The organism is Desulfarculaceae bacterium, assembly GCA_020444545.1.
Taxonomy (GTDB): Bacteria; Desulfobacterota; Desulfarculia; order Desulfarculales; family Desulfarculaceae; genus Desulfoferula.
Window position 1 is genome coordinate 1 of the sequence record JAHLKT010000008.1, and the last position, 57,671, is coordinate 57,671.

A 57,671-nucleotide genomic window follows, 5' to 3' on the forward strand; every position below is an offset into this window, starting at 1 on the left:
GCCGGGCGGAAGTAGCGCGGGTCGATCTCCACGTAGTCGTGCCAGTCCAGGCCCAAAGCCAAAGCCCGCCCCCTTTCGGGGGCGGGCTTTGTCGATGCTACTGGCGTAACATGCTGATATCATTGTGGCGGAAGTGCATGGGAATCGAACCCACCTACCGCCTTACTCAGACGGTACACCGGATTTGAAGTCGTTAAAATGGCTCCGAGCCTCCTCGGCTGCCATAGTCTAACTATAAGATATTAATATGTCATCCCAGAAGATATCCGCCGCGACTTTCCCGCAAAAATTGCCATTTAGAGATTTTTTGTGGGGTACATGTGGGGTACAAGCAATGCCCTATAACCACATTGCTTAGTCACAGGTTGCCTGCTCAGGAATATTAATCGTTGCCCGGGAATCGGGTAAATTCCATGTTGGCATCGAGGTCTCAGGCGCAGCAACCAAAGCTGCAGTCGGGCAAAGGGCCCTGAAACCTTGCTGGAAAGATGAGGCCGTATCTTATCGAACATGGCATCAGCCAAGCCCGGAAGAAAACATACCATCCCTTAGGCGAGGGCAAGATCGACCGATCAAGCAGGCCTCTAAGAATAGGGCCGAATAGGAGAACTACTATCTGCACCGGAACCTAAAACACCTGATTTAGTAGCCTCGTTGATTAATACAGCCACCGACGGGCGCACGAGTCCCCGGGCAACCTGGTCCCCGCTGATGTGTATTACGTTAGGAAGGAGAAATGTCAAACCACTAAAGTAAAATCGCTCCTCTATAGATTGACGGCACATAATAATTTTTTTATAATGACCGTCACTATTATACGTCAGTGCATGATCATTTTGCGGAGCATTATTATGACTTTTCAACGCTACCTGACGAGAGGTATGAAATTACTTGTCTCTCATCAATAAGTGGGAAAGGATCACGTAGAATGGAAAATTTGCCAAACGATATGGTCGACAGATACCGCAGTCTAGCAGCTGATTTTACTAGATTGTCAAAAAATGCTTTCTCGCTTAGAAACCAAGACTTAATGGATGCCAACAATGTATCACTAGTAGAAAGCTATTTTAAAAATATGGGCCAGCTGTGCAGCTTAACGGCTTCATCTCTCGAAGAAAGTTTTAAAAACATATCAACATTCGAGAGGCTTTCACAAGAGGAGAAAGACAGGATCAAATTAATTATTGCTGGCCGTTGTTTTGAAGGACTTGAAATCGTGCGTGGCTTTTCTCGTGAAAGAGCAATGTCTGATTTACCTTACCTGATACAAAAAAATGAATCTCTTAATAAATTTACATTAAAAATAGGCGATTCTATATGCGACTCCATCGAATTGCTTGAAAAATTATATGAGACTTACTATGATCTATTTGTAAAAAAAACCCACCCCAAAAGCCTTCCACCTGAAGCAGATATACCCACTGAAATGTCAGAATTATTTACAACGCTTGAATACATATCAAAATCGTTTGATACCCAACTTCTTTCGATATTTGACAATATTAGACATTACAATAAATCACTAAAAAACAGCATAGCAGACCAGCAGGAAAATTGGAATGAACATTTAAAAGACAAAACATATAGCGAAAAAAGAAAAAGGGCCGACCGGTTCACTAAATATTCCAAACTATTACCATTTTTGGTATCACAAATTTTTTCATTTGCTAGTGATGGCGCCAAATATCCTGGTGAATCATTTGACTTAATAAATGAGTACCTTCAATATTGCCACGACACGATACTTTTAGGTAAAGTTGAAAACATGTTGGACAAAGAAAAGGATAAAATGATCATAAAAATAATCCAGCTTCCTTTGTCAATGATCCCGTTAGGCGCAATATATGAAGGGTATTTCAATGCGCTTACGCTGACAATGATCCATAACATTGAATCAATCTCCGGTGATTCTATGACAAAAACAACTACGAATAGCAAATGATTTTTACTCAATAATTATGCTGTTTATTAAATCTACTGTTTATTTTATGCATTTTAATGCTAACATCTAATTTCAAGCGAATATTTTGTTAGAATAAGCAACAAAAACATTATTGAAAATGCCCAGCAAGAGGTTGCAACAGCTACCACCGTTTATCGTTGCTACGGTTTCGAACAATACCGAATCTAGCTCTATAGAAACGTTCTATATATTAATTTGTTAATTCAATTTTCAGGAAGTCAACCCACCGGTACTTTTCCACAAAAATTGCCTTTTAGAGCTTTATTGTGAAGCACAGGTGGTTTAGAGTAGCCGTAGAATCCAACTACGGGTAATCATTGTCGAATATCCAAAAAGGCCCCACCAAGTTCCCCGGCGTCAGATATTACGAACGAGAAGGACGACCTCGCTACAACGGCAAGGCCGACCGTTACTACTCCATCCGTCTGCGGGTGGATGGAAAGCTCAAGGAGGAGGGCCTGGGTTGGGCTTCCGAGGGGTGGACGCCCGAAAAGGCCAGCCTCGAACTGGCCCGCCTCAAATCCGCGAGGGTCACGGGCCAGGGGCCTAGCACCCTGGGCGAGGAAAGGCAGCTGAAACGGCAGGAAGTCGAAGCTAGGCGGGCCCAGGAGCAACGAGACCAGCTCAAGCGCCTCACCTTCGCAGACACCTGGGCCCTGTACTTTCCCGATGCCCAGGAAAACAAGACCAAAGGATCGTGTCAGCGAGAGGAGTGCTTGTACAGGCTCTGGCTGGCCCCCGTTCTCAAGAAGCTCCCCCTGGTTGAGATCAGGCCCTTCCATCTCGAACGAGTCAAAAAGAACATGCGGACCGTTGGCCGGCATGACCGAACTATCTGCTACGCCCTGGCGGTGGTCAGGCAAGTATTCAACTTCGCCCGCCGCAACCGGCTGTTTAGCGGAGACCCGCCCACCAAGGAAGTCAAGTTCCCGAACAGCGACAACCGCCGCCTTCGCTTCCTAACTGTCGAGGAAGTCGCCAGACTCCTAGCCGACCTGGCCACCAGGAACCCCGAGGTCCACGACATGGCCCTCCTGAGCGTCGACTGCGGGTTGAGAAAGGGCGAAATCCTTGGACTCACCTGGGCCGATGTGGATCTGAAGGGCGGCTTCCTGACCCTGCGGAACACCAAGAACGGGCGTAGCCGCATGGCCTTCCCGACCAAGCGCGCCAGGGCAATGCTCACCCGCAGGGCGGGGTCATCAGTGGGCGAGCTGGTTTTCCCCGGGAGCGACTACGCCCGAGTTCAGGCCATAAAACGAGCTTTCGGCAGCGCGATGGAGACCCTGGAATTCAACGAGGGCATCACGGACCCCAGGCAAAAAGTCGTTTTCCACAGCCTCCGCCATACCTACGCTAGCCGCCTGGCCGAAAACGGGGTGAGCCTCTACACGATCAAGGAGCTCATGGGGCACTGCACCCTAGCGATGACCGAACGCTACGCCCACCTGTCCGAGGACACCCTGCGGAAGTCGGTGGCCGTGCTTGACGCCACGCACACTGTTTCCCTCAAGGCCGTCGATGCCGCCAGCCAGGGGTAGCCGATGCTCTCACCACCCTATGGATGGAGGACCTTGCCTGCCGCGGGAGATCGTCGAGAAGCAAAGCTGGCCCGTCTTGGATCAAATCGTGGTGTCAGGTTCCTTCCGCTACATGTGGCTCAAGTACATCCAAGGCGTCGACCTCGACCAGCATTGCTCAAGTGGGCTTTTGGGGCCCTTCTCCGAAAAGGTAGGCCCCACCATGGGAGCCAACCCAAAAGCCGCTCTGAACGAAGCTGAGGCCCTTGCCTACTACCTCTGCGGCGTCACCCTCCCCTACCGCTGGGCCGACAACTTCCACCTCGCCTTCGTCTACGACCCCGAGAGCGAGATCGACATCGAGCGTCACGGCATCAAGGTTCGCATCCTGGGCGCCAGGGAAGTCCCGATCCATGAGGTCGACCCCGAACGCTGCCTAGCCAAGCACCACCTTCACAAGAAGGCTTACGCGACCTGCCGCAACTGGCAGTTCGCCAACATGCTCGTGAACGGCGAGATCAAATGACCTGGGACCCGCAAGCAACCATAGGAGGAATTCATGAAAAGACCGCTGCGAACGATGAGCACCCTAATCTTGGCCATCACCTTGTTGGCCGTCGCTAGCACCGCCAACGCCGACTGGCTCGCCGTCGGTGTCATCTGCCAACTCCCCCAGGATGCGGCCAAGGCCAACGAGGAACTCGGGGAACAAGTCGATGTGGTCAAGGCCCTGCCGTTCATCACCGAGCGCCGCTGCGCCATTCCAGAGAAAAAGCCCAAGATCGTATGGGTCCAGCGTGGCTTCAAGAAGAAGGGCTGGCTGGCCGACACGGTCGACCGGAGCATCGTCCAGGTGAAGATGGTGATCGAAGGCAAGCGGTCCCTGGTCTACGGCTGGACCGCCTGCAAATGGATCATCAATACGGAAACGGGCAAGAGCCTCTGCGACCACGACGGTCCACTGTTCAAGGCGTGGGGCGAATAGGCGACTCGTTACCTGATGCTGGGCCCTGCCATATCAGCCTCTAGGATGCAGGGTCGGCATTGAGGTGCAAACCTCCTGACGTGCATAAAACGGCTTTCTATGAACAAAACGTTTGTAGAAAGCCGTTTTATACAAAGACGCCGTTACCAAGACCCCCACAGAGTTTATTGCCAGCAGAAGAGTCGCTCTGTCTATGCTGCAAAAAAATTGCCTCTCAATTAAAAAACTGCCCGCTGAATCCAGTTCATCAACTTCGTTCCTGTAGTATCCATTGGGCCCGAAAATATCGTTGTTTCCTAGGAATCGTCGGCCCTGAACTCAACTCGGAAGGACGGGAGCATGAAGGAGCTGAAGACCCTACTTGGAGAACTCCCTAATAGTGAAGTGCAACTTTTGGTTTGGGGCGAACTGCTCAAGGCAACCCTCGCGGGTGATGGCGTCACATTTGGGCAATTGGCTGCCCGTCTGCCTGAAACCAATAAAGGCTCCATCTCGAGAACCCTTAAAACGCTGGAGGGAAAGGGCATGGCAGAACGTGTTCTGCCCACATCCAGCGGTTGCGATAGGGCAACTCCTGAGGTTGCGATAGAGCAACCTGACCACACGGTATTCAAGGCGGCAAAAGCTAATGAAATTACTAAATTTTTCTCCGGATTACTCTCCTTGGCAGGGAAGGCGAGTTGCTCTAAAGCAACCAAAACCACAACACTTTTATATAAGAATAAAAAAAGCGTTTCTGAAGATGTTTTAAATTTAAAACAAGGTGAGGAGGGGCCTCTCCAGAAAGGCCCTGTCCTCTCCGCTTGGTTCAAGGAGATCGATTACAAGCGCCTCGAAAGAAAACTCCCCTCCAGCGCAAAAGAATTCGCCAGGATCCATCGCCTCGAGCAAGCCTGCCTGAACACCATGTACGCGGGCTATTACAAGACCTACGGCGCCGACCCCTTCCTGAGAACCAGACGCTTCTGCGAAGAATACGCTCGGGCCTGGGAGAACTTCCTCCCAAGAATCCCCTGCCTCGGCGAAAAGGCGATCCTGGGTAAAAAGTTCACCGACAGCGCCTTCTGGCCCGACCTGGTGGAAGCTCGCCGTCAGGCCGACAGGAACAACGCCAAATACGACGAATGGGTCGATGCCATCTTCAAACGCTACCGCGATAACCCCCTGCCGCATCGTGCCACCCCCACGCCAAAATATTTCAAGACGCCCAAGGCGGCGGAAATCTATGCCGGCTACTACGCCGACCTTTACCTGGGCGGAACTCGTGACCTATTTAGGCCGATCTGGAGCAAGGACGAGCATGACCTGACCTGCCCCATCCAGATCAGCACGTTCCAGAACTTCTGCGAGGAACTCAAGGCGGTGGCCAAACTGAATAGCCGCCCAGCTCATGAGCTTTTCGACGAGGCCGTTCGGGCGGGCTCCCTGCCGCTGGATTACGTCAAGAAGTACCACAAGGACATCGCTGACAAGATATGCGACGAGAAGGGCGAGGTCAGGTTGGGGCTGGTCGAGGAATTGGGGCTGTGAGGCCCTCACGGCCCCGTAGAGGGCCCGGCTTGACCAGACCCTAGTGGGGGGCATGGGTTCAGCGGCTCGTGCGTCCTGGGGGGAGAATCTGTTCCTCAGTATTTCCGGAGAAAAGTGTCTCATCCAAACCAACGTGGCCTCAAGGCTAACTATGGCAAATAATTATAACTCTTCCGATTCGCGGTCGGCTGACATGGCCGAAAAGGGAGACACATAAAAAAAGAGAGGAACTCCGTCGACGATCAATCCACCGCGTCTGATCAACGCCGGCGCTAAAACCGAGGAACTGCGCCCAGGACCTAGTACTCATTTCCGCCAACGGATCCAATCGGTTGACTTGGCCCCGACAGACTGGCTATCCTCGGACCTGATTCCGAAATCCAAGCTAACCGACGAGGGCCCAGACAGCGGGCCTTTTCGTCGAGGGTATGCCGACCCACAGCCTGCCCGCGTGGGGTGGTCGCTATTCGATGGTCACGCCAGAAGCCCAAGCCCGGGAGCAGATCGACCAGCAGCTGACTGCTGCTGGCTGGCTGATCCAGGACGTCAAGCAGCTCAACCTGGCCGCGGGTTTGGGTGTGGCGGTGCGCGAGTTCCCCACCAGCAAGGGCCCAGCCGACTACGTCCTGTTCGTGGACAAGAAGCCCGTGGGGGTGCTGGAAGCCAAGAAGGCGGGCACCACCCTCAGCGGCGTGGCCGAACAAAGCGGCAAATACCAAGACGGCATCCCCGACATTCTGCCTCACGTGCCAGAGCGTCCCCCGTTCGCTTATGAGAGCACGGGGGTGGAGACCCTTTTCCGCGACGAGCGAGACCCCGAGCCTCGCTCCCGACGCGTCTTCACCTTCCATCATCCCGAGACGCTCGGCGCCTGGCTCGAGCAGGACGACACGCTCAGGGCGCGCCTGGGGCACCTACCCGAGCTCATCACTGCCGGCCTGCGGGACTGCCAGGTCGAGGCCATCACCAACCTGGAGGAGTCGTTCGCCGCCGACCGTCCCCGCGCCCTGATCCAGATGGCCACCGGCTCGGGCAAGACCTACATGGCCGTGAGCTTCATCTATCGCCTGATCAAATTCGCCGGGGCGAGGCGGGTGCTGTTCTTGGTCGACCGCCGCACCCTGGGCCGCCAGACCAAACGCGAGTTCCAGCAATACCGGGCCCCCGACGACGGGCGCCTTTTCACCAACCTGTACAACGTCCAGCATCTCACCTCCAACAAGCTGGACCTGGTCAGCCGGGTGTGCGTCTCCACCATCCAGCGCGTTTATTCCATGCTCTGCAACGGAGGCGAGCCCGACGACGACCTCGAGGAACGCTCGGGCTTCGCCAACGCGCCACTAGACGAAGCGCCCAAGGACGTGTCCTACAGCCCGGCCTTGCCCATCGAGACCTTCGACTTCATCGTCACCGACGAGTGCCACCGGTCGATATACAACCAGTGGCGCCAGGTGCTGGAATACTTCGACGCCCACCTGATCGGCCTCACCGCCACGCCCTCCAAACAGACCATCGGCTTCTTCAACAAGAACCTGGTCATGGAATACAACCACGAGCGGGCCGTGGCCGACGGGGTCAACGTGGGCTACGAGGTCTATCGCATCAAGACCAAGATCACCGAGGAAGGCAGCACCGTGGAGGCGGGCTACCATGTGGACCGGCGGGACCGTCTGACCCGCCAGGTGCGTCTGGATCTGCTGGACGAGGACCTGGTGTATGGGTCGAGCCAGCTCGACCGCGACGTGGTGGCCAAGGACCAGATCAGGACGGTGATACGCGCCTTCCGCGACAAGCTGTTCGAGGCCATCTTCCCGGGACGCACCGAGGTGCCCAAGACGCTCGTCTTCGCCAAGGACGACTCCCACGCTGAGGACATCGTGCACATCATTCGGGAGGAGTTCGGCAAGGGCAACGTCTTCGCCAAGAAGATCACTTACAAGACCACCGGCGAGAAGCCCGAGGAGCTGATCGCCAGCTTCCGCAACTCCTACAACCCGCGAATCGCCGTGACCGTGGACATGGTATCCACCGGCACCGATATCCGCCCCCTGGAGTGCCTCCTGTTCATGCGAGACGTAAAGTCGGGGGTCTACTTCGACCAGATGAAGGGGCGGGGCACCAGGGTTATCTCGACCACCGACCTCAAAGCCGTCACCCCCGACGCCGAGGTTAAGGACCACTTCGTCATCGTGGACGCGGTAGGCGTGTGCGAGGGCGATCGCACCGACACCAGACCCCTGGAGCGCAAGAAGAGCATCTCCCTGGAGAAGCTGCTCCTTGCGGTGGCCATGGGCAGCCGGGAGCCCGACACCCTGGCAACCATCGCGGGCAGGCTGGCCCGGCTGGATCGCAGCCTGGAGCCCGAGGAGAAGGACGAGATCAAGCAGGCCGCAGGCGGCCAGACGCTCAACGCCATCATCAACTATCTCCTCGACGCGGTGGACTCCGACAAGCAGCAGGCCAAGGCGCGGGAAATGTTCGGGAGCGACGAGCCCGACAAGGAGCAGCTCTCTCAAGCCCAGGCCGAGTTGGCCGAGACAGCCTCCGCGCCCTTCAATCTGCCCGAGTTGCGCGAAACCATCCTGGCCATCAAGAAGCGCAAGGAACAGGTCATCGACACGGTCAGCGTGGACGAGCTGCTAGAAACGGGCTTCTCTCAGGAGGCCAAGGACAAGGCCCAGGGCGTGGTGGAGTCGTTCGAACAGTTCATCGAGACCAACAAGGACGAGCTGAGCGCCCTGCAAATGATCTACAGCCAGCCCTACGGCCAGCGTCGCCTGACCTTCGCGGCCATAGACCAGCTTGCCAAGGCCATCCAGGAGCCGCCCTACAACCTGCGCGAGGAGACCATCTGGAAGGCCTACGAGCGGTTGGACAAAGCCTGGGTGCGGGGAGCCGGGCCCAAGCGCCTGCTCACTGATATGATCTCCCTGGTGCGCTTCGCCCTGGGCGAGGCCGAGGTGCTGGAACCCTATGCCGATGACATAGAGCGGCGCTTCACGGCATGGCTGGAGGCTCAGCAGGCGGCGGGTCGCGGCTTCACCACCGAGCAAGTGGAATGGCTGGTTATGATCAAGGACCACATCGTGACCAGCCTGACCGTGGACGTGGATGACCTGGAACTGGCCCCCTTTGCCAGCAGGGGTGGGCCCTTCAAGGCGGCCCAGGTATTCGGCGGTCAGCTTGATGACATTCTGCGTGAGATCAACGAGGCATTGGCAGCGTGAATAAGCATCAAACAGAGTCAAATGGTCTGCCAAACTCTTGGGCCTGGGTTGAATTGGCTCAATCGGGCGAATGGAGAGGGGGCGGCACTCCGAAAAAATCGAACCCCGATTTTTGGGAAAACGGAGATATCCTCTGGATTTCACCAAAGGATGTCAAAACAATCTTCATCGCTGACACACAAGACAAGATTACACTTGAGGCTGTGGAAAATTCAGCAGCCAAAATTGTTCCTAACCAGTCAATAGTTTTTGTGGTTCGAAGCGGTATTCTTCGAAGGTTCCTGCCAATAGCATTAACAACTGTAGATTCAACTATCAATCAGGATTTAAAAGCGTTAACGCCATACAATTTCATCAATAGTAAATTCGCTTTATATGCTTGCTTAGCTCATCAAGAAAACATCCGAAAAACATGCTCGAAGGACGGCACAACGGTAGAAAGTATTGAATTTAACCTCCTAAAGAAGTACAAAATTCCTCTCGCTCCCGTCAACGAGCAGCCCAAGATTGTTTCCAAGATCGAGGAGCTGTTCAGTAAGCTAGATGCCGGAGTCGCGGCCTTGGAGAAGGCGCAGGCCCTGCTCAAGCGCTACCGCGCCTCGGTGCTCAAGGCCGCCTGTGAGGGACGCCTAGTGCCCACCGAGGCAGAGCTGGCCCGCAAGGAGAAGCGTGCTTACGAGTCGGCTGAGGCCCTCCTAGAGCGCATCCTGGAGGAGCGCCGCGCTGCTTGGGAAGGCGCGGAGTTGGCCAAGATGGTCCGCGCCGGCAAGTCCCCCAAGAACGACAAGTGGATGGCCAAGTACAAAGAGCCTGCCGCGCCTGATACTAGCGATCTGCCGAAGTTGCCCGAGGGGTGGGTGTGGGCGACGGTTGAACAGTTGGGCGCAATAGGCGAGCAGCCAGTCCTCACCGGACCATTTGGAACAAATCTTGGGAGAGATGATTTTATATCAAAAGGTATTCCTGTATTGACTATTGGATGTCTAACTGAGCAGGGGATAGACCTTGAAAAAGCTGTCTATATTTCTAGCCAAAAAGCAGATGAATTAGATAACTATAAAGTTAATGAAGGTGATCTTTTATTTTCGAGAATGGCAACTGTTGGCAGGGTAGGCTACGTCACTCCTGAATTTGAAGGCTCGCTTATTAACTACCATATTATGCGCTTGAGGTTGAATCAAGAAGCACTCTTGCCGTCTTATTTTCTCAATTATGTGCGAGGTTCGCACCAAGTCATCAAATACGTGAGAAAAGTAAATCACGGAGCAACTAGAGACGGGATAAACACAAAACAACTATTGTCACTTCCCATCCCACTTCCTCCGCTTGAAGAGCAATGTAGTATAGTTGCAGATATAGACAGAAGGTTTTCTGTAACAAATCAAATATACAAAAGCCTCGCTATTTGCTTAAGCCAGGCAAAAAATACCAGGCAAACCGTTTTAAGAAAAGCCTTCCAGGGCAAGCTGGTTCCCCAGGATCCAGACGACGAGCCCGCCTCGCTGCTGCTGGAACAAAACAAAGCGGGGAGTTAAATGCGCACACAAACAACAGGGGGTTATGATGCCTAGTTCCAAAAAAGAGTATAACTTCACCATCCCTGCAACCAAAAACAGAGACGAGGTGATTAGTTGCTTACGAAACCACGGTTTCGTAACCACTAACGGAGGCTATTCTCGAGACAAAAACAATAATAAAGTTTTAAATCTGACAGGTACATTCCAAGGAAAAGATATAGATATAAATCAAATTCAATTAGATTTGGTAAATCTAATTGGGCCAATTAATCGTTTCTTTGGTGTTAATGAAGAAGAAAAACATCTCACCGAACAATGCTTAAAAAATGCCGGATTCACCATCACGGGAGTTCGGGAAGAAGCTCCAGGTAAATTTAATATTTGGTTTAAATTAGATGAAGGGTTAAAAGAATTTGAAGAAAAATTGTCTGTCGCCTTAGATTGTATCCGGGAAGCTTACCCGGATTAATTATGTCATCAATCAATTAATGGATATCTTTTAATGACCGCCGACGCCGCTATCACCCAGAAGCTCTGGAACTACTGCAACGTCCTGCGAGACGACGGACTGAGCTATCAATCCTACGTCGAGCAGCTCACCTATCTGCTGTTCCTCAAGATGGCCGACGAGCAGACAAAGCCGCCCCTAAACCGGCCCAATGTCCTGCCGAAAGGCTACGACTGGCCCAACTTGCTGAAGCTCGATGGCGACGCCCTGGAGGTCCAGTACCGCCACATTCTGGAGGATCTGGGCAAGCAGCCCGGCCTGCTGGGGGTCATCTTCCGCAAGGCCAAGAACGAAATCCAGGACCCGGCCAAGCTGCGCCGCCTGGTGGAGCTGATCAACGGGGAGACCTGGGTGGGCCTGGACACCGACGTGAAGGGGGCCATTTACGAGGGCCTACTCCAGAAGAATGCCGAAGATGTAAAGAGCGGGGCGGGGCAATACTTTACCCCCAGGCAGCTTATCAAGGCCATGGTGGAGGTCATGCGGCCCCAGCCGGGTATGACCATTTGCGACCCCGCCTGCGGCACGGGAGGCTTCTTTCTGGCCGCCTACGACTACATGACCGACCCCAAGCGCTTCAAGCTCGACAAGGCCCAGAAGGAGAAGATCAAGCACAGCACCTTCAGGGGCTGGGAGATCGTGGACAGCGCCGCCCGCCTGTGCGTGATGAACCTTTACCTGCACGGCATCCAGAGCATCGAGGACGAGAGCCCGGTCACGGTCATAGACGCCCTGATGAGCGACCCTGGCGAGCGCTTCGACATGGTGCTGACCAATCCGCCCTTTGGCAAGAAGAGCAGCGTCACCATCGTCAACGGCGATGGCCAGACTGACCGCGAGACGTTGACCTATCACCGCGAGGACTTCTGGGCGACCACCAGCAACAAGCAGCTCAACTTCCTCCAGCACGTGCGCACCCTGCTGGAGATCAACGGCAAGGCGGCCATCGTGCTGCCCGACAACGTCCTGTTCGAGGGAGGAGCGGGCGAGACGGTGCGTCGCAAGCTGCTGGCCTCCTGTGACGTGCACACGCTCCTCCGCCTGCCCACGGGCATCTTCTATCGGCCCGGGGTCAAGGCCAACGTGCTCTTCTTCGACAAGAAGGAGGCCAGCGAACGGGCCTGGACCGAGAAGCTCTGGATATACGACCTGCGCACCAACAAGCACTTCACCCTGAAGCAGAACCAGATTGCCCTGGACGACCTGAGGGACTTCATCGAGTGCTACAACCCCGCCAACCGCCACCAGCGCACCGAGAATGAGCGCTTCAAGGCGTTCAGCTACGACGAGCTGATGCAGCGGGACAAGGCCAACCTGGACATCTTCTGGCTCAAAGACGAGAGCCTGGAGGACTCGGAGAACCTGCCCGAGCCCGAGGTGCTGGCCGCCGAGATCGTGGCCAATCTGGAGGCCGCCCTGGAGCAGTTCTCGGCCATCCAGGAGGAGCTGGAAAACTGAGTAGCATGGATTCTGTGACTTCTGACCTCCAGAAGCGAGCGATGAGAAGACCAACCCAACAGACACTTCGTGGCTTAGGAAAATCCGGTTGGATGATGAGCCTCCGAGACGAAGCTGACTCCAGTTGGGGCGGCGTTGACTCGTTCTACAAGGATTTTGCCGGGACTGCTGATTTCGCCTCGGAGGTATGGGGAAAGTACGTTGGCAGGGGAACTCCACCAGAGCCAGGGGAAGGCATCGCTTTTTACCACAACAGCAGGGCGGCTTTTCCCCAAAACGACCTCTTCAAGAGAAGGCCAAGGATTTCCTTGGTGGGTGTTCTCAAGAAAGTTGGATGTGAAGGGCGCGAGGTCACCTACATAGAAGGCGATTATCATGAGGGCATTTTAGAAGCCCTACAGAGACGGCCAATATTAAGAGACTCAAAATCGATTCATATTTTCGAAGCTGCGCGAATGGTTCAGGGAAACTTGGCCACCTTTTACTGGGTCCCGCCTGATGCTTGGCGAGAGTTGCTCACCTGCCTGCCAAAAAGCCTATGATTTTACTTGGTGTGGGGTACATGTGGGGTACGACCACCCCCATAACAAGGCCCGCCCCCCTTCCGGGAGCGGGCCTTCTCGATGCTACTCGCGTAACATACTGAAATCATTCTGGCGGAAGTGCATGGGAATCGAACCCACCTACCGCCTTACTCAGACGGTACACCGGATTTGAAGTCCGGGAGCCCCACCAGTGAGCTTTCCACTTCCGAATCGGTAAAAACTAGCACCGAGCCTGGCACCCGTCAAGGAAGCCGATACTTATGCGCCCGGCGGGCCAACTCCAGGGCGGCCTCGGGGTCGCTTATCTCGCCGTCGAGCTGAGCCTCGCGCACCAGGGCCAGGAGACGGCCCACCTCGCGGCCCGGCGGCAGGCCCAGGGCGTCCATTACCTGGCGGCCGTCGACCAGCGGCGGGGCGGCCAGGGAGGCGGCCAGCTCCTGGTCGCGGCGGCGGGCCACCTGGTCGTACAGGGCGATGAGGCGCGCCTCGGCCTCTGGCGGGCGCAGGGGGCCGCGCCCGGCCACGGTGTCGGCCATGGCCATGAGGAACATGCCTGCCAGGTCCGGGCCGGTGGCGGCCAGCAGGCGGCGCAAAGCCCGGGTGGTGAGCTGTCCCCGATTCTCGGCCCCCATGAGATGGAAGGGCCGCATGTGCTCGGCCACCATCATCCCCACCCAGGCGGCGTCTGCCTTGGACAGGCCCAGGTCCCGGCAGCGCCGCCGGGCCAGGCCCCCGCCCACCGACTCGTGGCGGTAGAAGGTGGCCCACACCGCGTCGCGCGCCTGGCGGGTGGGGGGCTTGCCCAGGTCGTGCATGAGGGCCGCGCTCATGAACAAGGCCCTCCGGCGGGGCGGCTCCAGATAGGCGGCGGCCTCGTCCTTCAGGGCCCCGGCCAGGGGGCCGCGCCCGGCGGCCAGCTCCACCGCCGCCTCCAGGCAGGCCAGGCTGTGCTCCAGCACGTCCAGGTGATGGTAGGGATTCTGCGCCAAGCCGCGCCCGGCGGCCAGCTCGGGCACCAGGCGGGTGAGCACCGAGCACTCGTCCATGGCCCGCACCGCCCGGTCCGCGCCCGGTCCGGCCATGAGGCTCAGCCACTCGGTGGCCAGGCGCTCCGGGGCCACCCGGAACAGGCCCGGCCCTTGCCCTGTCAGGCGATGGGCCGTATCCGGGGCCAGGGACAGGCCGTGGGTGGACATGAAGCGGAAGGCCCGGAGCACTCTGAGGGGATCGGCGGCCAGCACCCCCGGCCCGGCCGGGCGCAGGAGGCGGGCGGCCAGATCCTCGCGGCCGCCGGTGGGGTCGATCACCGCCGAGGCGGGGTCTTGGTCCCACAAGGCGGCCAGGGGCAGGGCCAGGGCGTTTACCGTGAAGTCGCGGGCGGCCAGGTCGGCCTCGATGCCCGGGGCGCGCAGCCCGGCCAGGTCCACATAGCCCCCGAACAGCACCACCCGGCAGGTGGCGAACTCGCGGCCCAGGGGCACGAAGCGCCCTCCGGCGCGCTCGGCCAGGGCCCGGCCCAGGGCCAGGGCGTCGCCGCTCACCGCCAGGTCCACGTCCGGCGGACGGCGGCCCAAAAGGGCGTCGCGCGGGGTGCCCCCGCAGAGCCAGGCCTCCCAGGGCCCCTCCTTGGTCAGCCCGGCCAGGGCGGCCAGGGCGGGCGTCTCGCGCAGTTCGCGCCAGGGGTTGGCCATGGGCCGGCCTACTTCTTTACGTAAATGACCAGCTTCTCGCCGATGAGAATCTTGTTGCGCTGGGCCAGCTTGGGGTTCCAGGCCTTGATCTGGTTCAAGGTGGTGTCGTAGTCGCGGGCCAGGCCGTAGAGGGTCTGGCCGGGGCGCACCACGTGAGTTATGCGCACCAGCTGGGGCACGGACGGAGTCGCCGGGCGCACGGCGCGGCGCGGGGCCGAAGCGACGGGGCGGGGCGCGGGGCGCGAGGCCACGGAAGCCACCTTCTTCTCGAGCTGGTCCAGGCGGCGGTCCACCTGCTGCTCCTGGCGGTCGTCAACGGCCAGCTTCTTTTCCAGGGCTTTCAGACGGGCGGCCAGCTTGGGGTCGGCCTGCCGCGCGGCGGCGGCCTCCTTGCGCACCCGGGCCAGCTCCTTTTCCAGGGCCGCCACCCGCTGGGCGTCACTGCGGTCGCCCTTGGCGTCGGCCTTGGCCAGGGCGCTGAGGCGCTTGTCCAGCTCGGCCACGCGCTGGTTCAGCTTGGCCTCGGCCGGGGAGGCCACCCCGGGCTTGGCGGCGGCCAGGGAAGCCACCTGCTTCTCCAGGGCGGCCAGGCGCTTGTCGTCGGCGGCCACCGCCTTGCCCCCGGAACTCAGGCGCTTTTCCAGCCCGCGCAGACGCTGTTCCAGCTTCTTTTCGCGGCGCTCCTGCTCGCGCTCCATCTTGCCCAGGGTGGTGGTGACACCGGAGAGCACTTCGCCCTGGCCCACCACCCGCTGCACCAACTGGGGCGGCACCACGGCCGCGCCCTTGGCCGCGCCCTTGGCGGGCTGCTGGGCCAGAAGCACCATCTGCTTCTCCAGCTCCTCCAGGCGCTTGCGCATGTTGTCGTCGGTCTTGGCAACCGGCTTGGCTTTGCTCAGGGCGGCCACCTGCTTTTCCAGGCCCTTGACCTGGGCGGCCAGCTTGGGGTCAACCGGGGCGGCCTTGGCCAGCTTTTCCACCTGGGCGGACAGCTTTTGGTTGGCCTGCTCCATTTCCTTGAGCTGCTTTTCCAGGCCCTGCACCTGTCCGGCCAGCTTGGGGTCGGCCTTGCCGGGCTTGCCTCCCTTGCCCGCCGGGGCGGCGGACAGGGCGGCCACCTGCTTCTCCAGGGCGGCCAGGCGGGCGGCCAGCTTGGGGTCGCCGCCGCCCTTGCCGGACGGGGGCGCCTCGCCCGAGGCGGCCTTGGTCAGGCGCTTGTCCAGCTCGATCAGGCGTTTGTCCAGCTGGCTCAGGCGGCGCTGGGCCGCCTCGGCCGCGCTGAGCACCTTGTCCAGGCGGGCGGGGTTCAGGTCGGCCGGCACCCCGGCGTTCTCCACGACGCGGTCGCCGCCGCTGAAGAGCCCGCTCAGGAGGATATAGAGCAGATATATGCCGCCCATGGCCACCAAAATGGCCACCCCGATCTCCAGGGGAGACAGGCGGAAATTGCGGCGGCCGCCCCCGCGCGTGGGGGGCAGCTTGGGGCTGGAGAGCACCTTGGGCATATCACGTTCTCGCTATAATGATCAGGTCGCCCAAAGCTAACAAAGCCCCGGGACTTTAGCAAGACCACGCGGCTTGACGGCCCCGCCGGGCCACTCTATGCTGAAGCCTCTTATGGTGCGTATTTGACCGAGGAGAGGGTCATGCCTTCCTATGAAACCCTGCTGATCGAGGACCGGGGCCCGGTGCGCCTGATCACCCTGAACCGCCCCAAGCTTTTCAACGCCCTGGACTTTGAGAGCGGCCCCGAGCTGATCGCCGCCCTGGAAGAGGCCGGGCGCGAGGATTCGGTGCGCGCCCTGGTGCTCACCGGAGCGGGCAAGGCCTACAGCGCCGGGGCCAACCTCAACCTGGTGCAGGAGATCATGGGCCAGGGCAAGGACCCCGCGCCCTTCTTCTCGGACCTGGCGGCCATCTTGCACCGCAGCATAAGCACCCTGCGCCGCCTGCCCAAGCCGGTGGTCTGCGCCCTCAACGGAGTGGCCGCGGGCGGCGGGGTGGGCTGGTGTTTGGCCTGCGACATGGTGGTGGCCAGCCGGGCCGCCCGCCTGGAGCCCGCTTATATAAAGATAGCCCTCACCCCGGACGGGGGCGGCACCGCCTTCGTGGGCCGGGTGCTGGGCCTGCACCGGGCCAGCCGCTTCTACATGCTGGGCCAGGGGATGAGCGCCGAGGAGGCCTACGCGGCCGGGCTGTTCACCGAGCTGACCGAGCCGGGCCAGGAGCTGGAGGCGGCGCTGAAGCTGGCCGCCGAGCTGGCCGCCGGGCCGGCCACCGCCCTGGCCCAGACCAAGACGTTGCTCAACCAGTCGTTGTTCGGCGACCTGGAGACGGTGATGGAGAACGAGCGCCAGAGCCTGTGCGGCGCCGCCCAGAAGCCGGATTTCCTGGAGGGCGTGGCCGCCTTCCAAGAGAAAAGGAAGCCCAAGTTTGCCTGAGCCCGGCCCCCAGGACGCCCCCTCCCCGGAGACTCCGCCCCCGCCTCCGCCTCCCTCGGCCTTGCCCTGGGAAGCGCCCGGCGCGGGAATCAAGGAGTTCTTCCTGAGCACCTACGGGATCATGGCCCGGCCCTCCTGGGCCCTCTCGGCCCCGCCGGGGGGCGGCTGGTACCGCTGGGCGGGCTTCGCCGTGGCCATTTGGTTCGTGGTGTTCATCGCCCGCTATATGCTCTCCTGGGCCTGGAGCATGGGGGCCACCGGCGGCCTGGCCATGGTGGCCTGGGGCGTGGTGGGCATGCTCATCCAGGCGGCGATTTTCCTGCCCCTGTTCAGCGGGGCGGTGTATCTGGCCCTGAACCTGCTCCTGCGCGGCCGGCCCGTCCCGCCCTATCCCCTCATCTTCCGGGCGGTGTGCTACAGCCAGGTCTCCAGCGCGGCCATGCTCTTGCCCATGGTGGGCATCTTCGTGCACATCGGCTGGAACATTTGGCTCATGGCCGTGGCCTTGCGCGCCGGCCTGGGCCTGGAGCGGCGCACCGCCATGTTGGCCGTGGTGCTGCCCATGGTGGGCTTTTTCGTCCTGGGCTTCCTCTTGGCCAGCCTGGGCCTGGCAATGCAGTGAGCGAGACGGCCGAGCGCCCCCTGGCCTGGGAAGAGCGGCACGGGCCGCTGTGGGGCCTGCCCTCCACGGCGTGGGCCGTGGCCCGTCACCCCTGGTTGAGCTTCCACGCCGCGCCCCGGGGCAGCCTCGTCCTGGCGGCGATTTTCGCGGTGCTCTGCACCCTGATCCCCGGCGGCATCGCCCTGGCCCTGGGCGCCTCCCCGGCGGGGCTCACCCCCTGGCTGGTGCTGTTGGGCTTCATGCCCCTCAACGCCATCATCATCCATGTAATGTTCCTCACCCTGGGCGCGGCCCCCAAGAACCCCTCCCCCACCCTCAGGGTGGCCTGCTACGCCCAGGCCCCGGCGCTCATCTCCTTCGTGCCCTACGTGGGCCTGGCCGCCTTTGCGGTGTGGAACCTGGTGATCCTGGTCTACGGCCTGGCCGCCGCCTACAAGACCCCCATCCGGCTATCCCTGGTGGCCAACCTCATCCCGGTGGTGTTCTCCCTGGCCCTGTCCCTGGCCGGGGCGGGGCGGCTGTTCTCCTGATCAGGAGGGCGGTTGGCTTTCGCCACGCTCTACCCAACCCACTAAAAACTAAATGATTTTATGTAAATAGCCTAGGTTGGCTAGAGGAGCCCTGGCCCCGAGACCCAACAGGCGCCTTCTAGGCGGTTGGGCGCGGCGGCTCTTGGGGCTCCGGGACGCAACTTCGCACCGGCAGCACCAGGGTGAAGCGGGCCCCGCCCCCCAGGGGGCAGGAGTAGGACACGTAGCCGCCGTGCTCCTCCACGATCTTCTGGCAAATGAGCAGCCCCATGCCCGTACCCCGGGAGCCCTTGGTGGAAACCAGGCTCTGGAAAAGGCGCTCCCCCACCTCCCCGGGAACCCCGGGCCCGTTGTCCTCCACCGATATGGTCACCTGATTGCGGCCGCCCGGGGCGCATTCCAGCACCACCCTCCCGCCCTGGGTCGGCGGGGCCTCGGCCAGGGCGTCCAGGGCGTTGGCCCCCAGGTTCATGAGGGCCCGCTTGAGGGCCACGTGGTCCAGAAGCACCGCCTGGCCGGCCGGGCTGGGGCGCGTCTGGAGTTCCACCCCCTGACCAGCGGCCCGCTCCGAGAGCAGGGAGGATACGTCGGCCAGCAGATGGTTCAGGTCAAAGGGCCTGAGCTCGCCCAGGCGGTAGTCGGCGAAGTACAGCAGATCCTGGGCCATCTGGGACACCCGGCCCACGCTGGTGTTCACCATGCCCCAGCCCTTTTTGAGCAACTCGGAGTCATTGGCGTCCAGGCCCTCCTGCACCAGGTAGGAGGCGTTGCCCAGGCCCTGCAACAGGTTCTTGATGTAGGGGGCCAGGCCGGTGAGGGTGGCCCCCACCGCGGCCAGGGCGGCGCTCTTGGCCACCTGCTCCTCCAGGGCGCTCTTGTCGCTGATGTCCAGGAAGTTGCCCACCAGGCCGGCGGCCGGCCCGCCCTCCGGGTCCTCCACCCGGCGGACGCGCCCCTCCAGGATGCACTCCAGGCCCTTGGCGCAACGGCTGCGCACCTGGATCAGTTCGCTCTCCCCCCGCGAGCCCAGGGCCTCGGCCAGGGCCCGGCGCAGCACCGGGCGGTCCTCCTTGACCAGCAGGGAGGTAAGGTCGGCCCCGGCCAGCTCTTTGCCGGGCTTGCCCAGCACCCGCTGGGCCTCGGGGTTGGCCAGGCGCAGGCGGCCGTCGTCCTCCATGAGCAGGATGGCGTCCGGCGCGTTGCTCACCAACTGGCGGTAGCGGCGGTTCAGGGCCTCGGTGCGCCGGACCACCCGGCCGGCCATGTCGGCGATGGAGCGCGAAAGCACCCCCAGCTCGGCCGGGGCGGGCACCGGGGTGACGAAATGCTCCTGGCCCCGGGCCAGCTTGTCCACCTCCCGGCTCATGCGCCTGACCGTGCGGCTCACCGCGAAGATGACGCTGAGGCCGATTATGGTGGAGATACCCAGGAACAGGGCCAGGGCGAACCACAGGGTGCGGCCCATCTCGGCGCGCAGGCGCTGGTCCAGCCCGGCCAGGGAGAGATCCACGTCCAGCACCCCCAGCACCTTTTGGGCGGGGGGATGGGCGTGGCAGGCGGCCCCGGAGCAGCTCGCCTGGTTGTAGATGGGCAGGATGGTGCCCAGCACCCGCTGGCCGCCCTTGGTGAATATGCGGTGACGGTCCTGGCTGGGCAGGCGGGCCAGGGGTTGGTCCTGGGCGTGGCAGGCGAAGCAGGCCTCGGCCTTCTTGTCCACCAGGGAGCCGGTCTCGGCCGGGCGGGTGGAGAAGATGACCCGGCCCTCGGCGTTCATGATGCGCACCCGCTCCACCCCTGGCCGCCGGGCCACGTCCTCGATGGCCTGGTAGAGGTGGCCCCGCTGGCCGCCCATCATGGACAGGAAGGTGACCCGCCGGAGAGTGTCGGCAAAGGTGGCCCCCTCGGCCACCACGGCCTGGGTGAGCTGCTGGCGATGCTGCATGATGTTGAAGTAGGCGGCCAGGCCCACGGCCAGGAAGATGACCACCCCCACCGGGAAGGAGAGCTGGAAGCTCAGGGAGCGCCAGGGGCGCCGGGCCAGGCGCCCCAGCCTTTCCCAGGCCCGTCCTATGTGGGAAGCCTCGCTCAAACTAATTCCCCCGTCCACTTGGCGGGAGCCCCAAGGCCCTCCCGCCCGTAGGGTTTCATTCTGCTTTGCCGCCCGGCCGGCTGGCAAGCCCCGTGTCGGATGGGGGAAAAAGCGGGCAAAAGAAAACCCCTCCCGGATCGGGAGGGGCCTCGCAAGGATTCTCGGCGCGGACCGCGCCGCCGCTTAGCCTGCTCAGGAGAAGCCCGAGCCGCCGCAGCCCCGGTTGGAGGCCGCCGCGCCGCTGGCCAGGGAGCTGAGGCCCTGGCCGCCCGAGGAGAAGCAGCTCATCTGGCGCTCCTTTTTCTTGGAGCCGCATTGGGGGCAGTCCACCGCGTCCTCGCTGCCCATGACCAGGGCTTCGTACTGGTGGCCGCAATCCTCGCACTTGTACTCATAGATGGGCATGATGCTCTCCCCGTGTTCGCTATCGGTTTAAAAGATAACCAGGAGAGAGGGGTTGTCAAGGCGGGGGGCGGCGGGGCCTTGTAAATCCCGGGGCCATAACTCAAAATGGAGGCGAAGCAACCGCGAGAAAGGACCAGGCATGGCCGTTTCCGGCCCCTTATCCATATTGCTGGTGGCCCGCACCAAGGCCCTGGGCAAGCGCTACCAGGAGTGGCTGGAGAGCCCCGAGTTGGCCGTGAGCGCGGCCACCGGCCCGGACGAGGCCCTGGCCTTGGCCGACCAGAGCTACTTTGACCTGGTGTTTCTGGCCGAGCATCTGGGCGGCAAGTCCACCGGGGCCTTTTTACAGCGCCTGGTGGAGGCCTTTCCCGAGACGGTGGTCACGGTGCTCAGTGAGCAGCCCAGCGCCGAGGGCGCGGTGGAGGCCCTGCACCGGGGGGCCTTCAACTACCTGCCCGCCCCCGAGGGGGCCGAGGACCTCCTGGCCGCCCTGAACACCGCCCGCGAGCACCGCCGCCAGCGCCGCCAGCGGGCCGAGCGCCGCCGCCGCGACACGGTGAGCTATGACGTGGAAAACCTGGTGGGCACCAGCCGGGCCATGCAGGAGGTGTTCCGCCTGATCCACAAGGTGGCCCCCACCGACTCCACGGTGCTCATCCTGGGCGAGAGCGGCACCGGCAAGGAGCTGGTGGCCCGGGCCATCCACCACCAGTCCCCCCGGCGCGACAGCCCCCTGGTCACGGTGAACTGCGGGGCCATCCCCGGCGAGCTTTTGGAGAGCGAACTCTTCGGCCACGAGAAGGGCGCCTTCACCGGCGCGGTGCGCACCCGGGTGGGCCGTTTCGAGCTGGCCCAGGGTGGCACCATCTTCCTGGACGAGATCGGCGACATGCCACCGCTGTTGCAGGTGAAGATCCTGCGGGTGTTGCAGGAGCACGCCTTCGAGCGGGTGGGCGGCACCCGCACCATCGAGGTGGACCTGCGCGTGTTGGCCGCCACCAACCAGGACCTGGCCGCGCGGGTTAAATCCGGCGACTTCCGCGAGGACCTTTTCTACCGCCTCAACGTGGTGCCCATCGAGGTGCCGCCTCTGCGCGAGCGCAAGAGCGACATCCCCCTGCTGTGCGACTTTTTCCTGGAGCGCCTGGCCAAGCACAAGGGCCTGGAGCTCAAGGAGCTGGCCCCGGAGGTGCGCGAGCGGCTGTTGCGCTATGCCTGGCCGGGCAACGTGCGCGAGCTGGAGAACCTCCTAGAGCGCATGGTGGTCTTGGCCGAGGGCGAGGTGATCGGCCCCGACGCCCTGCCCCCCAAGCTGGACGGCGAGACCATGCCCCCCGAGGCCGGGGCCGACGGCGAGGTGCACGCCCTGGAGCTGCCCCCCGAAGGCCTGGACCTGAAGGCCACCCTGGAGCAGCTGGAGGCCCGACTCATCGCCCAAGCCCTGGAAAAGGCTGACGGCGTGAAAGCCCAGGCGGCGACGCTGTTGGGGCTCAACCGCACCACCCTGGTGCAGAAGCTCAAGAAGCTGGGCGAGGTGCGTTACCGGGGCGGCGACCGGGGCAAAACCCAAGAATAAGAACCGCCTGCCCGCCGGGGGACTATTGACAGGCCCCCGGCGATGCTGTTAGATTTCTCCCTGGCTCCTCCGGAGCCGCTTGCCCATGATCGGCAATCCCCTCCAGCTCATGATTGGCTGGCGCCGAGCGGGACTATGTCCCGCTGTGGTCGCGACGCACTCCCTCGTTTTTAGGGAAGGTGGAGCCCAGCGGTATGGCCATGACTCGCCAAAAATTTTTGAGAAAGGATTTCCAGAGGCGGCGAATTTAGGAGAGGCTTCATGGGCGAAAAATTCTTCCGGGGGATTAATCTGGTCGCGGCGACGGTGACCACGTTGGGCGTGCCATACGCCCTCTACAACTACTACCAAGGCCGCGAACCCAACATGGTCATCTTGATCATTACGGTGGGCGTCTTGCTGGTGCTCGCATGGGCCATCATCTCGATCCAAAGTTTTTGGGTGGTCAGAGCGCTCAAGGCCAGGGACGACCAGCACGAGAACAAGTGCGGTGAGTTGAACCAGCGGCACGCGAAGCAGATAGGCGACTGTAAGGACCAGGCCACGGCCGAGTTGCTGGCCATGCAGGAAATGTATCTTAGCAAGGAGAAAGAGCTGCGCCAGGTGATCGCAAAGCAGGGGCGCTACATTGACGCAATGCCCGATTTCCGGCTTTCCCTGCAAAACCTGCGCAATTGCTGGCACATGCTCCACGACGACGGCGATTCCATGGGGGCCATGCAGCTTTTGAACACCTCCATACAGAACCTGGCCGCCTGTTTCAGCCTGGCCACCGGACGGGCCTGCCTGGTTCAGCTAAAGACAACTTACTATCTCGATGGCCAAGGACCAGGCGGGGCCAGGTCGCTCATGGTGGACCATCTCTGCAACAGCCACGCCTTGCCGTGGATGTTGCCTATGGGCGCGGAAGACAGGGTTGTCACCAACGTTGATTTCGATTTTTTCGCCAACCGGCCGGCCCATGGCTGGTATTTCAACAACGACCTGTCAAGAGGCGATTACATCAATAAAGAGTACAGCAACGGACGGACCAACGGTGGCCCCCGCAACTTCTTGTCCACCATCGTGTGGCCCATTCGTTGGATGGGGCACAACGAAAATGAAGGGCCAAGGTACCATTACGAATTGGTCGGGTTCCTGTGCCTGCGTTGTGCGGAGCGGGATGCGTTCGACGAAAACGTCGACGCCTATGCCGGCTCGGTGTGGGCCAACGCCGCCTTCCCCGTAATAAGCACTATTGCCAGGCTTCGAGACAACCACACGGAAGAAGAAGTGGGGGTGCAACCCCCCTTGGAAGGATAAAGGTCATTAACGTCTACCGTCAGGCCCCCCGGCCCCAAGGTCGGATCTTCAGGACCTGACGGGACCCCCTGGCGTTGACTTCGCGGCAGGCGGGCCATAACCTAAAAGATAGGAATTGATCGGGAGGCCATTTATGCAGACGGCGCTGGATACCCACGGAGACTGGTTCCGGGGCGTGGAATTTGACCGACCTCGAAAGACCGCCATCATCAGGGGGGAGTCCCGTTGCGGGACAGTTTATGAACTGCGAGTCCCCTTGAGATCGTCCAACGGAAACGGCCGCAAGCAGCCCCGTGCCGCTTTAGCGCAAGTCCACGAGGAGGCTTCGCCGAGCCCCTCGTAAGCGCCTCCCCTTGCCCCTGGCACGAGGCAAAGGCCGCTACCGCTCAACGTGGTGGCGGCCTTGAATGTTTGATTAACCGCATGATAGCTTGAGCCCGCGATCCCCCACACAAGGAGTAGCGAACGACCATGTGGCCCGAGGGCATGACCAACGGTGAGATCGGTTTTTATCAGGGGCGGAGCGGCTTCGATCCCTCGCGGCCTTCTTTGCTCATGCTGCACGGCGCAGGCAGCCGGGGAGAGGGCTTTTTGCCCCAGCTCTCGAGGCTGGACGGATTGAACACAGCCGCCCTGGACCTGCCGGGGCACAGGGGCACGCCGGGGCCGGGTTGCGACCAGATCGAGGCCTACGCCGATTGGGTGGCCGGGCTCTTGGCCGGCGGTCCGCTCAAGCCGGTGCTCTTGGGCCATTCCATGGGCGGGGTGGTGGCCATGACCCTGGCTCTGAAGCATCCCAAGCTGATCAAGGGCCTGGTGCTGATGAGCACCGGCGCCCGCCTGCCGGTCAACCCGGCCCTGTTACAGGGGCTCAAGGCCGACTTCACCGGCACGGTGAATATGATCGTCAAATGGTGCTACGGCCCGGAGGCCGACCCCGCCCTGCTCACCCAAGGGGTGGAGCAGATGTGCCAGGGCGACCCCACGGTGATGCACGACGACTTCGTGGCCTGCGACCGCTGCGACCTGTCCTCCCGCCTGGGCGAGCTGAAGATGCCCTGCCTGGTGCTGGTGGGCGACAAGGACAAGATGACTCCCCCGGCCCTGGGCGAAGAGCTGGCCGAGGCCATCCCCGGCGCGGAGCTGAAGCTCATCCCCGGCGCGGGGCATATGCCCCAGCTGGAAAAGCACCGCGAGGTTAACGCGGCGCTGAGCGAGTTCATGTCACGCTTCTAAATTTCAGATTGCTTTAATCCGGCAGCAGGGCCAGCACCGCCTCCAGGGAGGGGGCGGAGACGGCGTGGTCTCCGGCCAGGGCGCGGGCCTCGTGCAGGGAGAACAGGCCCATCTGGCTGATCTCCTCGGGGTCGGGCGCGGGCTCGGCGGCGCTCACCGCGTGGTAGACCCCGGTGAACTCGTTCTGCGTGGCCGCGCAGGCCTCCACCTTACCCAGAAACATGAGTTCAAGCTCCAAGCTCAGCTCTTCGCCCAGCTCGCGGCGGGCGGCGGTTTCGTAGCTCTCGCCGGGGTCCACGTGGCCGCTGGCCGAGGAGGTCCACATGTGGGGGTAGGTGTCCTTCAGGGCGCTGCGCTTTTGCAGCCAGAGGCGGCCGTCCGGGGTGAAGACGAGTACATGCACCGCGCGGTGCTTTAGGCCCTGGGCGTGGATCTCGCCCCGGGTGGCCAGGCCCACCTCGCGGTCTTGCCCGTCCACCACGGGCAAGAGCTCGCCCGGGTTGGTGGCCGGGCTCACGCCCCCTGCCCCAGGCGCTGGCGGAAGAAGCCGGCCAGCTCGGGGGGCACCGGGCTAATGCGGCGGTAGGACATCTCCGGGTCGCTGAGCAAAAGCCACAGGCCGCCGCGCTGGCGCACCAGCTCGGCGCTGGCCCCGGGGCGCTGGGCCAGCTCGGCCGCCTCGCGGGCCAGGGACCGGTAGAGGCGGTAGAGACGGAACACCCGGCCGCCCCTTTGCCCGGCGAAGCGGGCGAAGTTGCGGTTGCGGCTGGGCGGGTCGGGGTCGGCCAACAGGGCGGCCACCTCGGCCAGGGCCGCGTCCGGGGCGGGGGCCGGGGCCATGGGTCTCTCCGGGTTGGTTCGATATGGTCTCTTTGGCCCCAAGTCTAGGGGCGGGGAGGCGGACGGTCAAGGCCGCCTTGCCAGGCAAGAGCGCCTGTGGCAAGCTTTGGGACACCGATTTCGACCAAAGCAAAAGAGCCGCCCATGACCCCCAGCCCGGCATACGTACGCATAGAACGGGACGGCCCCGTGGCCGTCGTGACCATGGACAACCCGCCCACCATGAACGCCATGGACACCGAGATGGGCCCCCGCCTGGCCCGGGCCCTGGAGGGCCTGGCCAGCGACGAGGCCGCCCGGGTGGTGATCCTCACCGGGGCGGGGGGCAACTTCACCGGCGGGGGCAACCTCAAGCGGGCCGGGGAGTATCTGGACGAGCACCCCGGCTCGGGCGCGGGCGGGCTCTTCGCGGGCTATTTGCAGTTCGTGGTGCGGGTGGTGCAGGCGCTCATCGGCCTGCCCCAGCCGGTGATCAGCGCGGTGGAGGGCGCCGCCTCGGGGGCGGGCCTGGCCTGGATGCTGGCCAGCGAGCTGGTGGTCATCGCCCAGGACGCGCGCATCGTGCCCGGCTTCGTGGCCGCGGGCCTGGTGCCGGCGGCCGGAGCCACCTGGCATCTGCCCCGCCTGGTGGGCAACCAGCGGGCGGCCCACAGCCTGATGCTGGGCAAGACCATGCGCCCGGACCAGGCCCTGGAGCTGGGGCTCATCGAGCGCATCGCCCCGCCGGGCCAGGCCCTGGCCGTGGCCAAGGAGCTGGCCGGGGAGCTGGCCCAAGGGCCAAGCGCGGCCCTGGCCGCCACCAAGCGCCTGTTGAACGCCTCGTTGCGCGGGGCCATCGACCCTCATTTGGAAGACGAGCGCCGCGCGGTGATCGCCGCCGCCGACGACCCCGAGTTCGCCCGCCGGGTGCGCCGCTTTTTGGCCCCCGGCCGGAGCAAGAAGGAGTGAGCATGGACTACCGGGAAGTGCTGGACAAGCGTTTTTCCTGCCGGGCCTACCAAGACAAGCCGGTGAGCCGCGAGGCGGTGGAGCGCATCGCCGCCCTGGCCCAGCGCTCGCCCTCCTGGGGCAACACCCAGCCCGCCCGGCTCTACGCGGTGGGCGGCGACAAGGCCAAGGAGATCCGCCGCCGCCTGGTGGACGCCATGCTCTCCGAGCGGCCCCAGGACCCGGACCTGGGCATGCCCACCGAGTTCGAGGCGGGCATGGCCGGGCGCTACAAGGACCAGGGGCGGCGCATGTTCGCGGCCCTGGGCATCACCCGGGAGGACCCGGCCAAGCGCGAGGCCCACTACCAGAACAACTTCGGCGCCTTCGGCGCGCCCTGTTTGCTGTTCATCACGGTGCCCAAGGGCCAGAGCGCCTATGTCCTCTACGACGCGGGGGCCTTTGTGCACGGGCTTTGCCTGGCCGCCGCCGCCGAGGGCCTGAACACGGTGATTCTGGCCGCCCTGGCCCGCTTCCCCGAGGAGGTGCGGGCCGTGGTGCCCCTGCCCGAGGACGAGGCCCTGGTGGTGGGGGTGGCCCTGGGCCATGGCGAACTGGAGGCGCCGGGGGCCAAGTTCCGCTCCACCCGGCGGCCCCAGGAGGAGGTGCTCGCCACCTTTGATCTTTAACCATGAATTCGCCGCCGCCCCATTGAGCCCGGCGGCAAAAAAGTCTATTATGCGGATTAGTTTTTTCTGAGTTTTTCGCTAGTCTACCTGCCCGTTCAACTTGCATCGGCATCCTGTACCCGACCGCGGGCATGGTTAGGTGCGGCCTTTGCCGCATCATCCGGCCCAGGCAACGGACAGGACATGAAACAGCCACCCTCCAAAACCGCCTCCCGCCTTTGGCAAGCGCTGCGCCGGGCCCTGTCTCCGCCCCCGGTGCACCCCGACGGCGGGAGCGCGCAGTGGCGGGAGCGCATTCTCTACTTTCTGCTGGGGCCGGGTCTGGCCCTGGGCATCCTGGCCTTCCTGATCGCCCTGCCCTTTTTCCTGCGGCAGGGCCATTACTACGTGGTCTTCATGGATTGTCTGGTGGCGATCGGGACGGCGACGATCTTCCTGGCCCGCCGCCTGCCCTACTGGCTGCGTTCCGGCGCGGTGCTGACCCTGGCCTACGGGCTGGGAACGGTTTTATTGTTAAAAATGGGGCCGGTGAGCGGCGGGGCCCTGTGGCTGTTCGTGGTGCCGATCATGGCCGGCATCCTCCTGGGCATCCGGGCCGCCATGGCCTGCCTGCTGCTCAACTGCCTGGCCCTGGGCCTGATCAGCCTGGTGGCCTATAACGGGCTGCTGCCCTGGGCCGGAATGGTGCCCTACGGCCTGGAACGCTGGCCGGTTATCGCCCTGAGTTTCATGCTGCTCAACGCGGTGACCACCGTGCCCACCGCCATGCTGGTGGACAGCCTGCAAAAGGCGGTGGAGCACCAGCGCGAGATCTCCCACGAATTGGAGAAAGGGCGGGTCCAACTGGCCCAGGAGGTGGCGGTGCGGCGGCGGGCCCAAAAGGCTCTGACCGAGAGCGAAAAGCTCTACCGCCTGGTCACCGAGAACGTGAGCGACGCCATCTGGGTGCTGGATTTGGCCACTCTGCGCCTGAGCTACGTCAGCCCCTCGGCCCAGCACACCCTGGGCTACAGCCCCGAGGAAATGCGCGGGCTGAAGCTGGAGCAGCTGCTCGCCCCCGACTCCCTGCGGCTGGCCATGGACACCCTGGGCGAAGAGCTGGCCCAGGACGACGGCCCCGTCCCCCGGCACCGCTCCCGCCTGTTGGAGCTGCAACACCTTTGCAAGGACGGCAGCTACATCTGGGCCGAGGTGCCGGTGCGCTTCATGCGCGACGAAAACGGCAAGCCGGCCGGCGTGCTGGGGGTATCGCGGGACATCACCGCGCGCAAGCTGGCCCAGGAGGCGCTGGAGCGCTCCGAGCGGCGCTACCGCGACCTGTTCGACTCCATCAGCGACATCATCTACACCCAGGACCTAGAGGGACGCTTTTTGAGCGTGAACCGGGCCACGGCCGAGCTGTTCGGTTATGCCCCCGAAGAGCTGGTGGGCAAGAAGGGGTCGGATTTCATGCTCCCCGAGCACCGCCGGTCCTTCGAGGAGAGGTACCTGACCAAAATGATCCAGGACGGCGAGATGGCGGGCACCAGCCAATACCTGGACAGCCACGGCGAGCGGCGCTACATCGAGTACCGCAGCGCCCTGGTGCGCCCCGAGGATGGCGAACCCTACATCAGCGGCATGGGCCGCGACGTGACCGAGCGCATCCAGGCCCGCCGCGAGGTGCGCCAGCTCCAGACCCAGCTGTTGCAAAGCCAAAAGATGGAGGCCGTGGGCACCCTGGCCGGGGGCATCGCCCACGACTTCAACAACATCCTGGCGGTGATGATCGGTTACACCGAGCTGGTTCTGGATGACATGGAAAATGATTCGCGCCATCGCCCCCAGCTGGAGCAGGTGGTCCGGGCCGGGGAGCGGGCCACCAACCTGGTGCGCCAGATACTGACCTTCTCCCGGGTGAAGGACGGCAACCGGAACTCCCTGGTGCTCCAGGATCTGGTGGCCGAGGAGCTGGAACTGCTACGTCCCTCCTTGCCGGGGCGCATCGAGCTGGAGACCGAGCTGGAGGCCCCCGGGGCGGCGGTCATGGCCGACGCCACCCAGGTGCGCCAGGTGCTGTTGAATCTGGTGACCAACGCCTCCCAGGCCATGGAGCAAAACGGCGGTAAGCTGACCGTCGGCCTGCGCCGGGTGAGCATGTCCGCCGTGCGGGCCGCGGTCGAAGGCGGTCTGGAGCCCGGCGAATACCTTCGCCTGGAGGTGCGCGACACCGGGCCGGGCATGAGTCCCCAGGTGTGCCGCCGCGTGTTCGAGCCCTTCTTCACCACCAAGGAGGTGGACCAGGGCTCGGGCCTGGGCCTGGCGGTGGTGCACGGCATCCTCAAGGCCCACCATGGGGCGGTGACGGCGCGCAGCCAGCCCGGCAAGGGCGCCGCCTTCACGGTGTATCTCCCCAGCTTCTCGCCGGAGGGCCAGGCGCCCCAGGCCGAGGCCCCGGCCCAACAGAGCCAGCCCGGCGGAGGCGAAAGCATCTTGCTGGTGGACGACGTGCCCCAGCTCCTGGCCGTGGCCAGCCTGCGGCTGAGCCGCCTGGGCTACCGGGTGAAGACCGCCGGCTCCGGCGAGGAGGCCCTGAGCGTCTTCTCCGCCGCGCCCCAGAACTTCGACCTTCTGATGACCGACCTGACCATGCCCGGCATCTCCGGCGAGGAGCTGGCCCGGCGGGTGGGCGGCATCGCCCCGGAGCTGCCGGTGATCATCGTCACCGGCTACGGCCACGAGCTGGACACCAGAAACGCCCCGCCCAACGTGAAGCAGGTGATCGGCAAGCCGGCTTCGTTGGACGAGCTGGCCCAGGTGGTGCGCACGGCCCTGGACCTGGGGCAATAGTCCGAAGTAATCTGGAAGCATAGACATCCAGGCAACCCAACCTGCCCTTGGTTTAGCCGGGAGACTTTTTCCATGATCCGCCAAGCTCGCAGACCCTTGACCCGCACCAGCCCCACAGTCTATTTCCTCAAACTGTTCATACCGTTGTTCATCTTGATGGTAGGCACGGCCATCGTGGTGGGCCTGTTGTTGCAGGAACGCCACGTGCGCGAAATCCGGCACAACCAGGTGGAGCACGTGCGCCTGGAGCGCGAGGTGCTGCAAACCGACATCCAGGCCCACATCAGCGATGCGGTGTACCTGGCCGACCTGACCTCCCTGGCCCTGGCCAACCCCGGCGCCGCCATGACTCCGGAGCAGGTCCTGGAGCGGGCCTTCTATTACTTCAGCCGGGAGCAGAGCGTCTACGACCAGGTGCGCTTCCTGGATGCCCAGGGCAAGGAGCGGGTGCGCATAAACAAGAGCCTCAAGGGGCCGCTGGTGGTGCCCCCGGACAAGTTGCAGGACAAGAAGGACCGCTACTACTTCAGCGACGGCATCAAGCAGGAGCCGGGCCAGGTGTACATATCGCCCTTCGACCTGAACGTGGAGCATCACCAGATCGAGCGGCCCCTGAAGCCCACCCTGCGCTTCGCCTCGCCGGTGCGCTCGCCCCAGGGCGGCAAGGCGGGCCTGGTGGTGCTCAACTTCCTGGGCTACCCCCTGCTGGAACGGCTGCGCCGGGCGGGCAAGGCCGGCGGGGGGGATATGTACCTGGTCAACCGGGAGGGCTGGTGGCTGGTGGGGCCCTCGCCGGACAAGGAGTGGGGCTTCCAGATCGTGTCCCGCTCCGCCCAAAACATGAGCAGGGTTTTTCCCAAGGCCTGGGAGGACATCGCCTCGCACCCCGAGGGCCAGGTCTTCACCCCCAACGGCCTGTTCACTTTCCAGATGGTCCGGGTGCTCAACCAGGCCGGCGAGCTGGGCTCCGCCCTGCCCCAAGGCAAGCTGGACGACCTGTGGTGGGTGGTATCGCGGGTGCCCTCCAAGGCCCTGATCCTGCCCTGGCGGGCCACCCAGATCGGTCTGGTGCTGGGCGGGTTGGCCTTGATGGCGGCGCTGGTGTGGTTCTGGGCCCTGTCTCGCTCCCGCAGGGCGCGCGCGGAAATGGAGGTCCAGGAGCAGCAGCAGCGCCTGGAGGCGGTGAGCAACACCGCCCAGGACGCCATCGCCATGATCGACTCCCAGGACAAGGTGCAGTTCTGGAACCGGGCGGCCGAGAGCCTGTTCGGCTACTCCCGCGAGGAGGTCATGGGCCAGGAGCTGCACCACCTCGTCTCCACCCCCGAGGTGCGCGCCATGGCCCACAAGGGCATGGAGCTGTTCGCCCAGTCCGGCCAAGGAGCGGTCTTGTCGGGGCTCAGGGAGGTGATGGCCCGGCGCAAGGACGGCACCAGCTTCCCCGCCGAGATAGCGGTGTCGGCTTTCCAGATGCACGGCCAGTGGTTTGCCGGGGGCAGCGTGCGCGACATCAGCAACCGCAAGAACTACGAGCGCGAGCTCAAGCGCCTGGCCAACACCGACGCCCTCACCGGGGTGTTCAGCCGCCGCCGTTTCCTGGAGCTGTCCGGGCAGGAGATCGCCCGCTCCCGGCGCTACGGCGGCCCCTTGAGCCTGCTTATGCTGGACCTGGATCACTTCAAGGCGGTCAACGACACCCACGGCCACGAAGTGGGCGATTTGGTGCTTCAGTCCTTTGTAAAGGCCTGCCAGGCGGTGCTGCGCGAGGTGGATATCTTCGGCCGGGTGGGCGGCGAGGAGTTCATGGTCACCTTGCCCGAGACCAGCGCGGAAGGCGCCCTCAAGGCGGGCGAGCGCCTGCGGGCCTCGGTGGAGGAAACCGTGGTGCGCGCGGGCGGCAAGGAGATAAGGTTCACGGTGAGCATCGGGGCGGCGGTGTGGCGCGAGGGCCTGGACCTGGAGACCCTGATGGGCCGGGCCGACGAGGCGCTGTACCGGGCCAAGGAAGGGGGCCGCAACCGGGTGGCCCTGGCCGAAGAGAACAAGTCCTAGCCCGCTCCGCCCACCGCCACCACCAGGCTCTTGCCCCGCTGCACCACCTTGCCCGCCTCCTTGAGGCCCTTCAGGGCCCGGGTGATGCTGACCCGGTGGGCCCCCACCAGGAAGCTCAGCTCCTCGTGGGTGAAGGGCATGGGCAGCTCCAGGCCGCCGGAGGCCTGGCGGCCGTGCTCCTGGGCCACCTGCAACAAGACCTGATAGAGCCGCTGCTCCAGGTGGGTGGCCGACATGCTGCCCACCCGCTGGGTGAGGCGGTCGATGCGGCGGCTGAGGTTCTTGATCACCTTCAGGCCGATGGCCGGGTGGGCCAGGACCAGCTTTTCGAACACCGCCTGGGAGAAGCCGCAGGTCAGGGTGGGTTCCAGGCACACCGCCGAAACCGGGAAGCGCTCGCCCTCGCTGTTCAAGAGGTTCTCGCCCAGCACGTCGCCCCCGCCCCGGATGTCCAGGATCACCTCGTCGCCCGCCTCGCTGAGCTTGGTCAGCTTGACCCGCCCCGCCTTGATGAGAAACATGTGGTCCGCCGCCTGGCCCTGGCTAAACACCGCCTGGCCCGGCTCGTAGCGGCGGCGCAGGGCGCGGGAGGCCAGGGCCTCCATCTCCTCGGGCTCCAGCCCGCTGAATATGTCCAGATTGCCCAGACAGGTGGGGTCCAGCTTCATGTCCGGCCCGGCCATCTGCTGGCAAAGGCATTTGCCCATAAGGTTCTCCCGCTCCGGCGGCGGGCGGGCCCCGCCGCGCAAGTGGCGCATAGTCCTATATTATCCTACCGCCGCCCGGCTTCGGGCGCGGTAGCGGACGCTACATTGTTGTGAATAAAGCGAAAACGGTTGACATGCCCGAAAGCAAAGCCATACTTTATTGATATTGTGTATTAATAGGCCCGGCCCCACGGGGTGGGCGCCGGAAGCCAGGGAGTCGTTTTGGGTCCGCTTCCCGAGACCGCCATGGTTGAGCTGCAAACCCTGGCCGCGCGTTTGTGCGGCTTGCTGGAGCCCTGGGCCCCGCCGGAGCAGATAGGCCAAGAAGGCCTGGAGCTGGCGGCCGGGGAGCTCGCCGCCCTGCGGGCCCAGGTGGACCAAGGCCGTCTGGAGCTGGCCACCCAGGTGAAGAAGGCCCGCGAGGCCCTGGCCGAGGCCGACGCCATGGCCGGCGCCGCGGGCAAGACCGCCCCCGCCCTGCGGCGGGCCCGCCAGGGCGCCGCCGGGGCCCTGCAAAGACTTCTGGAGCGCCTGGGCGAAGCCCGCCGCCATCTGGAGCTTCTGGACCAGGCCTCCGAGCTATATCCCCAGATAATCAAGCAGGCCCGCAGCCACCTGGCCGCCGGGCTGACCCTTCCCGCCCCTCCGGCCCACGAGGCCCTGGACCTGGCCTGGCAGGCCCACCGCGAGGCCCGCCGGGCCCAGGGACGCTGCGCCCGCCTGTCCGGGCTGGCCCGGCGCATCCGCGCCGCCCGCCCCCGCCTGGAGGATCGCGCCGCCAAGCTGCACCGCCAGGCCGCCGAGCTCAACCGCGACCTGGCCCAGCGCCGCGAGCGTTTGGCCGAGTTGGAAGAAGCGGCCCTCATGTTGGCCCCGGGCGAAAGCGAGGCCACCGAGCTGGAGGCCCTGCGCGCCGGGCTGGCCGGGGCCGTGGGCGCGGCCCGCGAGCTGAACCGCCGCTGCCGCGAAAACGACCAGGCCCTGGAGCGCCATCACCAGCGTCTGCTCAAGGTGAGCAAGGCCTGGGCCGCCTCGCGGGAGCGCTGGAGCGAGCACGCCGCCCGGCGCAGCGAAGCCGCCGGACAGGCCCTGTCCCTGGCCCGGGAGCGCGGACGCGGGGCCGAGAGCCTGGAGCTCGCCGCCCAGGGACTGGGCGAATTGCTCTGGCCGCTACGCCCGGCGGAGCTGGCCCCGGAACTGGAAAATCTGGCCGTCAAGGCCCGCGCCCTGCGCCAGGCCGCCGAGCAGGAACAGGCCCAGGCCCTGCGCCTGCAAAAGGGCGACGAGGAGCCAGCGCCCCTGCCCGATGAGGAGGACGGCAAGCCCCCGGCCTCCCAGGCCCCGCCGGTGGATCTGGCCGGGCTGGCCGAGCTGAGCCAACAGGCAGACAACCTGGCCGAAGCCCAACGCGCGGCAGTGCGTGAGGCCCGGGAAAAAGAACGGGAGCGCCTGCGCGAACGGGCCGGGCTGTGGGCCGGGCAGCTGCGCCAGGCGCGCCTGGAGTCGCGCCGCCTGCACGCCTTGGTGGCGGAGATCAAGGCCGGTCACGAGGCTGCCCGCCAACAGGAGCGGCGCGCGGCCGAGGCCGAGCTGGCCCGCGCGCGGGCCGAGAGCGAGGCCGCCCGCCAAAAGGAGCAAGAAGCCGCCGCCCAACGGGCCGAGGCCGAAGATCGGCACCGAGAAGAAGTGCGGGCCCTGCGGCGCAAGGCCGCCGACTGGGGCGACCAACTGCGGCGGGCCCGGGCCGAGGCCCGGCGGCTGCAAGAGCTGACCGCCCGGCTAAAGGCCGGCGAGGAGGCCGCCCGCCGGGAGGGCCGGGCCGAGCTCGCTGTCCTGCAAGCCGAGGCCCAGAGCCTGCGGGAGCAGGTGGAGCGGCTCAGCGGGCAGCTCAGCACCGTGGCGCTCATGGCCACCCTGGCCCCGCCCCGGAGCGAGCAGCCGGTGGCGCGGGTGGTGGTTCTGGATCCCGAGCAGGTGGAGAGCTTCCTGGCGCGGGTGGGCAAGGCCAGCCGCCGTCTGGCGAAGGCCAGCCGCCACACCCTGGGCCAGTTGGCCTTGATCCTGGCCCTGGGCTGCGGCCTGGTGCTGGCCCTGCCCGGCCTGCCGGCCACCGCCACCCTACGCGACCACATCCTCCGGGTGAGCACCCCCCGGCTCTCGGCCAGCGCCCTGGCCCCGGCCCCGGAGGCCCGCCTGGAGCTGAACCTGGTGCCCCTGACCAGCAAGCTCATGCCCCTGGCCCTGTTGGACGACAAGGCCTTCACCGGGCTGGCGGACCAGGCGGGCATGAGCCCCTACTCCCTGTACTACAGCGCCCGGCGCGACCGCCCCGGCCTGGCCGTGGTGGACAGCGCCCGTCTGGAGGAGCTGGCCGAGCAGGCCAAGGCCCTCAAGGAGCGCCACCCCGGCATCTTCGCGGATATGCGGCGCGGGGGGCTGCCCGCCGGGTTCGGCGAGCTGGTGGCCGCCTCGCCCGCCGCGCCCTCGGCCCTGGATCATTTCTCCGACCGGCTCTACCAGGATTACCGCCGCCTGGGCTACGGCCGGGGCGAGGCCCTGACCACCGTGGCGGCCAGCCGCCGCGCGGCGACCGAGCTGGTGAAAAGCGAGCCTTTGCCCTCGCGCTACTACGGCCGGGTGCGCCCCATCCGCTCCCTGGAGAGCATGGGCGCCGAGGAGTTCCTGGCCCGCCTGAGCCCCTACATCGCCGACCGCTGCCGCGCCTTCCTGGCCCTGATGGGCCGCCGGGCCCAGGCCGACCTGGAGGGCTACGCCCGCGACCTGGCCTTTGACATGTACGCCGCGGCCAAGAAGTTCGGGGTGCCGGTAAGCTACCTGCTCACCATCGCCCACCAGGAGACCTTCTACGCCAACGTGCTGGGCGACGACAACCGCTCGGCCAGCCCCTTCCAGATTTGGCGGCCCACCCTGCCGCGCATCATCCGCTCCATGCGCGCCGCCGGTTTCGCGCCGCCGCCCCAGCGCATCAACCTCCAGCACCACCTGACCATCGCCACCGAGCTGGCCGCCTTCCATCTGCGCGAGCTGATGCAGGACGCGGTGGTGCGCGCGGGCAAGCGGCATCCGGCCTACGTGGACATGGACAAGGTGATGCTACGCTACAACGGCTCCCGCCTCTACGCCGGCCGGGTGGCGGTGCGCCGCGCCGAGCTGGACCGCTTCCTGGCCAAAGCCGGTTCCTAGCGCCTCCTAAATTATTTGCGGAAAATCCAGAAGAGAAGGGTCAGCAGCAGGCTGAGGGCTATGCTGGTGCCCAGGGGGAAGTAGAAGGAGAAGTTCTTGCCCTTGTAGGAGAAGTCTCCCGGCAGCTTGCCCAGCCAGGAGAACAGGCCCCAACCCCGCCCCAGCCAGAGCACCGCGCCCAGCCCGGCGATGACCAGGCCCACGATGAACAGCATTTTGCCGATCTGCGGCATGGGCGACCTCCCGCCCCCAAGATATCGCCGCGGGGCGCGCGGGGCAAGGGGCCGCCGGGCCGGGTGACGCCCGGCGATTTTGGGGCATAATTGAAAGCGACCCGCGCGGGAAACAATCGCCAACTTGGGAGCGGACATGAATCAGATACAGACGGTGTGGGTGGTGGGAGCCGGGGCCATGGGCTCGGTGCTGGCCGCCCTGGTGCACAAGACCGGCAAGGCCCAAGCTTACTTGGTGGGCGCCAGCCCCCACTGGCAAAAGGTGGGCGAGGAAAGCCTGACTTTCGAGACCGTGGGCCAGGGGGTGGAGCAACTGCCCATAGCCACCCGCGCCTGGGAGGATCTGCCGCCCTTGGGGCCCACGGATCTGGTGCTGCTCACCGGCAAGGCCACGGACATGGCCAAGGTGGCCGAGAAGCTGCGCCCCCGCCTGGGCGATGAGGCGGGCATCTTCAATGTGCAAAACGGCCTGGGGGTGCGCGAGCAGGCCGAGCGCCTTTTGGGGCGGCCGGTGGAGGCGGGGGTGGCCTTTTTCGGGGCGCACAGCTCCGGCCCCGGCACGGTGAGATTCTTCGGGCCGGGGCGCGTGGTGATGGTCCCGGGCGCGGCCGGCGAGGCGCTCAGGGAGCTGCTGCCCGACGGGACGCCCCGCTTCGAGCTGGTGGATGATTACCGCCAGGCGGAATGGGGCAAGCTGGCCGTCAACTGCCTGGCCAATCCCCTGGCGGGGCTGTTGAACCTGACCAGCAAGGAGCTGACCCGGGCCTCCCTGGACCCGGCCAAGGAGGCAATCCTGGCCGAGGTCAAGGCCGTGGCCTCGGCCGAGGGGATTCAGCTGGAGCTCACCGTGGCCAAGTTCAACGCCATGCTCAACAGCGCCAACATCCCCTCCCTGCGCACCGACGTGGAACGGGGCCGCCCCACGGAGATCGGCTTGCTCAACGGGGCCATCGTGGAGCTGGCCGCCAAGCACGGCATCCCGGCCCCGGCCAACCAGCTGGTCACCTCGCTCATCGAGACCCTGACCGGCAAGTAGAGGCGGCGCCGGCCGAGGGCCGGGGCGCGGGGGGTGCGGGGTTGCGCCCGCCCCGGCCGGCGCCGCGAAGCTTTAGTGCACGGTTTCGCTTTCGGCCCTCAGGCCCTGGGCCGCGCCCAGGAGCCTCAGCTTCACCGCGCCGGGCAGGCGCAGCTTGTTCTCGCGGGTGCAGGGCACCTCGGCCTCGCCCAGGGGGCTGGTCACGCCCTCCCAATCCAAGAGGATGTAGTCCAGGATCTCGTCGTTGAGCGCGGCCTTGGGCAACTCGCCCCGCCGCTCCAGGGCCAGCAGCGCGGCGCTGTCGATGCGGCGCAGGGTGAAGCAGGCCTCTTCGAGGCGCAGGGTGAAGCGCTCCTCGGGGTCGATGATCTGAATGCCGTGGCTCATGGCTCTTCTCCGTTGGTGTCGATGGCAAAGGCCCGCTCAATGAGCGCGCTCCGGGCCCCGGCGGGCAGGCGGCGGGCGGTCTCCGGGGAATAGGGCGCGGGCTCGCCGCGCAGGCCGCGCACCCCCTCCCAGCCCAGCAGCACGTGGGCGGCAATGGCCGCGTTCAGCGCTTCGGGGGGCAGCCATATTCGCGGCCCCGCGCCCTGGGCCCCGGGCAGCAGGCGCATCTGCTGGCGCTCGATGGCGGCCAGGGCCCCCAGGGACAGGCGACGATAGAAAAGCCGCGCCCCGCCCAGCTCCAGGCTCAGGCGCTCGTCGTGCCCCACCAGGCTCATATCGCGGTTCGTCTCGCTCATGGTGCGGTTGTATCGCGGCCCCGCGCCCGTGGCCCAGGGAGGGGTCTCGCAAAATGAGCGCCGCCTTTCCCTCGCGGAGGGCTGTGGTAGAATCGCCCCAGAGATCATCCAGGCTCGGGAGGAAAGGCATGAAGATACTGGTCACCGGAGGGGCGGGGTTCATCGGCAGCCAGGTGGCGGCGGCGTTCATCGCCCAGGGCCACCAGGTAACGGTGTTGGACGACCTCTCCAGCGGCAAGGAGGCCAACCTGCCGCCCGAGGCCGAGTTCGTGAAAGCCGACATCGCCTCGCCGGAAGCGGCCGAGCTGGTGGCTGACGGCGGCTTCTCGGTCATCGACCATCACGCCGCCCAGATCTCGGTGCCCGCCTCCATGCAAGACCCCGCCTTTGACGCCAAAAGCAACGTGCTGGGCCTCTTGAATCTCTTGGAAGCGGGCCGCAAGGCATCCCTGGAGCGCTTCATCTTCGTGAGCAGCGGGGGCGCGGTCTACGGCGAGCTGGAGGGCGAGCCGGTGGACGAGAGCTATCCCGCCCGGCCCATGAGCCCCTACGCGGTGAGCAAGCGGGCGGGCGAGCTGTACCTGGATTACTACGCGGCCCAGCACGGCTTGGGCACCGTGGTCCTGCGCTATGCCAACGTCTACGGCCCCCGCCAGGTGCCCCACGCCGAGGCCGGGGTGGTGGCCATCTTCATGGACTGCCTGGTCAACGGCAAAGAGCCCACCATCTACCGGCCCGAGGACCTGCCCGGCGGCATGCTCCGCGACTACACCTATGTGGGCGATATCGTGCGGGCCAACCTGATGGCCCTGGAGCGCGGCGGGGGCGTGGTGAACATCGGCACCGGCATCGCCACCGACACCCTGACCCTGTGGGAGGAGACCAAGCGGGCGGCGGGCAAGGAGCTGGGGCACGGCTTCGGGCCGGTGCGCGCCGGGGACATCCGCTACAGCGCCCTGGATTGCGGCCGCGCCAAGGCCGAGCTGGGCTGGAGCCCGCAATACGACCTGGCCGCCGGTCTGGCCGAAACCTGGGCCTGGCGCATCGGGCAATAGGCCGAGCACCAGCCGGACAGCCCGCAAACCCGCTGCGCAGGCCGGGACAAGAACCGCCTAGCCCCCGGCACAGCCAGGCAGCGGCAGACAAGGCGCGGGCGAGCGAGTTCCGCAGGCGTATATGCCAATACGTCGAGGAAACGAGCGACGCCCGCAACGCAGTATCCCGCTGTCTGGCGAAGCCGCCCACTTTTGAAAAAGGAATCCCCATGGCCATGGTGAAACTTAAGGCCGTCGACAACCGCTTCCAAGCCGACGTCTGGGAGCAGGCGCTCACTGCCGAGGGCATCGACTACCGGCTGCGCACCTTTGCCGATACCGCCTACGACGGGCTCTACGTGAGCCAAAAGGGCTTCGGCGTGTTCTACGTCGAGGAGGCGGACAAGGAGCGGGCCGAGATGCTGGTGGGCGCCCTGAGCCCCGAGGCGGCCGACCCCCTGGCCGGGCCCGAGGCCCTGGCCGGGGTGATCGAGCACACCCTCCTGGACCCCGAGGCGGGCGAGGCCGAGCTGGAGGCGCATCTGGCCCAGTGCCGCGAGATGGGCTGCGTGGCGGCCTGCGTTTCGCCCTGGATGGTGCCCCTGGCCGTGGCCGGGCTGGAGGGCTCCGGCGTGGCGGTGTGCTCGGTGGTGGGCTTCCCCCTGGGCACCCCCAGCGGGCGCACCAAGCTGCAAGAGGCCATCGAGCTGGCCGGCGAGGGAGCCACGGAGCTGGACATGGTGTTCAACCGGGGGCTGGCCCACAGCGGCCGCATGGCCCGGGCGGTGGACGAGGCGGCCGAGCTGGCCGAGGCCATCCGTCCGGCGCGGCTAAAGGTGATCCTGGAGACCAGCCGCCTGGGGCCGGAGCTGAGCGCCTCGGCGGCCCAGGCCCTGGCCCACAGCGGGGCGGCCTTTTTGAAAACCGGCAGCGGCTATTTCGGCGAGGCCACGGTGGCCGACGTGGAGCTGCTCTGCGAGCACGGCGGCGGCCTGGCGGTCAAGGCGGCCGGGGGCATCCGCGACCTGGACGGGGCCCTGGAGCTGATCGAGGCGGGCGCGGCCCGTCTGGGCACCAGCAGCGGCTACGCCATCTGGCAAGAGGCCGGGGCGCGGTGGGCCGAGCAAGACTAGCCTGGATATTCCACAAAGGCCGCGCGTCCGGCTGCGCCAGCCACCGGCATACGGTGTTGCTGGCTGCGCTCGTGCCTCGACGTAGCTCAGGCTACGCCTTCGGCCCTCGCTGGCCAGACGCCTTGTCTTCCGGCGGCTGGCTGTGCCGGTCCGGGGTGCGGGCTATGCCTTGATTATGTGAGAGCCTTTTTATTAATCGCCTCGTTTATTTTGGTTCGTTATCTGATGCCACCCAGCCTTCATGTAATATCCAGGCTGATCTTTATCGGCCTGGACGGGGTGGGGCTGGATCTGGCCGTTTCCCTGGCCGGGCGCGGGATCATGCCCCATCTGGGCTCACTCTTGGCCAAGGCCTGGGCCACCCGCTCGCCCCTGCCCGAGGTCTCGCCGGTGTGCTGGACCAGCATGTTCTCCGGCCTGGGGCCCGGCGGCCACGGCATCTTCGGTTTTGCCGCGCCCCGCGAAGGGGCCTACGGCATCGTCCCGGCCGACAGCACCATGGTGCGCGCCCCGCGCCTGTGGGATTTGGCCGGGCAAGCCGGGCTTTCCTCCACGGTGCTCAACGTCCCCCTCACCTATCCCGCCGCGCCGATCCATGGCAGCATGGTCGCGGGCTTCGTGTGCCCCGAGCTGAGCCGGGGGGTGCACCCGCCCGAGCTGCTGCCCCGCCTGGAGGCCCTGGGTTATCGCCCCGAGGCCGAGCTGGAGGCCGGGCGCGAGGATCCGGCCGCCCTCTTGGCCGACGTGAGCCGCGCCCTGGCGGTGCGTTTGGAGTTTTTCGGGCAGATGCTGGCGGGCGATGATCAGCTGTTCATCGGCGTGGTCAGCGACACCGACCGGGTGAACCACTTTGCCTGGCCCGCCCTGTGGGACGACGCCCATCCCCTGGCCGAGGCGGCGCTGGGCATTTACAAGCAGGTGGACGACTTCATCGGCCAGGTGCTGGCGCGCTTCGGCGGCGAGATCGAGCGCGGCGACGCGGCCCTGATGATCGCGGCGGACCACTCCTTCGGCCCCATCGTCAGCGAGGTGTACCTCAACCAGTGGCTGAAACAGGAAGGCTATTTGTTCATCGAGGGCGAGCCGCCCCACGAGCGCATCCTGCCCGGAACCAAGGCCCTGGCCCTGGACCCGGGGCGCATCTGTTTGCACACCGCTCGCTTCCCCGGCGGCGCGGTAGCCCCCGGCCCGGAGGCCGAGGCCTTGGGCCACGAGATCGCGGCCAAGCTGAAAGCGCTCAGCTTCTCGCGGGTGGTGATGGGGCCCAGCGGCCCGGAGATAAGCCAGGAGCGGCCCATTGCGCGGGTGCATCGCGGGAGCGAGCTGTATAGCGGACCCTTTGCCGAGGCCGCGCCCGAGCTGGTGGCCGAGGCCGCGCCGGGCTACAGCCTGCGCGGCGGCCTGGACCGGGCCGGGGTCTTCGGGCTAAGCCATCTATCCGGCACCCACCGCCCCAGCGGGGCCCTGGCCCTGATGCTGCCCGAGCCCGGCGAGAAGCCGGAGCATATCGAGGGGCTCTTCGGGCTGATGAGCGGCGCGTTGGGCCTGGATTCCGGCCTGGCGGCCTGAGCAAACCCCTGTCCCCCGCCTGGGGGATGCGCGGCGGCGCGGCATGGGGGACAATAATCCCCAGCATCATCAATCCATCCAGCCCTTGAGGTGACCAGTGGCCGACGTTAGCAGCGCAACCTCTCCGCAGCCAGCCGCCCAGGATTTCCGGCGGGCCAACCAGGTGATCGCCGCCTCCACCGGCCACATGGTGCACGACATTTTCACCGCCTTTTTGCCGCCGCTGCTGCCCCTGATAATCGCCGAGTTTTCCCTGAGCATGTTTGAGGCCGGGGTGCTCAGCGTCTTCGCGGTGCTGGCCTTCTACTTCAACCCCCTGCTGGGGATGCTGGTGGACCGGGTGAACCTGCGCCTGTTGTTCGTGGCCGCGCCGGGCCTGGTGGCGGTGTGCATGAGCCTCATCGGCGCGGCCCCGTCCTATGGGGCGGTGTGCTTGCTCCTGTTGCTTTCGGGCATCGGCTCGGCCAGCTACCACACCATCGGCCCGGTGTTCATCACCCGGGCCTCGGGCGAAAAGCTGGGCCGGGGCATGAGCTTTTTCATGGTGGGCGGCGAATTGGCCCGCACCCTGGGTCCCCTGGCCGCGGTGGGCGCGGTGAGCTGGCTGGGCTTCCGGGGCATGTGGCCGGTGATGGTGGTGGGCCTGGCCTGCTCGGTTTATCTGTGGCTGGTGTTCCGCAACGCCTCCACGGTGGGCTCCACCGGCCGCGACCCCGAATCGCTTATCAAGGTGTGGCACGCCCTCAAGGGCCTAATGCTCCCGCTGATCGGCCTCGTGGCCTGCCGCAGCTTCGTGCTGTGGAGCCTGATGATCTATCTGCCGGTGTACCTGGTGGGGCGGGGCTACAGCGTGGCCCTGGGCGGCACGGGCCTGGCGGTGATGGAGCTGGCCGGCATCGCCGGGGCCTTTTTGGGCGGCTGGCTTTCGGACCGGGTGGGGCGGCGTCCGGTGCTGGTGACGGTGATGATAGCCGCGCCCCTGGCCATGCTGGCCTTCAACTACAGCGGCGGCTGGCTGCTTTGGCCGGTGCTGGCGGTTTTGGGCCTGTGCGTCTTCGCCTCCAACCCGGTGATCCTGGCCCTGGTGCAGGACCACAGCGCGGGCCGCCGGGGCGCGGCCAACGGCCTGTACATGGGCATTGCCTTCGCCACCTCCTCGCTGGTGCTGGTGTTGGTGGGCTGGCTGGTGGACCTGCTGGGCTTCCAGACCGCCTTTGCCATCGCCGCGCTGCTGGGCCTGTTGGGCACGCCTTTTGCCCTGCGCCTGCCCCTGGAGCGCCGTTGATTCGGACCCATCCCGCCGAGCCAAGTTGATTCCCTGCTTTTGTCTCCCCTATTATTGGTGCAGGTCTGGTTGCCGCGGGAAACTTATGGGCAATCGCCCCAGACCAGAAGGACCAAGTCATGCCCCTCATTGGCCTCGCCCGGCTTTGTTTGGCGGCGGTAGCCGCGGGCCTGGTGTTTTGCCCTTTTGGGGCCTTTGCATCGGATGGCGCCAAGGCCGTTGAAATGGCCCGCAAGCTGCAAGACCCCTTGGCCAATATCTCGGCGGTCATGACCGAGAACGACATCATGTTCAAGACCGGCGATGGCAGCACCAGCTATCAGTTTCAGATACAACCGGTGCACGCCATGGACTTTCCGGAAAAAGGGTTCACCCTCATTCCTCGTGCGGTGATCCCGGTGGTGGGGGCCGCGCCCCTGGCCGACCTGCCCCAGCTGGGCGATCGACTCCCGGGCGGCGGCGGCACAACCTGGGGCCTGTCGGACATCGTCACCCAGTTTTTTTTCGCGCCCAAAACCACCTCCGCGTGGAAGTGGGGCTTGGGCCCCCAGCTTTCCTGGGGCACCCACAGCGACGAAATTCTCAAGGGGCCGGACTGGGGAGCCGGGCCGGTGGGGGTGCTGGTGGGGGGCTTGGGCGAGCAGGTGGTTTTGGCAGGCATCGTGGGGCACCTTTGGTCCTATGATGGCGACTTCAGCACCACCACCATCCAGCCAATGCTCTTCTACAACATTGAATCCGTGCCCGGGGCGAGCATCGGCTACACCGCAACCATCACCGCCGACTGGAAGGCCGAGGACAGCGGCGACAGGTGGACCGTGCCCCTGGGCATGGTGGTGGGCCGCACCTTCGATCTGGGCGGCGGCTACGGCCTGGACCTGAACGCGGGCCCCTATTGGAACCTGGTGAAACCGGAAGGAGCGGCCGATTGGTTCATCAAGTTCGGCGTGACCTTGGTCCTGCCCTAGCCGCCGCTGGACCGCCCCTCAAACAATTCCGCGCGCCCTCTGGAGCAGCCGCCGCCCGGCCGGCTCCGCACAGACCATGCCTCCGCCCCGCCCCGCATTGGCCGGGTCCGGCGAGTGGCTTAAAGACCGCGCCTGGGCCGTGCTAGAATAGCCATCGAACCAACCCGCACCCCACAGCCAGCGAGGCCCCATGTACTGCGACGAGTATGAACGCAAGCTGAAGACCCCCTACGAGGCGGCCGCCGCCCTGCCCCAGGGCGCCACCATCATCCCCGGCCTGACCATGGCCGAGCCCCCGGCCCTGCTGCAGGCCGTGGCCGACCGCGTGGCCGCCGACGAGCTCAGCGGGCTCACGGTCTATTCCCTGCTGCCCACCAAGACCTCCTGCTCCACGGTGCTCTCGCCCGAGCTCTGCGACAAGGTCACGGTGCACACCTGGTTCGTGAGCGCCTGCGAGCGCGAGCTGGTGGACCAGGGCCGCGAGGACTTCATCCCCTGCCACTTCCATCAGGTGCCGCGCCTTATCCTGGACGGCCCGCCCCTGGACGCCTGCCTGACCACCGTATCGCCCATGGACACCAACGGCTTTTTCAGCTTCGGCACGGCCAACGACTACACCAGCACCGCCGCGCGCAAGGCCAAGATGCTCATGGTGGAGGTGAACAAGTCCATGCCCCGGGTCTTTGGCGAGGGGCTGGTGCACATATCCGAGGTGAGCCACATCGTGGAGAACCACGGGCCCATGCTGCCCTATCTGGAGGCCCCCCTGAAGCCCGAGGACCACGAGATCGGCCGCCGGGTGGCCGAGCTGGTGCCCGACGGGGCCTGCCTCCAGCTGGGGGTGGGCAGCCTGCCCGGCGCGGTGGCCGACTATCTGGGCGGCCACAAGGACCTGGGGGTGCACACCGAGGTGTTCGGTCCGGCCATGGTCAAGCTCATCCAGCAGGGGGTCATCACCGGCCGCAAGAAGAACCTGCACCCTGGCCTGCACGTATACACCGTGGCCCAGGGCGGGGACGACATGCTCCAGTTCATGAACGACAACCCGGCCATGGCCTCCTACCCGGTGAACTACGTCAACGACCCGGCGGTGATCGCCTCCAACAAGCGCATGGTCTCCATCAACAGCCTGATCCAGGTGGACCTCACCGGCCAGTGCAACGCGGAATACCTGGCCGGGCACCAGATCAGCGGCACCGGGGGTCAGCTGGATTTCGTGCGGGGAGCTTACGACTCCGAGGGCGGGCGCTCGATCTTGGCCTTCCGCTCCACGGCCAAGGGCGGGACGGTGAGCCGGGTGGTGCCGCGTTTGGAGTTCGGGGCGGCGGTGACCACCCCGCGCATGGACGTGCATTGGCTGGTCACCGAGTACGGGTCGGTGAACTTGAAGGGCAAGTCCACCCACCAGCGGGCCTCGGCGGTTATCGGCCTGGCCCACCCCGACCACCGCGAGGAGCTGGCCCAGGCGGCCAAGGAGCTGCACCTGATCTAAGCCTGATCTAGGCTAGCTCAAGGCCTCCAGGGACTTCTCCAGCTCGGTCAGGCGGAAGGGCTTACTGATAAATCCCGCCGCGCCCAGGCCGTCCAGCTCCTCGGCCACGTCGGAGCCGGCGTAGCCGCTGGCCACCAGCACCTTCACTTCGCCGTCCATGGCCCGCAGGCGCTGCAAGCAGGCCTTGCCGCCCATGCCGGGCATGGACAGGTCCAAAACCACCACGTCGACTTCGCCGCGGTGGGCGGCGTAGACCTCCAGGGCCTCCTCGCCGCTGCCCGCCTCCAGGACCGTGTAGCCCATGTGGCGCAGGAACTCGGCCACCGAGTCACGGATGCCCGCCTCGTCGTCCACCACCAGCACCCCGCCCCTTTGCACCGGCGCGGGCGCGGCCAGCACCGGAGCGGCCGCGGGCCGGGAGACCTGGACGTCGGCGGCGGGCAGGTAGATGGAAAAGCGGGTGCCCTCGCCCAGGGCGCTGTCGCACAGGATCATCCCGCCGTGGGCCTCCACGATGCCGTAGACCGTGGAGAGCCCCAGGCCGGTGCCCTTGCCCACCTCCTTGGTGGTGAAGAAGGGATCGTAGCAACGTTGCAGGGCGGCGGGGTCCATGCCGGTGCCGGTGTCGGCCACGCCCAGCACCACGTAGTCGCCCTGGGGCAGGTTTTGCTTGCCTCCGCCGGGCAGCCCGCTGGGCCCCAGGCGCAGGTTGGCGGTGCTCAGGCTGAGGCGGCCGCCCTCGGGCATGGCGTCGCGGGCGTTGGAGGCCAGGTTGAGTAGCAACTGCTCCAGCTGGCCGGGGTCGCCCTTGATGGGCCTGAGGTTGGGGGCCAGCTCCAGGCCGATGGCGATCATGCGGGGCAAGGTGCTCTCCAGGATGCCCACCACCAGGCGCACCTCGTGGTTCAAATCCACCGGCACCACCCGGGCGGTGAGCTTGCGCCCCACGGTCAGCAGGCGCTGCACCAGGTCGCGGGCCCGCTCCAGGGAAGAGATCATGTTGTCCAGGCCGGGCCGCAGGTCCGGGGGCAGGCGGGGATGGGCCTTCATCACCTCGGCCTGGCCCAGGAGCACCTGGAGGATGTTGTTGAAATCGTGGGCCACGCCCCCGGCCAGGGTGCCGATGGCCTCCATCTTCTGGGACTGGCCCATGGCCTGGTTCATGCGGCGGTAGCGCAGCATGGTGAAGCCCATGCCCGCCACGATGAAGCCCAGGAAGCCGAACTCCATGAGATAGAGGGTGGGGGGCACCGCGCCCAGGGTGATCAGGAAGTCGTGCACGGCCAGCACCAGCCACAGCGTGAAGGCCACCAGGAAATAGCGGTGCTCCCGGGGGTGCTCGCGGCGCTGGCGGAACCAGAGCACATAGAGCGCCACCACCGTGAGCAGCAGATAGAGCAGGAGGTAGGGGCCCAGGGGCCCGGGCTCGGGCTCCACGAAGGGGGCGGAAAGCAGGGAGAAATCGTGGGCCACGAAGTGGTTGGAGACCATCCAGGGGGTCAGCCAGACGGTGGCGATGAGCACCAGGTTGAGCGGCCCGGCGAACCAGTGATAGCGCCGGTAGGGCAGGGAGAGGTAGCTGACCGTGAAGCCGAACAGGGTGTGGGCCAGGAACACCAGGCAGGTGTACTCCAGCTTCTCCACCACCACGGTGCCCGGCCCGGCCCCCAGGTTGTAGTCGAAGACCACCGCCCCGGCATAGACCGCGATGCCCAGGGAGACCGCCGCAGCCCACAGGTTCCACTCCTGGGCCAGGCGCCAGAAATAAAGCCATAGCTGGAACAAGCAAAAGAGCAGGGCCGCCGTGGCCAACATCAGCGGCCCGGCCGAAGCCAGGACTATGTAGTTGACGTGCATCCCGCTGGGGGCCCTCCCATCCCGGGCGGCCGTGTCCGGCCCTCCGGGGTTCCAGCAACGAGACCCTCGGGGCGGGCCTCGTCCTTTCAATCATAACCGCCGGTTCCAGGGTACATTTTTCGCACTCCGCCGACAAGCTTGACTCTTTGAATGAATAGCGTTCATAATTGTTTTAGGTCATGGCTTGTGGTCGGTAGCATCAGCACATCCAATCAGCGAACTTCTGCCCCCTCTCCATAAGCCTCCACGGGTCCCCCACTGAGCATCCAAGCCAGAACCGCCCGGCCGGTTTCCGCCCCCACCGGACCGCCGGGGTCGTCCGCCCATGCGCCGGCGGTGCGCGTGGATGTGACGTTTTCCCATCCATACCCAGTTGGTCTTGTTTCGCCTCTCCCGGCCATGCACAATAGTAATTACGAATAGCTTTTGTGGTTGTGCATCATTGTTGCCGATTGACCCGCCTGCCCGCGTGGCCCGACACCCCAACCAGGAGGCGAGCCTTGGATGAGCGTAAGGTAAAGAAAATACTGGCCGGATTGTGCCTGACCGGCCTGGTGGCCGGTTCGGGGCTCAGCGCCGGGCCGGTGATGGCGGGCAGCGGCTGAGCCGGCAAACCCAGCGCCGGAGGCGCTGACCAGGCCAAGCAGGTTCAGACCCAGGCCGAGCAAAAGGCCCAGGAGGCCAAGGAGGCCATGGAAAAGGCCAAGGAGCAGGGCAAGATGCCCGCCGCTCCCAGCGGCCAGGAAAAACCGGCCCCGCCCAAGCTGCCCAAAAGCGGCTGAAGCTAGCCCCACGGGGCGCGGTTCGCGCCCCCCAAACAAGACCGCAACCGCCTCCGGCCGCGAGGCTGGGGCGGTTTTTTGCCCAAGGTCCTTGCCTTGCCGCCTGCTCTTATCCAAAATATAGGGCGATCCGGGCGAGATAATGCACCCGCCCGGCGGGCCTGCCCCGGCCCCCAACCAGGCGAGAGGAGAGATGGCCATGCAAGGCAAGCAGTTGAAAAAGATCCTGGCCGGCTTGTGCATCACCGGGCTGGTGAGCGGCGTGGGCCTGGTGGGCTGCGGCGGCGGTGCGGCCTGCGAGGGCATTGCCCCCGAAAAGGCGCCCGCGCCCAAGCCCCCGGCCAGCGCCACCCAGACCAAGCCCGCCGAGGGCACCACCAAATAGTCGGCTCCGGGCCCACGCGGTCCGGCGCGCGGCGCCCCAGGGCGCGCCGGGGGGCTATCCCCCGCCGGGGCGCCTTGCTTTTGGGCGAGAGCTATATCCATGTCTGCTGAGCAACCCTACAGCCAAGACCTGGCCCGCTTGGAGCGGGCCTGGGCCACGGCCCGGGCGGCCGAGCCCCCGCGCCACCCCGGCGGCGGGGACTGGCATTTGAACCCCAGCCTGGTGGTGGAGCCGGTGGCCTGGAGCGGCCTGGCCACCCTGCTCAACGGCCAGGGCGGCGAGCCCGCGCCATCCGAAGAGCCGGTGTTCGCGGCGGCCTGGAAGGCCCCGGACGGCGAGGCGGCCCTGGCCGAGCTGAGCCAGAGTGAGCTCTTGGCCCTCAAGGTGGTGGCCGAGGGGCGCGACCCCCGGGAGACCGCCCGCCAGGGCGGCGTTTTGCCCGGCGCGGTGCTGGAGGCCCTGGCCGCCGCGGCCCGGGCGGGCCTGCTGCTCAACCCCCCCTCGCTGCTGCAACGCGAGGCGCCCCAGGCCGGGCCCGCCGCGCCGGATGAGTACCTGTCCAGCGACTGGTTCACCCTGCAATGGCACATCACCCAGGCCTGCGATCTCCGCTGCCCCCACTGCTACGACCGCTCGGACCGCCCGCCGGTCAGCCTGGCGCGGGGGCGAGAGGTCATTGCGCAGATGGCCGCCTTTTGCCGGGAGCGCCGGGTGCGCGGCCAGATCTCCTTCACCGGGGGCAACCCCCTGCTGCACCCCGAGCTGCCCGCGCTCTACCAGGCCGCCGTGGACCAGGGCCTGACCGTGGCCCTGTTGGCCAACCCCTGTGGCCGGGAGCAGCTGGAGAGGCTGTTGGCCATCGCGCCGCCGGCCTTCTTCCAGGTGAGCCTGGAGGGCCTGGCCGAACACAACGACCGGATGCGGGGGCTGGGACATTTCGCGCGCACCCTGAAGTTCCTGGAATTGCTCAAGGAGCTGAACGTCTACTCCATGGTCATGCTCACCCTGAGCCGGGACAACCAGGAGCAGGTGATCCCCCTGGCCCGGCTGTTGGCCGACAAGACGGACCAGTTCAACTTCAACCGCCTGACCCTGGTGGGCGAGGGCGCCTCCTTGGTGATGGCCGGGCAAGGCGGCTTCCGCGACTTCCTGGCCGAGTACGCCGCCGAAGCCGAAAGCCAGCCCCACATGTGTCTGAAGGACAACCTGTTCAACCTGCTGGCCCATGAGCAAGGCGGCCCGCCCGGCGGCGGCTGCACCGGCTACGGCTGCGGCGCGGCCTTCAACTTCCTGGCCCTGCTGCCCGAGGGCGAGGTGCACGCCTGCCGCAAGTTCCCCTCGCCCCTGGGCAACCTCTTCGAAACCCCCCTGTGCGAGCTGTATGACGGCGAGCTCGCCCGGCGCTACCGGGCCGGGCCCAGCGCCTGCGCCCCCTGCTCCCTGCGGGAGGTGTGCGGCGGCTGCCTGGCCGTGGCCCATGGCGCGGGCCGGGACGTTTTCACCGAGCGCGACCCCTTTTGCTGGCTGGCGGAGCCTATCTCCCACTAAACCTATTTATTTTCGACCCCTTCCAACGGCTTGTTTTCACTGGCTTCTATTTCGGACGAAGCCAATCAAGCATAAAAATATCGCTTACTTAGCTGGCGTGGCTCCGCGCGGGGACTTAGAATTACAACAGTAATAGAATTCATTCCCCTAAATGCCGGTTGCCGCCGCACCGCGCCTGGCCACCGGGAAGAGGATGCGCCATGAGTAAGGATGACAAGAGCCAAAAGAGCCAACTTTTGGACCCTAAGGACCTCACCATCTGCGAAACCACCCAAAAGATGCTGGCCAAGGCCCGCGAGGACGGGGTGGAGCTGGCCTTTGACCGCGCCCAGGCCATGAAGGCGTGCCCCATCGGCGAAAAAAGCGCCTGTTGCAAGAACTGCTTCATGGGCCCCTGCCGCCTCAACGCCAAGGACCCCTACGGCAAGGTGGGCGTATGCGGGGCCACCATCGACACCATTCAGTCGCGCAACTTCGGCCGGGCCGTGGCCACCGGCACCGCCTCGCACACCGACCACGGCTTCGAGATGCTCAAGCTGTTCAAGGGCGTGATCACCGGCGAGATCCCGGACTACGAGATCAGCGACCCGGAGAAGCTGTTGCAGGTGGCCGAGGAGCTGGGCATCCGCACCCAGGACCGCGAGTTCCACGACGTGGCCATGGATCTCTGTCATGAGCTGGAAAAGACCTACACCCAGACCGAGGGCGAGATTCCCTTCATCAAGCGGGCTCCGGCCAAGACGGTGGAGACCTGGCGCAACGAGGGCGTGGTGCCCCGGGGGGCCATGCTCGAGATCATGGAGCTGATGAACCGCACCCACATGGGCATGGACCAGGACTACGACAACCTGTCCAAGCAGATCAGCCGCTGTGCCTTGTCCGACGGCTGGGGCGGCTCCATGGTGGCCACCGAGATCGGCGACATACTCTTCGGCACCCCCTACCCCGTGGTGGGCGAGGTGAACATGGGCGTCTTGAAGGCCGACGAGGTGAACGTCATCATCCACGGCCACGAGCCCAACCTCTTCGACTCCATGCTCATGTCGGTCAGTGACCCCGAGATGATCGCCAAGGCCGAGGCCGCCGGCGCCAAGGGCATCAACCTGGTGGGCATGTGCTGCTCCGGCCTGGAGATGCTCTCGCGCAAGGGCATCCCCCACGCGGGCAACTTCATGAGCACCGAGGCGGTGTTGGTCACCGGCGCGGTGGACGCCATGGCCGTGGATGTGCAGTGCATCAAGCAGGGCCTGGCCAAGGTGGCCGACTGCTACGGCACCAAGCTGTTCACCACCAACCCCCGCGCCCACATCGAGGGCGTGATGCACGTGGAGTTCGAGGAGACCTACCCCCGCGAGTGCACCGACACCGTGGTGGACATGGCCATCAAGCGCTTTGCCGAGCGCAGCGCGCCCATCGATATCCCCAAGCGCAAGGACAAGGGCGTGTTCGGCTTCTCCGACGAGTACGTCAACTACATGCTGGGCGGCAGCTTCCGCGGCTCCTACACCCCGCTCAACGACAACATCATCAACGGCCGCATCCGTGGCGTGGCCGGGGTGGTGGGCTGCACCAACCCCCGGGTCAAGCAGGACTGGGTGCACACCGAGCTGGTCAAGGAGCTGATCAAGAACGACATCCTGGTGGTCATGACCGGCTGCGCCCAGATATCGCTGGCCAAGGCCGGGCTGTTGACCCCCGAGGCGGCCCACCTGGCCGGCCCGGGCCTGCAAGAGGTCTGCGAGACGGTGGGCATCCCGCCGGTGTTGGGCCTGGGCGCCTGCGTGGACAACAGCCGCATCCTCACCGCCGTGTGCTCCATGGTCAAGGCGGGCGGCCTGGGCAACTCCATCGCCGATCTGCCCGTGGCCGGCGCGGCCCCGGAGTACATGAGCGAGAAGGCCATCGCCATCGGCCAGTACTTCGTGGCCTCGGGCGTGTACACCATCTTCGGCGTCACCTTCCCCATGATCGAAGGCACCAAGTTCCACGACCTGATGTTCAACGGCCTGGAGGAGCGGGGCATGGGCAAGTGGGACTTCGCGTTGGACCCCCACGACATCGCCACCAAGATGATCACCCACATCGAGAAGAAGCGCCAAGCCCTGGGCCTGGACAAGGGCGACGAGCGCGTGCTGGTGGACATGGCGGACCGCCGTGCCTTAAACGCCGGATAATCCATACCAAAACCACCTCGGCGGGGCCCTGCGGGGCCCCGCTTTCTTTTTGGGCGGCGCGGCCCGGTTTGGGCGCGCGGGCATACTATGCTATATATGCACTAGGGCGTGACGCACCTGGCCCCATAGCATCATCGGCCCGCCAACCCCCAAACGTATTCGGAAGCCATGCTGGACCCATCCCACCCCCAAGCCCTCGACCTGAGCGATTTCGCTACTTATATCAATTCCTGCCAGGAAATGGCCAAGAGCCGCCTCAAGGGCCTGACCACGCTGGAGCGAGTGGCCGAAGCGGAGAACCAGCTCAACGCCTACCCGCGCCTGAAAAGCCTGGAGCCGCCCAAGGACATCTTCGTGATCGACGAGGAGAGCATCGGCCCCAAGGACCTGGGCGCGGCCACCTCGGCCCTGTTGGCGGGCAAGGTGCTCCTGGAGCACACCTGCGCCGGGGAGGCCACCCGTTTGGGGCTGGGCACCAAGTATTTGATCAACCCCCGTTTGGACCTGAACGGCGAGGTGATGCAGCGACTCACCGGCCTGAATTCCTGGCCGGTGGACCCCATGGAGCTGACCTCCATGAGCCTGGGCCGCCGCCACATGCTCCAGCTGGCCTGGGACCTGAGCAACCTGGCCGAGGACAACAAACGCGACCCGGCCAAGGTGTTGCAAAGCCAGACCTTGTTGATCATCGTCAACGAGGCCTCGGTGACCAGCGTGGAGATGGACTTCCACCAGGCCAACTTCTACGGCTTCGATCCGGGCAAGGTCCTGTTCATGGTGCAGAAGTCCTTCCACGGCTTCAGCTTGGGCAAGAAGGGTTGGTTCTACGACATCTCCTCGCCGCTACGCTTGCACAACCACGGCCAGATGCTCTTGCAGTCCACCATGGACAACCAGGTCTACCGCAACGAGGACGGCAACAAGGAGCGCCTGCCCTGGACCACCTTCCGCACCCTCTTGGAGGGGTTCGAGGACAAGATATCCTTCAACATCGAGGACTTGGACTATCTGAGCCAATCGCTGGACATGACCGGCCTGGCCACGGCCCTCAAGCTGGGCGAGCAGGGGAACCGCATGGTCATGGAGGTGGTGACCAACCACCCGGAAAACCCCCAAAAGGGCGGGGCCTGCTTCTGGGACTCCAAGCTGGGGCGCAACGTGATGATCGAGTCGTTCCAGCTCGGCGATATCGACAATAGTGAGATCATTTACTTGAACAAGAACATCAACCACTACCCCTCGCCCGCCATCGCCCTGAGCACCGCCCGCGAGCAGGGACTGGCCATGCCCATGGCGGTCAAGGACGGCTTCCTCTACTTCCAGCCGGTGCAGGGCGACCTGAACTTCCTGTTGCCCACGGCCTACGTGCGGCGCGCCAACCTAAAGCCCATTCATTCCTGGAAATCCGGCGCCAACACCATCCCGGCCCTGCAAGCCATGGCCACCCAGGAGAAGCGTCCCAGCTTCCTGGAGTGGGCCAGCGAGCTTACCGGGCTCAAGCTATAGGAGGGGCCTTGGCCCTAAGATTGGATGTGGCCGTGGCCGCCCCCCTTTGGCGGCCGCTGAGCTACGCCGTGGCCCCGGAGCTGGCCCCCCTGATCCAGCCCCTCACCCGTCTGCTGGTGCCCCTAAGGGGCAGGCCCCGCCTGGCCTTTGCCCTGGGCAAGCCCCAGGAAGGCGACACCACGGGCCTCAAGCCCATCTCCGACGTGCTGGACGAGGCGGGCACCCCACAGCTTATCCCTTCTGAATTACTTGGCTTCTTCACCCGCCTCGCGGCCTATTACCAGGCCCCTCTGGGCCAGGCCCTGGCCTGGTCCTTGCCCGGCGGGCTGGGGGGCTCCGAACCGGCGGCCATCAAGGCCCCGGGCAAGGCCCAGGCCGCCTGGGCCGCCTGGCGCGAGGGTGACCCGGAGCAGGCCCCCCGCCCCGGCACCCAGGGCGCACGCGTCTTGGAGCTTTTACTCGAACAAGGCCCCACCGCCCTGGACACCCTGCGCCCCGAGTTTCCGGGCATCACCGCCATAGCCCGCCGTTTGGAGTCGGGCGGCTGGCTTTCTCTGAGCCACCGGCCGGTGGTCAAGGACCTCATCGGGCGACCCATCCTGCCCGAGCCGGTGCCCGAGGCCTACAGCGAGGAGCAGGCCGCCGCCCTTGACCAGATCCAACCGGCCATAAAAGATCATTTATTTAAGCCATTTCTGCTCTACGGCGTCACCGGGAGCGGCAAGACCGAGGTCTATGTGGCCGCCTGCGCCGCCGCCCTGGAGGCGGGGCGCTCGGCCCTGGTCCTGGCCCCGGAGATCGGCCTTTGCCTGCGCTTAGAGGGTTTGCTCAAGGAGCGCTTCGGTCCGGACAAGGTGGCGGTGCTGCACTCCGGGCTCTCCCCGGCGGTGCGCCGGGGACAATGGCTGGCCATCGCCCGGGGCGAGACCCCCATCGTGGTGGGGGCCCGCTCGGCGGTGTTCGCTCCCCTGGCTGATTTGGGTGTGATCTGCCTGGACGAAGAGCAGGACGAATCATACAAGCAAAACGACCGCTTGCACTATCACGCCCGCGATTTGGCCCTGCTGCGGGCCCAGGAGCAGGCCTGCCCGGTGGTGCTGGGCACCGCCACCCCGGCGGTGACCACCTATGAGCGGGCTCAATCCGGCGGCCTGACCGTGCTGCCCATGACCAAGCGCATCAAGGAAGCCGTGCTGCCGGTCATGGAGGTGGTGGACCTGAAAAGCGCGGGCAGGCTGGTTGGCGGCTTTTTGAGCCTTCAGTTAAAGCAAGCAATTGAACAGACCGTGCAGCAGGGACGCCAGGCCATCTTGTTCCTGAACCGGCGCGGCTTCGCCCCGGCGCTCATCTGCCCGGCCTGCGGGCGGCGGGTGGGCTGCCCGGCCTGCTCGCTGAGCCTTACCTTGCACAAGCGCAAAAACGCCCTGATCTGCCACACCTGCGGGCACAGCGCCCCTGTCCCCCAGGCCTGCCCCTCCTGTGGCCAGAGCGAGGCGGAGCTAAAGCCCCTGGGCTTGGGCACCGAGCAGGTGAGCGAGGTGCTGGGCGAGGTGTTCCCGGAGATGCGCCTGGGGCGGCTGGACCGCGACGCGGCCTCCAGCCCGGCCAAGCTGCGCCAAGTGCTCAGCGCCGTGGCCAAGCGAGAGCTGGACGTCATCGTGGGCACCCAGATGCTCACCAAGGGCCACCACCTTCCTGGAATCGGTCTGGTGGGCATCCTGCTGGCCGACCAGGCCCTGAGCCTGCCCGACTACCGCGCCGCCGAGCGGGCCTACATCCTGCTCACCCAGGCCGCCGGGCGGGCCGGGCGCGAGGGCGAGGCGGGCCGGGTCATCGTGCAGACCTTCGATCCCCACCACCACGCGGTGGTCGCCGCCCTGGCCCACGACGCGGAAGGCTTCTACGCCGAGGAGCTGGACGAGCGCCGCGCCCTGGGCTACCCCCCCTTCGCCCGCCTGGTGGGCCTGCGCCTGGAGGGCGCCTCAGAGGCGGCCACCGGCCGCGCGGCCGAGGCCCTGGCCCGCGCCCTGGAGCGCGCCCGGGCCAAGGTGGAGCCCCGCGCCGCGGTGCTGGGCCCGGCTCCGGCCCCCATCGCCAGGGCCGCCGGCCGCTGGCGCTGGCTGGTGCTCATCAAAAGCCCCACCGCCGGGGCCGCCGCCGAGATCCTACGCCTGGGCCGCCACCAGGCCGGGCCGCCCCCGGACGGGGTGCGCCTCATCGTGGACGTGGACCCGCTGAGCCTCATCTAGCCTTTTCGGGCCGGGCCTCGTTGTTTGGCCGGGCCATGTGCGCTTATTATGGAAAGAGCGGCCCGTTTTGAGCTTGCTTACCGGCTGCGACGCCTTATAGTTATAGTAATTATTATCAAGCTAAGTCGTTAATCACCACGCCACGCCGCAGACCTGCCGTACACCGCCGCTTGGGCGTGGCAGCCCACAAAGGAGAAACTGAATGGCCAAGGTTCTTATCGCTTATGCCAGCCGCGCCGGTCACACCGAGAAAATCGCGGGCTACGTCGCCGAGGGCGTGCGCTTCACCGGCGCCGAGGCCGTGGTGAAGCCCATCACCGAGATCAAGGACGCCGAGGAGCTCAAGGGCTACGATGCCTACATCTTCGGTTCGCCCACCTACCACCGCAACATGACCGGCGGCATGCAGCAGTTCCTGTTCAAGGCCGAGCAGGCCGGGCTGGGCGGCAAGCTGGCCGGGTCTTTCGGCTCCTACACCCACAGCGGCGACGCGCCGGGCATCATCTTCGACACCATGCAGTACGTGTTCAAGATGAAGCCCGCCGAGCTGGGCTCCATGAACCTGGTGGAGGACATGATCGACACCCCGGACGGCATCAAGGCCGGCCAGGACTACGGCAAGGGCGTGGCCGAAGAGCTCTAGGCCCCCGAACCGTCAGAAATCGCGAACCCCCGTCCGGCGCGTGCCGGGCGGGGGTTTTTTGCGGCCCCTTGGCAGCCAGAGGCGTGACGACACCAATGAAGCTTTGGACGACACCCGACACCCCCGGCACAGCCAGGGAGCCATAGACAAGGCGCGGGCCAGCGAGTTCCGCAGGCGTATATGCCAATACGCCGAGGAAACGAGCGCCGACCGCGACACAGTATATGGCTGCCTGGCGAAGCCGGCCGGTCCTGCTACCCGCCCTTGATTGTTCCCGACGCCAGCCTTTTAATGACTCCCCACCACATGGCCGGAATGGCCGCGAACAGGGCCAGGCCGATGAGCAGCACCAGGGCGCCGTGCAGGCGCGCCAGCCAGGCCAGGGCCGGATTGGACGAGGCCCCCGCCTTTTGAGCGCGTAGCAACCAGCCCAGCATATACAGCGCTGCCAGGCTGGCGCTCACCTGCCAGGCGGCCAGATGGAAGCCCACCAGGGCCCACTGGTTGAGCACCCCGGCCGCGATGACCCCCAGGGCGGCCACGGAGATGAGGCCCGCCAAGAAGCTGAGCATGATGCGATCCCCCTAGTTGCCGAGCAGGTCCTTTAACGCGCCATCTAATTCCGGAAACTGGAAGGTGAA

At 65.2% G+C, this 57,671-nt stretch carries 48 protein-coding genes and 2 tRNA genes (1 of these 50 running past the window's edge); 35 read left to right on the top strand and 15 right to left on the bottom strand.

Features of this window, described 5'->3' with window-relative positions:
* Positions 1 to 125: 125 nt before the first annotated feature.
* A tRNA-Sec gene (locus KQH53_18765) sits at positions 126 to 214 on the bottom strand.
* Positions 215 to 928: 714 nt separating this feature from the next.
* On the opposite strand from KQH53_18765, the gene KQH53_18770 reads away from it, so the two are divergent.
* From KQH53_18770 to KQH53_18815, 10 genes are all read left to right on the top strand, one after another.
* Complete coding sequence (locus tag KQH53_18770; GenBank protein ID MCB2228726.1) at positions 929 to 1,942, top strand: hypothetical protein; 1,014 nt, start codon at positions 929 to 931, stop codon at positions 1,940 to 1,942.
* 338 nt (positions 1,943 to 2,280) lie between these two features.
* A complete protein-coding gene (locus KQH53_18775; GenBank protein MCB2228727.1) occupies positions 2,281 to 3,504 on the top strand; it encodes a site-specific integrase in 1,224 nt (407 codons plus the stop codon).
* Positions 3,505 to 3,580: 76 nt separating this feature from the next.
* Positions 3,581 to 4,009, top strand: a complete 429-nt coding sequence (locus KQH53_18780; GenBank protein MCB2228728.1) for a hypothetical protein — start codon at positions 3,581 to 3,583, stop codon at positions 4,007 to 4,009.
* A gap of 33 nt (positions 4,010 to 4,042) precedes the next feature.
* Positions 4,043 to 4,468 (top strand): hypothetical protein, encoded by a 426-nt coding sequence (locus KQH53_18785; protein ID MCB2228729.1) that lies wholly within the window; start codon positions 4,043 to 4,045, stop codon positions 4,466 to 4,468.
* A 339-nt stretch (positions 4,469 to 4,807) separates the two neighbouring features.
* Positions 4,808 to 5,998 carry a MarR family transcriptional regulator gene (locus KQH53_18790; protein MCB2228730.1) on the top strand — a complete coding sequence of 397 codons (1,191 nt, stop codon included), beginning with the start codon at positions 4,808 to 4,810 and terminating at the stop codon, positions 5,996 to 5,998.
* Between the two features lie 470 nt (positions 5,999 to 6,468).
* Entirely contained in the window at positions 6,469 to 9,225 is a 2,757-nt protein-coding gene (locus KQH53_18795) for a DEAD/DEAH box helicase family protein (protein MCB2228731.1), read from the top strand.
* Positions 9,222 to 10,760 (top strand): restriction endonuclease subunit S, encoded by a 1,539-nt coding sequence (locus KQH53_18800; GenBank protein ID MCB2228732.1) that lies wholly within the window; start codon positions 9,222 to 9,224, stop codon positions 10,758 to 10,760. The genes KQH53_18795 and KQH53_18800 overlap by 4 nt, the downstream gene beginning before the upstream one ends.
* A gap of 28 nt (positions 10,761 to 10,788) precedes the next feature.
* Positions 10,789 to 11,211, top strand: coding sequence for a hypothetical protein (locus KQH53_18805; protein ID MCB2228733.1), 423 nt, complete (start codon positions 10,789 to 10,791; stop codon positions 11,209 to 11,211).
* 33 nt (positions 11,212 to 11,244) lie between these two features.
* Complete coding sequence (locus KQH53_18810; protein MCB2228734.1) at positions 11,245 to 12,708, top strand: type I restriction-modification system subunit M; 1,464 nt, start codon at positions 11,245 to 11,247, stop codon at positions 12,706 to 12,708.
* A 5-nt stretch (positions 12,709 to 12,713) separates the two neighbouring features.
* A complete protein-coding gene (locus KQH53_18815) occupies positions 12,714 to 13,250 on the top strand; it encodes a hypothetical protein (protein ID MCB2228735.1) in 537 nt (178 codons plus the stop codon).
* 112 nt (positions 13,251 to 13,362) lie between these two features.
* Here KQH53_18815 and KQH53_18820 read toward each other — a convergent pair.
* From KQH53_18820 to KQH53_18830, 3 genes are all read right to left on the bottom strand, one after another.
* A tRNA-Sec gene (locus KQH53_18820) sits at positions 13,363 to 13,460 on the bottom strand.
* A gap of 35 nt (positions 13,461 to 13,495) precedes the next feature.
* Positions 13,496 to 14,944: an HD domain-containing protein gene (locus KQH53_18825; GenBank protein MCB2228736.1), complete on the bottom strand. Its 1,449-nt coding sequence runs from the start codon at positions 14,942 to 14,944 to the stop codon at positions 13,496 to 13,498.
* Between the two features lie 8 nt (positions 14,945 to 14,952).
* Complete coding sequence (locus KQH53_18830) at positions 14,953 to 16,449, bottom strand: LysM peptidoglycan-binding domain-containing protein (GenBank protein MCB2228737.1); 1,497 nt, start codon at positions 16,447 to 16,449, stop codon at positions 14,953 to 14,955.
* Positions 16,450 to 16,590: 141 nt separating this feature from the next.
* On the opposite strand from KQH53_18830, the gene KQH53_18835 reads away from it, so the two are divergent.
* From KQH53_18835 to KQH53_18845, 3 genes are read left to right on the top strand one after another with little or no spacing between them, the layout of a single operon-like run.
* Positions 16,591 to 17,385 (top strand): enoyl-CoA hydratase/isomerase family protein, encoded by a 795-nt coding sequence (locus tag KQH53_18835; GenBank protein ID MCB2228738.1) that lies wholly within the window; start codon positions 16,591 to 16,593, stop codon positions 17,383 to 17,385.
* Positions 17,378 to 18,007 (top strand): hypothetical protein, encoded by a 630-nt coding sequence (locus KQH53_18840; GenBank protein MCB2228739.1) that lies wholly within the window; start codon positions 17,378 to 17,380, stop codon positions 18,005 to 18,007. Before KQH53_18835 ends, KQH53_18840 begins: the two co-directional genes overlap by 8 nt.
* Positions 18,004 to 18,537, top strand: coding sequence for a hypothetical protein (locus KQH53_18845; GenBank protein MCB2228740.1), 534 nt, complete (start codon positions 18,004 to 18,006; stop codon positions 18,535 to 18,537). The genes KQH53_18840 and KQH53_18845 overlap by 4 nt, the downstream gene beginning before the upstream one ends.
* 118 nt (positions 18,538 to 18,655) lie before the next feature.
* On the opposite strand, the gene KQH53_18850 is transcribed toward KQH53_18845, so the two are convergent.
* Together KQH53_18850 and KQH53_18855 are read right to left on the bottom strand one after the other, a co-directional pair.
* Entirely contained in the window at positions 18,656 to 20,626 is a 1,971-nt protein-coding gene (locus KQH53_18850) for a PAS domain S-box protein (GenBank protein MCB2228741.1), read from the bottom strand.
* Positions 20,627 to 20,818: 192 nt separating this feature from the next.
* The gene (locus KQH53_18855) at positions 20,819 to 21,031 is read right to left on the bottom strand and encodes a zinc ribbon domain-containing protein (GenBank protein MCB2228742.1); all 213 of its coding nucleotides are present in this window, start codon (positions 21,029 to 21,031) and stop codon (positions 20,819 to 20,821) included.
* A gap of 139 nt (positions 21,032 to 21,170) precedes the next feature.
* On the opposite strand from KQH53_18855, the gene KQH53_18860 reads away from it, so the two are divergent.
* The 3 genes from KQH53_18860 (at position 21,171) to KQH53_18870 (ending at position 25,145) form a co-directional block, all read left to right on the top strand.
* Positions 21,171 to 22,607 (top strand): sigma-54 dependent transcriptional regulator, encoded by a 1,437-nt coding sequence (locus KQH53_18860; GenBank protein MCB2228743.1) that lies wholly within the window; start codon positions 21,171 to 21,173, stop codon positions 22,605 to 22,607.
* 261 nt (positions 22,608 to 22,868) lie between these two features.
* Entirely contained in the window at positions 22,869 to 23,909 is a 1,041-nt protein-coding gene (locus KQH53_18865) for a hypothetical protein (protein ID MCB2228744.1), read from the top strand.
* Positions 23,910 to 24,380: 471 nt separating this feature from the next.
* Complete coding sequence (locus KQH53_18870) at positions 24,381 to 25,145, top strand: alpha/beta hydrolase (protein ID MCB2228745.1); 765 nt, start codon at positions 24,381 to 24,383, stop codon at positions 25,143 to 25,145.
* 13 nt (positions 25,146 to 25,158) lie between these two features.
* Here KQH53_18870 and KQH53_18875 read toward each other — a convergent pair whose 3' ends face one another.
* Positions 25,159 to 25,662 carry an NUDIX domain-containing protein gene (locus KQH53_18875; GenBank protein ID MCB2228746.1) on the bottom strand — a complete coding sequence of 168 codons (504 nt, stop codon included), beginning with the start codon at positions 25,660 to 25,662 and terminating at the stop codon, positions 25,159 to 25,161.
* A complete protein-coding gene (locus tag KQH53_18880) occupies positions 25,659 to 25,985 on the bottom strand; it encodes a hypothetical protein (GenBank protein MCB2228747.1) in 327 nt (108 codons plus the stop codon). The genes KQH53_18875 and KQH53_18880 overlap by 4 nt, the downstream gene beginning before the upstream one ends.
* Positions 25,986 to 26,129: 144 nt before the next feature.
* On the opposite strand from KQH53_18880, the gene KQH53_18885 reads away from it, so the two are divergent.
* The 4 genes from KQH53_18885 (at position 26,130) to KQH53_18900 (ending at position 32,482) form a co-directional block, all read left to right on the top strand.
* On the top strand, positions 26,130 to 26,933 hold the full coding sequence (locus KQH53_18885; GenBank protein MCB2228748.1) for an enoyl-CoA hydratase/isomerase family protein: 804 nt from the start codon (positions 26,130 to 26,132) through the stop codon (positions 26,931 to 26,933).
* 2 nt (positions 26,934 to 26,935) lie between these two features.
* Positions 26,936 to 27,601 (top strand): nitroreductase, encoded by a 666-nt coding sequence (locus KQH53_18890; GenBank protein ID MCB2228749.1) that lies wholly within the window; start codon positions 26,936 to 26,938, stop codon positions 27,599 to 27,601.
* Positions 27,602 to 27,784: 183 nt separating this feature from the next.
* The gene (locus tag KQH53_18895) at positions 27,785 to 30,430 is read left to right on the top strand and encodes a PAS domain S-box protein (GenBank protein MCB2228750.1); all 2,646 of its coding nucleotides are present in this window, start codon (positions 27,785 to 27,787) and stop codon (positions 30,428 to 30,430) included.
* A 72-nt stretch (positions 30,431 to 30,502) separates the two neighbouring features.
* Positions 30,503 to 32,482 carry a diguanylate cyclase gene (locus KQH53_18900; protein ID MCB2228751.1) on the top strand — a complete coding sequence of 660 codons (1,980 nt, stop codon included), beginning with the start codon at positions 30,503 to 30,505 and terminating at the stop codon, positions 32,480 to 32,482.
* Here the strand turns inward: KQH53_18900 and KQH53_18905 are convergent.
* Positions 32,479 to 33,189 carry a Crp/Fnr family transcriptional regulator gene (locus KQH53_18905; GenBank protein ID MCB2228752.1) on the bottom strand — a complete coding sequence of 237 codons (711 nt, stop codon included), beginning with the start codon at positions 33,187 to 33,189 and terminating at the stop codon, positions 32,479 to 32,481. The two genes, KQH53_18900 and KQH53_18905, sit on opposite strands and share 4 nt — an antisense overlap.
* Positions 33,190 to 33,435: 246 nt before the next feature.
* Between KQH53_18905 and KQH53_18910 the strand changes: the two genes are divergently transcribed.
* The gene (locus KQH53_18910) at positions 33,436 to 36,393 is read left to right on the top strand and encodes a hypothetical protein (GenBank protein ID MCB2228753.1); all 2,958 of its coding nucleotides are present in this window, start codon (positions 33,436 to 33,438) and stop codon (positions 36,391 to 36,393) included.
* A gap of 11 nt (positions 36,394 to 36,404) precedes the next feature.
* On the opposite strand, the gene KQH53_18915 is transcribed toward KQH53_18910, so the two are convergent.
* The gene (locus KQH53_18915; protein ID MCB2228754.1) at positions 36,405 to 36,626 is read right to left on the bottom strand and encodes a DUF2905 domain-containing protein; all 222 of its coding nucleotides are present in this window, start codon (positions 36,624 to 36,626) and stop codon (positions 36,405 to 36,407) included.
* Positions 36,627 to 36,762: 136 nt separating this feature from the next.
* Here KQH53_18915 and KQH53_18920 point away from each other — a divergent pair, with 136 nt between their 5' ends.
* Complete coding sequence (locus tag KQH53_18920) at positions 36,763 to 37,662, top strand: 2-dehydropantoate 2-reductase (GenBank protein MCB2228755.1); 900 nt, start codon at positions 36,763 to 36,765, stop codon at positions 37,660 to 37,662.
* 72 nt (positions 37,663 to 37,734) lie between these two features.
* Here the strand turns inward: KQH53_18920 and KQH53_18925 are convergent, their stop codons facing one another.
* Complete coding sequence (locus KQH53_18925; protein ID MCB2228756.1) at positions 37,735 to 38,049, bottom strand: hypothetical protein; 315 nt, start codon at positions 38,047 to 38,049, stop codon at positions 37,735 to 37,737.
* Positions 38,046 to 38,405, bottom strand: a complete 360-nt coding sequence (locus tag KQH53_18930) for a hypothetical protein (GenBank protein MCB2228757.1) — start codon at positions 38,403 to 38,405, stop codon at positions 38,046 to 38,048. Before KQH53_18930 ends, KQH53_18925 begins: the two co-directional genes overlap by 4 nt.
* A gap of 128 nt (positions 38,406 to 38,533) precedes the next feature.
* Between KQH53_18930 and KQH53_18935 the strand changes: the two genes are divergently transcribed.
* The 6 genes from KQH53_18935 (at position 38,534) to KQH53_18960 (ending at position 45,886) form a co-directional block, all read left to right on the top strand.
* The gene (locus tag KQH53_18935) at positions 38,534 to 39,460 is read left to right on the top strand and encodes an NAD-dependent epimerase/dehydratase family protein (GenBank protein MCB2228758.1); all 927 of its coding nucleotides are present in this window, start codon (positions 38,534 to 38,536) and stop codon (positions 39,458 to 39,460) included.
* Positions 39,461 to 39,669: 209 nt separating this feature from the next.
* Positions 39,670 to 40,572 (top strand): deoxyribose-phosphate aldolase, encoded by a 903-nt coding sequence (deoC, locus tag KQH53_18940; protein ID MCB2228759.1) that lies wholly within the window; start codon positions 39,670 to 39,672, stop codon positions 40,570 to 40,572.
* 225 nt (positions 40,573 to 40,797) lie between these two features.
* Positions 40,798 to 42,141 carry an alkaline phosphatase family protein gene (locus tag KQH53_18945; GenBank protein MCB2228760.1) on the top strand — a complete coding sequence of 448 codons (1,344 nt, stop codon included), beginning with the start codon at positions 40,798 to 40,800 and terminating at the stop codon, positions 42,139 to 42,141.
* Positions 42,142 to 42,238: 97 nt separating this feature from the next.
* Complete coding sequence (locus tag KQH53_18950; GenBank protein MCB2228761.1) at positions 42,239 to 43,426, top strand: MFS transporter; 1,188 nt, start codon at positions 42,239 to 42,241, stop codon at positions 43,424 to 43,426.
* A 224-nt stretch (positions 43,427 to 43,650) separates the two neighbouring features.
* Entirely contained in the window at positions 43,651 to 44,394 is a 744-nt protein-coding gene (locus KQH53_18955) for a hypothetical protein (protein MCB2228762.1), read from the top strand.
* 190 nt (positions 44,395 to 44,584) lie between these two features.
* Positions 44,585 to 45,886, top strand: a complete 1,302-nt coding sequence (locus tag KQH53_18960; GenBank protein ID MCB2228763.1) for a 4-hydroxybutyrate--acetyl-CoA CoA transferase — start codon at positions 44,585 to 44,587, stop codon at positions 45,884 to 45,886.
* 12 nt (positions 45,887 to 45,898) lie between these two features.
* On the opposite strand, the gene KQH53_18965 is transcribed toward KQH53_18960, so the two are convergent.
* Positions 45,899 to 47,743, bottom strand: a complete 1,845-nt coding sequence (locus tag KQH53_18965) for a response regulator (protein ID MCB2228764.1) — start codon at positions 47,741 to 47,743, stop codon at positions 45,899 to 45,901.
* A gap of 500 nt (positions 47,744 to 48,243) precedes the next feature.
* On the opposite strand from KQH53_18965, the gene sbtA (KQH53_18970) reads away from it, so the two are divergent.
* The 7 genes from sbtA (KQH53_18970) (at position 48,244) to KQH53_19000 (ending at position 57,030) form a co-directional block, all read left to right on the top strand.
* The gene (gene sbtA, locus KQH53_18970; GenBank protein MCB2228765.1) at positions 48,244 to 48,348 is read left to right on the top strand and encodes a selenobiotic family radical SAM modification target peptide; all 105 of its coding nucleotides are present in this window, start codon (positions 48,244 to 48,246) and stop codon (positions 48,346 to 48,348) included.
* 376 nt (positions 48,349 to 48,724) lie between these two features.
* Positions 48,725 to 48,910 carry a selenobiotic family radical SAM modification target peptide gene (gene sbtA, locus KQH53_18975; protein MCB2228766.1) on the top strand — a complete coding sequence of 62 codons (186 nt, stop codon included), beginning with the start codon at positions 48,725 to 48,727 and terminating at the stop codon, positions 48,908 to 48,910.
* 99 nt (positions 48,911 to 49,009) lie between these two features.
* A complete protein-coding gene (sbtM, locus tag KQH53_18980; protein MCB2228767.1) occupies positions 49,010 to 50,458 on the top strand; it encodes a selenobiotic family peptide radical SAM maturase in 1,449 nt (482 codons plus the stop codon).
* Between the two features lie 200 nt (positions 50,459 to 50,658).
* Positions 50,659 to 52,632 carry an anaerobic carbon-monoxide dehydrogenase catalytic subunit gene (gene cooS, locus KQH53_18985; protein MCB2228768.1) on the top strand — a complete coding sequence of 658 codons (1,974 nt, stop codon included), beginning with the start codon at positions 50,659 to 50,661 and terminating at the stop codon, positions 52,630 to 52,632.
* A gap of 168 nt (positions 52,633 to 52,800) precedes the next feature.
* Positions 52,801 to 54,138, top strand: coding sequence for a hypothetical protein (locus tag KQH53_18990; GenBank protein MCB2228769.1), 1,338 nt, complete (start codon positions 52,801 to 52,803; stop codon positions 54,136 to 54,138).
* Positions 54,139 to 54,146: 8 nt separating this feature from the next.
* Positions 54,147 to 56,387, top strand: coding sequence for a primosomal protein N' (gene priA, locus KQH53_18995; protein ID MCB2228770.1), 2,241 nt, complete (start codon positions 54,147 to 54,149; stop codon positions 56,385 to 56,387).
* A gap of 202 nt (positions 56,388 to 56,589) precedes the next feature.
* Complete coding sequence (locus KQH53_19000) at positions 56,590 to 57,030, top strand: flavodoxin domain-containing protein (GenBank protein ID MCB2228771.1); 441 nt, start codon at positions 56,590 to 56,592, stop codon at positions 57,028 to 57,030.
* A gap of 254 nt (positions 57,031 to 57,284) precedes the next feature.
* Here KQH53_19000 and KQH53_19005 read toward each other — a convergent pair whose 3' ends face one another.
* Together KQH53_19005 and KQH53_19010 are read right to left on the bottom strand one after the other, a co-directional pair.
* On the bottom strand, positions 57,285 to 57,602 hold the full coding sequence (locus KQH53_19005) for a hypothetical protein (GenBank protein ID MCB2228772.1): 318 nt from the start codon (positions 57,600 to 57,602) through the stop codon (positions 57,285 to 57,287).
* A gap of 12 nt (positions 57,603 to 57,614) precedes the next feature.
* On the bottom strand, positions 57,615 to 57,671 hold the 3' portion of the coding sequence (locus KQH53_19010; protein ID MCB2228773.1) for a TIGR01777 family oxidoreductase. Its footprint extends 855 nt past the window's final position; the window shows 57 of its 912 coding nt (coding positions 856-912); its start codon lies off the right edge, out of view; its stop codon occupies positions 57,615 to 57,617.

Bases quoted from the DNA above. Each gene is read 5' to 3' on its own strand.
- KQH53_18835 (MCB2228738.1), top strand. From the start codon at position 16,591: ATGCCTTCCTATGAAACCCTGCTGATCGAGGACCGGGGCCCGGTGCGC.
- KQH53_18830 (MCB2228737.1), bottom strand. From the start codon at position 16,449: ATGCCCAAGGTGCTCTCCAGCCCCAAGCTGCCCCCCACGCGCGGGGGC.
- KQH53_18905 (MCB2228752.1), bottom strand. From the start codon at position 33,189: ATGGGCAAATGCCTTTGCCAGCAGATGGCCGGGCCGGACATGAAGCTG.
- KQH53_18880 (MCB2228747.1), bottom strand. From the start codon at position 25,985: ATGGCCCCGGCCCCCGCCCCGGACGCGGCCCTGGCCGAGGTGGCCGCC.
- KQH53_18915 (MCB2228754.1), bottom strand. From the start codon at position 36,626: ATGCCGCAGATCGGCAAAATGCTGTTCATCGTGGGCCTGGTCATCGCC.
- KQH53_18795 (MCB2228731.1), top strand. From the start codon at position 6,469: ATGGTCACGCCAGAAGCCCAAGCCCGGGAGCAGATCGACCAGCAGCTG.
- KQH53_18770 (MCB2228726.1), top strand. From the start codon at position 929: ATGGAAAATTTGCCAAACGATATGGTCGACAGATACCGCAGTCTAGCA.
- KQH53_18810 (MCB2228734.1), top strand. From the start codon at position 11,245: ATGACCGCCGACGCCGCTATCACCCAGAAGCTCTGGAACTACTGCAAC.
- KQH53_18910 (MCB2228753.1), top strand. From the start codon at position 33,436: ATGGTTGAGCTGCAAACCCTGGCCGCGCGTTTGTGCGGCTTGCTGGAG.
- KQH53_18900 (MCB2228751.1), top strand. From the start codon at position 30,503: ATGATCCGCCAAGCTCGCAGACCCTTGACCCGCACCAGCCCCACAGTC.
- sbtM (MCB2228767.1), top strand. From the start codon at position 49,010: ATGTCTGCTGAGCAACCCTACAGCCAAGACCTGGCCCGCTTGGAGCGG.
- KQH53_18790 (MCB2228730.1), top strand. From the start codon at position 4,808: ATGAAGGAGCTGAAGACCCTACTTGGAGAACTCCCTAATAGTGAAGTG.
- deoC (MCB2228759.1), top strand. From the start codon at position 39,670: ATGGCCATGGTGAAACTTAAGGCCGTCGACAACCGCTTCCAAGCCGAC.
- KQH53_18935 (MCB2228758.1), top strand. From the start codon at position 38,534: ATGAAGATACTGGTCACCGGAGGGGCGGGGTTCATCGGCAGCCAGGTG.
- KQH53_18955 (MCB2228762.1), top strand. From the start codon at position 43,651: ATGGCCCGCAAGCTGCAAGACCCCTTGGCCAATATCTCGGCGGTCATG.
- KQH53_18805 (MCB2228733.1), top strand. From the start codon at position 10,789: ATGCCTAGTTCCAAAAAAGAGTATAACTTCACCATCCCTGCAACCAAA.
- KQH53_18870 (MCB2228745.1), top strand. From the start codon at position 24,381: ATGTGGCCCGAGGGCATGACCAACGGTGAGATCGGTTTTTATCAGGGG.
- KQH53_18785 (MCB2228729.1), top strand. From the start codon at position 4,043: ATGAAAAGACCGCTGCGAACGATGAGCACCCTAATCTTGGCCATCACC.
- KQH53_18920 (MCB2228755.1), top strand. From the start codon at position 36,763: ATGAATCAGATACAGACGGTGTGGGTGGTGGGAGCCGGGGCCATGGGC.
- KQH53_19000 (MCB2228771.1), top strand. From the start codon at position 56,590: ATGGCCAAGGTTCTTATCGCTTATGCCAGCCGCGCCGGTCACACCGAG.
- KQH53_19005 (MCB2228772.1), bottom strand. From the start codon at position 57,602: ATGCTCAGCTTCTTGGCGGGCCTCATCTCCGTGGCCGCCCTGGGGGTC.
- KQH53_18895 (MCB2228750.1), top strand. From the start codon at position 27,785: ATGAAACAGCCACCCTCCAAAACCGCCTCCCGCCTTTGGCAAGCGCTG.
- sbtA (MCB2228766.1), top strand. From the start codon at position 48,725: ATGCAAGGCAAGCAGTTGAAAAAGATCCTGGCCGGCTTGTGCATCACC.
- KQH53_18960 (MCB2228763.1), top strand. From the start codon at position 44,585: ATGTACTGCGACGAGTATGAACGCAAGCTGAAGACCCCCTACGAGGCG.
- KQH53_18890 (MCB2228749.1), top strand. From the start codon at position 26,936: ATGGACTACCGGGAAGTGCTGGACAAGCGTTTTTCCTGCCGGGCCTAC.
- KQH53_18965 (MCB2228764.1), bottom strand. From the start codon at position 47,743: ATGCACGTCAACTACATAGTCCTGGCTTCGGCCGGGCCGCTGATGTTG.
- KQH53_18885 (MCB2228748.1), top strand. From the start codon at position 26,130: ATGACCCCCAGCCCGGCATACGTACGCATAGAACGGGACGGCCCCGTG.
- cooS (MCB2228768.1), top strand. From the start codon at position 50,659: ATGAGTAAGGATGACAAGAGCCAAAAGAGCCAACTTTTGGACCCTAAG.
- KQH53_18930 (MCB2228757.1), bottom strand. From the start codon at position 38,405: ATGAGCGAGACGAACCGCGATATGAGCCTGGTGGGGCACGACGAGCGC.
- KQH53_18865 (MCB2228744.1), top strand. From the start codon at position 22,869: ATGGGCGAAAAATTCTTCCGGGGGATTAATCTGGTCGCGGCGACGGTG.
- KQH53_18990 (MCB2228769.1), top strand. From the start codon at position 52,801: ATGCTGGACCCATCCCACCCCCAAGCCCTCGACCTGAGCGATTTCGCT.
- KQH53_18860 (MCB2228743.1), top strand. From the start codon at position 21,171: ATGGCCGTTTCCGGCCCCTTATCCATATTGCTGGTGGCCCGCACCAAG.
- KQH53_18855 (MCB2228742.1), bottom strand. From the start codon at position 21,031: ATGCCCATCTATGAGTACAAGTGCGAGGATTGCGGCCACCAGTACGAA.
- KQH53_18945 (MCB2228760.1), top strand. From the start codon at position 40,798: ATGCCACCCAGCCTTCATGTAATATCCAGGCTGATCTTTATCGGCCTG.
- KQH53_18925 (MCB2228756.1), bottom strand. From the start codon at position 38,049: ATGAGCCACGGCATTCAGATCATCGACCCCGAGGAGCGCTTCACCCTG.
- KQH53_18815 (MCB2228735.1), top strand. From the start codon at position 12,714: ATGGATTCTGTGACTTCTGACCTCCAGAAGCGAGCGATGAGAAGACCA.
- KQH53_18825 (MCB2228736.1), bottom strand. From the start codon at position 14,944: ATGGCCAACCCCTGGCGCGAACTGCGCGAGACGCCCGCCCTGGCCGCC.